This is a genomic window from Patulibacter defluvii (genome assembly GCF_034096925.1).
Taxonomy (GTDB): domain Bacteria; phylum Actinomycetota; class Thermoleophilia; order Solirubrobacterales; family Solirubrobacteraceae; genus Patulibacter; species Patulibacter defluvii.
The window spans coordinates 1-56630 of sequence record NZ_JAWZSQ010000001.1; the positions used below are offsets into that span (position 1 = coordinate 1).

Annotated in this window: 52 protein-coding genes and 1 tRNA gene (1 of these 53 running past the window's edge); 24 read left to right on the forward strand and 29 right to left on the reverse strand. The window is 74.2% G+C overall.

The window, feature by feature from the left end; all coding sequences use genetic code 11:
* Positions 1–326, reverse strand: a 326-nt coding sequence (locus SH587_RS00005) for a hypothetical protein (protein WP_320668482.1), incomplete at its 3' end; no start/stop codon positions are given.
* Positions 323–2371 (reverse strand): polysaccharide biosynthesis protein, encoded by a 2049-nt coding sequence (locus tag SH587_RS00010; RefSeq protein ID WP_320668483.1) that lies wholly within the window; start codon positions 2369–2371, stop codon positions 323–325. The genes SH587_RS00005 and SH587_RS00010, both read right to left, overlap by 4 nt.
* Positions 2372–2469: 98 nt before the next feature.
* On the opposite strand from SH587_RS00010, the gene SH587_RS00015 reads away from it, so the two are divergent.
* Positions 2470–3183, forward strand: a complete 714-nt coding sequence (locus tag SH587_RS00015) for a DUF6518 family protein (protein ID WP_320668484.1) — start codon at positions 2470–2472, stop codon at positions 3181–3183.
* Here SH587_RS00015 and SH587_RS00020 read toward each other — a convergent pair whose 3' ends face one another.
* From SH587_RS00020 to SH587_RS00035, 4 genes are all read right to left on the reverse strand, one after another.
* Positions 3184–4230 (reverse strand): DUF354 domain-containing protein, encoded by a 1047-nt coding sequence (locus tag SH587_RS00020; protein WP_320668485.1) that lies wholly within the window; start codon positions 4228–4230, stop codon positions 3184–3186.
* Between the two features lie 72 nt (positions 4231–4302).
* Complete coding sequence (locus SH587_RS00025) at positions 4303–4884, reverse strand: RES family NAD+ phosphorylase (RefSeq protein WP_320668486.1); 582 nt, start codon at positions 4882–4884, stop codon at positions 4303–4305.
* Positions 4881–5507, reverse strand: a complete 627-nt coding sequence (locus SH587_RS00030) for an antitoxin Xre/MbcA/ParS toxin-binding domain-containing protein (RefSeq protein ID WP_320668487.1) — start codon at positions 5505–5507, stop codon at positions 4881–4883. Before SH587_RS00030 ends, SH587_RS00025 begins: the two co-directional genes overlap by 4 nt.
* 118 nt (positions 5508–5625) lie before the next feature.
* The gene (locus SH587_RS00035; protein WP_320668488.1) at positions 5626–6741 is read right to left on the reverse strand and encodes a DegT/DnrJ/EryC1/StrS family aminotransferase; all 1116 of its coding nucleotides are present in this window, start codon (positions 6739–6741) and stop codon (positions 5626–5628) included.
* A gap of 105 nt (positions 6742–6846) precedes the next feature.
* On the opposite strand from SH587_RS00035, the gene SH587_RS00040 reads away from it, so the two are divergent.
* Both SH587_RS00040 and purM read left to right on the forward strand, forming a co-directional pair.
* The gene (locus SH587_RS00040; protein WP_320668489.1) at positions 6847–7764 is read left to right on the forward strand and encodes an undecaprenyl-diphosphate phosphatase; all 918 of its coding nucleotides are present in this window, start codon (positions 6847–6849) and stop codon (positions 7762–7764) included.
* 35 nt (positions 7765–7799) lie between these two features.
* Positions 7800–8900, forward strand: a complete 1101-nt coding sequence (gene purM, locus SH587_RS00045; protein WP_320668490.1) for a phosphoribosylformylglycinamidine cyclo-ligase — start codon at positions 7800–7802, stop codon at positions 8898–8900.
* 302 nt (positions 8901–9202) lie between these two features.
* Here the strand turns inward: purM and SH587_RS00050 are convergent, their stop codons facing one another.
* From SH587_RS00050 to SH587_RS00060, 3 genes are all read right to left on the reverse strand, one after another.
* Positions 9203–10219 carry a CU044_5270 family protein gene (locus tag SH587_RS00050; RefSeq protein WP_320668491.1) on the reverse strand — a complete coding sequence of 339 codons (1017 nt, stop codon included), beginning with the start codon at positions 10217–10219 and terminating at the stop codon, positions 9203–9205.
* Positions 10216–10785, reverse strand: coding sequence for an RNA polymerase sigma factor (locus SH587_RS00055; RefSeq protein WP_320668492.1), 570 nt, complete (start codon positions 10783–10785; stop codon positions 10216–10218). The genes SH587_RS00050 and SH587_RS00055 overlap by 4 nt, the downstream gene beginning before the upstream one ends.
* Before the next feature lie 114 nt (positions 10786–10899).
* Positions 10900–11553, reverse strand: a complete 654-nt coding sequence (locus SH587_RS00060) for a peptidase inhibitor family I36 protein (RefSeq protein ID WP_320668493.1) — start codon at positions 11551–11553, stop codon at positions 10900–10902.
* A 312-nt stretch (positions 11554–11865) separates the two neighbouring features.
* Here SH587_RS00060 and SH587_RS00065 point away from each other — a divergent pair, with 312 nt between their 5' ends.
* The gene (locus tag SH587_RS00065; RefSeq protein WP_320668494.1) at positions 11866–13377 is read left to right on the forward strand and encodes a protein kinase domain-containing protein; all 1512 of its coding nucleotides are present in this window, start codon (positions 11866–11868) and stop codon (positions 13375–13377) included.
* Between the two features lie 9 nt (positions 13378–13386).
* On the opposite strand, the gene SH587_RS00070 is transcribed toward SH587_RS00065, so the two are convergent.
* The 9 genes from SH587_RS00070 to SH587_RS00110 are packed head-to-tail and all read right to left on the reverse strand — an operon-like array spanning position 13387 to position 24452.
* On the reverse strand, positions 13387–14445 hold the full coding sequence (locus tag SH587_RS00070) for a hypothetical protein (RefSeq protein WP_320668495.1): 1059 nt from the start codon (positions 14443–14445) through the stop codon (positions 13387–13389).
* A 56-nt stretch (positions 14446–14501) separates the two neighbouring features.
* Positions 14502–15506: a D-alanine--D-alanine ligase family protein gene (locus SH587_RS00075; RefSeq protein WP_320668496.1), complete on the reverse strand. Its 1005-nt coding sequence runs from the start codon at positions 15504–15506 to the stop codon at positions 14502–14504.
* Positions 15503–17629 (reverse strand): Stk1 family PASTA domain-containing Ser/Thr kinase, encoded by a 2127-nt coding sequence (pknB, locus tag SH587_RS00080; protein WP_320668497.1) that lies wholly within the window; start codon positions 17627–17629, stop codon positions 15503–15505. The genes SH587_RS00075 and pknB overlap by 4 nt, the downstream gene beginning before the upstream one ends.
* Positions 17630–17669: 40 nt before the next feature.
* Positions 17670–19130, reverse strand: coding sequence for a peptidoglycan D,D-transpeptidase FtsI family protein (locus SH587_RS00085; RefSeq protein ID WP_320668498.1), 1461 nt, complete (start codon positions 19128–19130; stop codon positions 17670–17672).
* Positions 19127–20440 carry an FtsW/RodA/SpoVE family cell cycle protein gene (locus tag SH587_RS00090; RefSeq protein WP_320668499.1) on the reverse strand — a complete coding sequence of 438 codons (1314 nt, stop codon included), beginning with the start codon at positions 20438–20440 and terminating at the stop codon, positions 19127–19129. Before SH587_RS00090 ends, SH587_RS00085 begins: the two co-directional genes overlap by 4 nt.
* On the reverse strand, positions 20437–21633 hold the full coding sequence (locus SH587_RS00095; RefSeq protein ID WP_320668500.1) for a Stp1/IreP family PP2C-type Ser/Thr phosphatase: 1197 nt from the start codon (positions 21631–21633) through the stop codon (positions 20437–20439). Before SH587_RS00095 ends, SH587_RS00090 begins: the two co-directional genes overlap by 4 nt.
* A gap of 6 nt (positions 21634–21639) precedes the next feature.
* The gene (locus tag SH587_RS00100) at positions 21640–22128 is read right to left on the reverse strand and encodes an FHA domain-containing protein (RefSeq protein WP_320668501.1); all 489 of its coding nucleotides are present in this window, start codon (positions 22126–22128) and stop codon (positions 21640–21642) included.
* Positions 22125–22913 carry an FHA domain-containing protein gene (locus tag SH587_RS00105; protein WP_320668502.1) on the reverse strand — a complete coding sequence of 263 codons (789 nt, stop codon included), beginning with the start codon at positions 22911–22913 and terminating at the stop codon, positions 22125–22127. The genes SH587_RS00100 and SH587_RS00105 overlap by 4 nt, the downstream gene beginning before the upstream one ends.
* Before the next feature lie 18 nt (positions 22914–22931).
* Positions 22932–24452, reverse strand: coding sequence for a serine/threonine-protein kinase (locus tag SH587_RS00110; protein ID WP_320668503.1), 1521 nt, complete (start codon positions 24450–24452; stop codon positions 22932–22934).
* A gap of 163 nt (positions 24453–24615) precedes the next feature.
* Between SH587_RS00110 and SH587_RS00115 the strand changes: the two genes are divergently transcribed.
* From SH587_RS00115 to SH587_RS00125, 3 genes are all read left to right on the forward strand, one after another.
* Positions 24616–25770 (forward strand): hypothetical protein, encoded by a 1155-nt coding sequence (locus SH587_RS00115; RefSeq protein WP_320668504.1) that lies wholly within the window; start codon positions 24616–24618, stop codon positions 25768–25770.
* Positions 25771–25777: 7 nt separating this feature from the next.
* On the forward strand, positions 25778–26344 hold the full coding sequence (locus tag SH587_RS00120; RefSeq protein ID WP_320668505.1) for a DUF4446 family protein: 567 nt from the start codon (positions 25778–25780) through the stop codon (positions 26342–26344).
* A 103-nt stretch (positions 26345–26447) separates the two neighbouring features.
* Positions 26448–27047 carry an HNH endonuclease gene (locus SH587_RS00125; protein WP_320668506.1) on the forward strand — a complete coding sequence of 200 codons (600 nt, stop codon included), beginning with the start codon at positions 26448–26450 and terminating at the stop codon, positions 27045–27047.
* 924 nt (positions 27048–27971) lie between these two features.
* Here the strand turns inward: SH587_RS00125 and gyrA are convergent.
* From gyrA to dnaA, 6 genes are all read right to left on the reverse strand, one after another.
* On the reverse strand, positions 27972–30596 hold the full coding sequence (gyrA, locus tag SH587_RS00130; RefSeq protein ID WP_320668507.1) for a DNA gyrase subunit A: 2625 nt from the start codon (positions 30594–30596) through the stop codon (positions 27972–27974).
* 90 nt (positions 30597–30686) lie between these two features.
* A complete protein-coding gene (gene gyrB, locus SH587_RS00135; RefSeq protein WP_320668508.1) occupies positions 30687–33167 on the reverse strand; it encodes a DNA topoisomerase (ATP-hydrolyzing) subunit B in 2481 nt (826 codons plus the stop codon).
* 156 nt (positions 33168–33323) lie between these two features.
* Positions 33324–33653, reverse strand: a complete 330-nt coding sequence (locus SH587_RS00140) for a DciA family protein (RefSeq protein WP_320668509.1) — start codon at positions 33651–33653, stop codon at positions 33324–33326.
* Positions 33650–34831 (reverse strand): DNA replication/repair protein RecF, encoded by a 1182-nt coding sequence (gene recF / locus SH587_RS00145; protein WP_320668912.1) that lies wholly within the window; start codon positions 34829–34831, stop codon positions 33650–33652. Before recF ends, SH587_RS00140 begins: the two co-directional genes overlap by 4 nt.
* A gap of 4 nt (positions 34832–34835) precedes the next feature.
* Positions 34836–35945 (reverse strand): DNA polymerase III subunit beta, encoded by a 1110-nt coding sequence (gene dnaN, locus SH587_RS00150; protein WP_320668510.1) that lies wholly within the window; start codon positions 35943–35945, stop codon positions 34836–34838.
* A gap of 125 nt (positions 35946–36070) precedes the next feature.
* A complete protein-coding gene (dnaA, locus tag SH587_RS00155; protein WP_320668511.1) occupies positions 36071–37507 on the reverse strand; it encodes a chromosomal replication initiator protein DnaA in 1437 nt (478 codons plus the stop codon).
* Positions 37508–37847: 340 nt separating this feature from the next.
* Between dnaA and rpmH the strand changes: the two genes are divergently transcribed.
* From rpmH to SH587_RS00205, 10 genes are all read left to right on the forward strand, one after another.
* Positions 37848–37982 carry a 50S ribosomal protein L34 gene (gene rpmH, locus SH587_RS00160; protein WP_320668512.1) on the forward strand — a complete coding sequence of 45 codons (135 nt, stop codon included), beginning with the start codon at positions 37848–37850 and terminating at the stop codon, positions 37980–37982.
* A gap of 4 nt (positions 37983–37986) precedes the next feature.
* Positions 37987–38391: a ribonuclease P protein component gene (rnpA, locus tag SH587_RS00165; protein WP_320668513.1), complete on the forward strand. Its 405-nt coding sequence runs from the start codon at positions 37987–37989 to the stop codon at positions 38389–38391.
* On the forward strand, positions 38388–38672 hold the full coding sequence (gene yidD / locus SH587_RS00170; RefSeq protein ID WP_320668514.1) for a membrane protein insertion efficiency factor YidD: 285 nt from the start codon (positions 38388–38390) through the stop codon (positions 38670–38672). Before rnpA ends, yidD begins: the two co-directional genes overlap by 4 nt.
* 12 nt (positions 38673–38684) lie before the next feature.
* The gene (locus SH587_RS00175) at positions 38685–39614 is read left to right on the forward strand and encodes a YidC/Oxa1 family membrane protein insertase (RefSeq protein ID WP_320668515.1); all 930 of its coding nucleotides are present in this window, start codon (positions 38685–38687) and stop codon (positions 39612–39614) included.
* 1 nt (position 39615) lies between these two features.
* A complete protein-coding gene (locus SH587_RS00180) occupies positions 39616–40092 on the forward strand; it encodes a Jag family protein (protein WP_320668516.1) in 477 nt (158 codons plus the stop codon).
* Positions 40089–40802, forward strand: a complete 714-nt coding sequence (locus tag SH587_RS00185) for a 16S rRNA (guanine(527)-N(7))-methyltransferase RsmG (protein WP_320668517.1) — start codon at positions 40089–40091, stop codon at positions 40800–40802. The genes SH587_RS00180 and SH587_RS00185 overlap by 4 nt, the downstream gene beginning before the upstream one ends.
* A gap of 145 nt (positions 40803–40947) precedes the next feature.
* Positions 40948–41706 carry a ParA family protein gene (locus SH587_RS00190; protein WP_320668518.1) on the forward strand — a complete coding sequence of 253 codons (759 nt, stop codon included), beginning with the start codon at positions 40948–40950 and terminating at the stop codon, positions 41704–41706.
* Positions 41699–42577 (forward strand): ParB/RepB/Spo0J family partition protein, encoded by an 879-nt coding sequence (locus SH587_RS00195; protein ID WP_320668519.1) that lies wholly within the window; start codon positions 41699–41701, stop codon positions 42575–42577. The genes SH587_RS00190 and SH587_RS00195 overlap by 8 nt, the downstream gene beginning before the upstream one ends.
* 60 nt (positions 42578–42637) lie before the next feature.
* Positions 42638–42711, forward strand: a tRNA-Ile gene (locus SH587_RS00200).
* Positions 42712–42854: 143 nt separating this feature from the next.
* Positions 42855–43343, forward strand: a complete 489-nt coding sequence (locus SH587_RS00205) for a bifunctional nuclease family protein (protein ID WP_320668520.1) — start codon at positions 42855–42857, stop codon at positions 43341–43343.
* A gap of 24 nt (positions 43344–43367) precedes the next feature.
* Here the strand turns inward: SH587_RS00205 and SH587_RS00210 are convergent, their stop codons facing one another.
* Positions 43368–44756 carry a flavin monoamine oxidase family protein gene (locus SH587_RS00210; protein ID WP_320668521.1) on the reverse strand — a complete coding sequence of 463 codons (1389 nt, stop codon included), beginning with the start codon at positions 44754–44756 and terminating at the stop codon, positions 43368–43370.
* 104 nt (positions 44757–44860) lie between these two features.
* On the opposite strand from SH587_RS00210, the gene SH587_RS00215 reads away from it, so the two are divergent.
* On the forward strand, positions 44861–46048 hold the full coding sequence (locus tag SH587_RS00215) for a PucR family transcriptional regulator (RefSeq protein ID WP_320668522.1): 1188 nt from the start codon (positions 44861–44863) through the stop codon (positions 46046–46048).
* On the opposite strand, the gene SH587_RS00220 is transcribed toward SH587_RS00215, so the two are convergent.
* Positions 46045–46977 carry a D-alanine--D-alanine ligase family protein gene (locus SH587_RS00220; protein WP_320668523.1) on the reverse strand — a complete coding sequence of 311 codons (933 nt, stop codon included), beginning with the start codon at positions 46975–46977 and terminating at the stop codon, positions 46045–46047. The genes SH587_RS00215 and SH587_RS00220 overlap by 4 nt on opposite strands.
* Positions 46977–48401: an aminotransferase-like domain-containing protein gene (locus tag SH587_RS00225; RefSeq protein ID WP_320668524.1), complete on the reverse strand. Its 1425-nt coding sequence runs from the start codon at positions 48399–48401 to the stop codon at positions 46977–46979. Before SH587_RS00225 ends, SH587_RS00220 begins: the two co-directional genes overlap by 1 nt.
* Before the next feature lie 20 nt (positions 48402–48421).
* Here SH587_RS00225 and SH587_RS00230 point away from each other — a divergent pair, with 20 nt between their 5' ends.
* The 3 genes from SH587_RS00230 to SH587_RS00240 are packed head-to-tail and all read left to right on the forward strand — an operon-like array spanning position 48422 to position 52379.
* A complete protein-coding gene (locus tag SH587_RS00230) occupies positions 48422–48997 on the forward strand; it encodes a DUF4126 family protein (RefSeq protein WP_320668525.1) in 576 nt (191 codons plus the stop codon).
* Between the two features lie 20 nt (positions 48998–49017).
* On the forward strand, positions 49018–50505 hold the full coding sequence (locus SH587_RS00235; RefSeq protein ID WP_320668526.1) for an alkaline phosphatase family protein: 1488 nt from the start codon (positions 49018–49020) through the stop codon (positions 50503–50505).
* Positions 50502–52379 carry a glycosyltransferase 87 family protein gene (locus SH587_RS00240; RefSeq protein ID WP_320668527.1) on the forward strand — a complete coding sequence of 626 codons (1878 nt, stop codon included), beginning with the start codon at positions 50502–50504 and terminating at the stop codon, positions 52377–52379. The genes SH587_RS00235 and SH587_RS00240 overlap by 4 nt, the downstream gene beginning before the upstream one ends.
* Here SH587_RS00240 and SH587_RS00245 read toward each other — a convergent pair.
* A complete protein-coding gene (locus SH587_RS00245; protein ID WP_320668528.1) occupies positions 52376–53188 on the reverse strand; it encodes a TIGR00282 family metallophosphoesterase in 813 nt (270 codons plus the stop codon). The genes SH587_RS00240 and SH587_RS00245 overlap by 4 nt on opposite strands.
* 94 nt (positions 53189–53282) lie before the next feature.
* On the opposite strand from SH587_RS00245, the gene SH587_RS00250 reads away from it, so the two are divergent.
* The 3 genes from SH587_RS00250 to hemB are packed head-to-tail and all read left to right on the forward strand — an operon-like array spanning position 53283 to position 56408.
* On the forward strand, positions 53283–54020 hold the full coding sequence (locus tag SH587_RS00250; protein ID WP_320668529.1) for an ABC transporter ATP-binding protein: 738 nt from the start codon (positions 53283–53285) through the stop codon (positions 54018–54020).
* Positions 54017–55393: an ABC transporter permease gene (locus SH587_RS00255; RefSeq protein WP_320668530.1), complete on the forward strand. Its 1377-nt coding sequence runs from the start codon at positions 54017–54019 to the stop codon at positions 55391–55393. The genes SH587_RS00250 and SH587_RS00255 overlap by 4 nt, the downstream gene beginning before the upstream one ends.
* Positions 55394–55430: 37 nt before the next feature.
* Positions 55431–56408, forward strand: coding sequence for a porphobilinogen synthase (gene hemB, locus SH587_RS00260; RefSeq protein WP_320668531.1), 978 nt, complete (start codon positions 55431–55433; stop codon positions 56406–56408).
* Between the two features lie 10 nt (positions 56409–56418).
* On the opposite strand, the gene SH587_RS00265 is transcribed toward hemB, so the two are convergent.
* Positions 56419–56630, reverse strand: the 3' portion of a protein-coding gene (locus SH587_RS00265) for a (2Fe-2S)-binding protein (RefSeq protein ID WP_320668532.1). The gene runs 544 nt beyond the window's last position; only the last 212 of its 756 coding nucleotides appear in the window; its start codon lies beyond the right edge, outside the window; its stop codon occupies positions 56419–56421.

A 56630-nucleotide genomic window follows, 5' to 3' on the forward strand; every position in this document is an offset into this window, starting at 1 on the left:
CCCGCGGTGGCGGCCGCGGCGGCTCCGGCCGCGGCGGGCGCACCAGCCGGGCGCGGGACGCCGGGCGCGGCCGGGGCGCCGGGGTGCGGCGCCAACGTCTGGACCCGCGGCTGCGCCTGCTGCTCGGCCAGCTGGCGCTCCAGCTCGGCCAGCCGCTCGGGGGCGGTGCCGGCCCACTCGCGCAGCCGCTGCAGCTCCCGTCCCTGGGTGAAGACGAGGATCGCCATCGCGGCCACGGCCACCAACGACGCGAACCCCACGTAGGGGCCGATTTCGTCGAACTTGCTCGCAAAACCGGCAGCGAGCACGGGGACCGCGGGGGTCATAGCGGACCAGTGTAGGCGTTCGCCCCCACGTCTCGCGCACCCGTCGGACCACCCTCCGCGGGCCCGCCGGGAGCGCCGGCGGTGGCGTCGCCGCTCGCCGCGGCGGCGGTGGACGGCGTCTCGGCGGCGTCGGACGCGGGGCCCGACTTCTCGGCGTGGGCGCGTTGCAACTCGGCGACCTTGGCCGCCAGGCCGGCCGCGTCGCCCTCCAGCACCAGCAGCGCGACGTCGTTGAACATCGCCTCGACGATCTCGGGGTCGAAGGCCGCGCGCTCGGCCCGGCGGATCCGCTCGGCGTCGGTCGGCTGCGGGACCTCGAAGGGGTTGAACAGCTCCTCGTGGAGCTTCTCGCCGGGCCGCGGGCCGACGACCTCGATCGCGATGTCCTCGTCCGGCCGCAGCCCCGACAGCTCGATCATGTCGCGGGCCAGCTGCATGATCTTGACCGGCTCGCCCATGTCGAGCACGAGGATCTCGCCGGTCGTGCCCAGCGACCCGGACTGGATCACCAGCTGGACCGCCTCGGGGATCGTCATGAAGTAGCGGGTCATCGCCGGGTCGGTGACGGTGACCGGACCGCCGAGCCGGATCTGGCGCTGGAAGATCGGCACCACCGACCCGCTCGACCCGAGCACGTTGCCGAACCGCACGCACGAGAAGCGCGTCTGCGGCCAGCGCTGGGCGGCGCTCTCGACGGCCAGCTCGGCCAGCGCCTTGCTGGCGCCCATCACCGTCTTCGGGTCGACCGCCTTGTCGGTCGAGACGAGCACGAACCGCTCGACCCCGACCTCGCCGCAGAGCCGCGCCAGCGAACGGGTCGCGACCGCGTTGTTGTGGACCGCCTCGACCGGGTTGGCCTCCATCAGCGCCACGTGCTTGTAGGCGGCGGCGTGGAAGACCACCTGCGGCCGGTGCTCGGCCAGGATCTCGCGGATCCGGTCGCCCTCCTTGACGTCGGCGATCACCGACGCCACGACGTCCTCCGGCACCTGCCGGTCCTCGAGCAGCTCGCGCTCGATCTGGAAGAGGTTGTCCTCGGCGTGGTCGAGGATCACCAGCCGCGCCGGCCCGACCCGCGCGATCTGGCGGCAGAGCTCGCTGCCGATCGACCCGCCGGCGCCGGTCACCAGCACCACCCGCTCGCGCAGGTAGGCGCCGACCCGGTCCAGCTCCATCCGCACCGGGTCGCGGCCGAGCACGTCCTCGACCCGCACCTCGCGGACCTGGCGGACGGCGGTGCCCTCGCCCGCCTGCAGCAGCTCGAAGACCGTCGGCAGCGTCCGCACCGGCACCCCGCGGCGGCGGCCGGCGCGCAGCACGTCGGCCCGCAGCGTTCCCGGGGCGGAGGGGATCGCGATGATGATCTCGTCCGGCTCGAGCTCGTCGATCACCCGCGGCAGGTCGCGGATCCGGCCCGTCACCCGGACCCCGTCGACCCGCGTCCGGAGCTTCCGCTCGTCGTCGTCGACGAAGCCGATCGGCCGCAGCCCCAGCGACGGGTTGCGCAGCATCTCGCGCAGCACCAGCCGCCCGCCCTCGCCGGCGCCGACGATCAGCGCCGAGCGCGCGTCGCGACCGCGGAAGCCGACCAGCAGCCGGCCCTCGGCGAAGGTCCGCACGATCACCCGGATCCCGACCAGCGCCAGCACCCCGGCGATCAGGGCGATCCCGAGCACGCCGTTGGGGGGCGAGACGGTCACCTCCAAGTCGCCGTTGACCCGCGTCACCGGCTGCAGGATCGCGTTGACCGCGTAGAAGGCGATCAGGCCCAGGACCAGGCCCTGGCCGGCGCGGAGGTCGTCGCGCGAATCGCCGTGGCGCCACGAGCGGTGGTAGCCGCCGAGCAGCCAGATGCCCAGCACCACGCAGGCGGCGGCGATGTACCAGGTGTGGTTGAAGAGGTCCGAGAAGCGGGCCGGGACCTTGTCCGCGTCGAAGCGGAGCTTGAAGCCCGCGTAGTAGGCGCCCGCGGCCAGCACGAAGTCGACCAGCGCCTGCAGGGGCGAGAGTCGGTGGAACGTCAGCGCAGCGGGGCGTCGCCGCATCGGGGCCGATTCTCGCACTTGGGACCGGACCGCACCGTGCCCGCCGTCGCGCGGTGGCCGTCCGGCGCGCCTTCAGGAACCGCTAGGGAACGGTCGCGATGATCCCCGCCGTGGCCGTCCCGAACCGCAGCGCCGCCGCCCGGCCGGTGCCGATCGCGCTGGCGCTGATCGGCGTGGTGGTGATCGCGCTGGCGCTCGGGTTCATGGGCCGGACGACGAACAACGGCGCCTTCCACGGCTCGTGGGAGTTCTCGCGGCTGGGCGGCCCGTGGCTGGTCGGCGCGTTCGCGGCCGGGATGCTGTGCGGCTGGCGGCGGGGGCCGGAGGGGCTGGCGCTGGGCGTCGTCGGCGGCGCGATCGCGATCGCCCTCGGCTCGCTCAGCTACTACGGGATCTACATCCTGGTCGAGGACGGGGTCGCGGCCCGCCGGGCGGCGAAGCTCGGCGTCGGCTGGGCGATGGCCGGCGTGGTCGTCGGCGGCACGCTCGGGCTGCTGGGGGCGACGCTCGCCACCCGCGCCGGCGGTCGGGCGCGGGTCTGGTTGCAGGGGGCGGCGGTCGGCACCCTCGGCGGCCTGCTGATGGGCGAGTCGATCGCGCTGCTGTGGGTCTGGGACCAGCACGACCTGCGGGTGATGGCGACGCTCGAGGGCCTGGCCGGCGCGGCGCTGGTGGCGCTGGCCGCCGTCGGCCGCTCGTGGCGCTGGATCGCGGCGGCGGTGGTCGCGGCCGCGGTCACGGCGACGGTCGCCCCGATCGTCACCACGATGGTCCGCGAGGCCCTGCGCCGGGTCGGCTGGGCCGGGGCGTAGTCAGGCGACGGGCGACAGCAGCAGGTCGGTGAAGACCGCCGGGTCGCGCCGGATCCGGCCGCCGTCGCCGTCGGAGCGGTCGCGCTTGACCAGCTCGACCGCCGTGGGATCGTCGAGCCGCCGCAGCCGGCCGGCGGCGATCAGCGCGTCGTCGACCGCGCCCGGCTTGCCGTCGAAGGTGGTGAAGACCGGCGTGCCGAGGGCGACGGCCTCGCGGTTCATCGTCCCCCCGGCGCTGACGACCAGGTCGGCCAGGGCGACGAGCGAGGGCCCGTCGATCGGCCGCTGCGGCACGACGAAGCCCCCGGCCTGCGCCAGCTCGGCCCGCTGGTCGTCGGTCCGCGGCAGCACGACCACCTGCCCCTGCTCGCGCAGCCGGGTGAGCACCTGGGCGAAGCGGTCGTTGTGGAAGCGGTGGTACAGGGAGACCTCGGGCGGCGTGCGGACGACGGCGATCGGCGCGGCCGGGTCCAGGCCCAGGTCGTCGAGCACGGTCGGGTCGGGCTCCAGGTCGGACAGGTAGTACTCCTCCTTGAGCCCCGCGTAGGCCCGGATCTTGCCGCCGGCCCCGTAGCCCGCCAGCCGCTCGGCGGGGATCGCGTCGGGCACCACCACCGCCTGCGCCAGCCGGCAGTTGATCTGGTGCTGGACGGTCGCCCACTCGTAGTCGAAGGCGGTGGTGACGGGGATGCCGAGCGCCCGCGCCGCCACCGAGACGTCGTTCGACCCGTGCCCGATCGCCAGGTCGAAGGGCTGCGCCCCGGCCCGGCCCCGCCAGCCCCCGCCGGGCCAGCCGCCGACGGTCCGCGCCCACCGCACCAGCGCGGTCGAGCGCGAGGCCAGCCCGCGGGCCTTGTCCGGCAGCCGCTCCCCCCGGTGGTGGCCGATCGCGGTGTGGGCGATCCCGTAGCGATCGCAGAGCCCGAGCGTCTGGGCGAAGTCGCGCGCGGTCACGTCGACCCGATGGCCGCGCCGGCGCAGCTCGTCGATCACCGGCCGCAGGACCAGGACGTGCGGGCTGTTGGTCAGGTCGATCCAGACGCGCATCGCGACCCCGGATGCTGGCAGGCCCCCGACGGCGGCGTCCTCCGAGCCGAACGATCCCGGCCCTGGGCGTCCCTAGGAGCCGCGGTGGCGAACGTACGGGACGAGCCCCGGGTCGGGACCCCCGATGGCCACCAGCTCGGTCGGGATGTCGGAGCGAAAGGCCGGCTTCACTGGTTCGACTTCGGTGGTCGAGACACGGCGCCACGCGATCGGGCGCCGAGCGCCCCAGACCACGAGGTTCGTCTCGCCGGAGAGCGCCGCCGAGGGCGAGAGCACCGCCTCGAAGCCGAGGCCCCGGAGCCGGTGAGACTCCAACTGGCAGACCTGGTGGTCGTCGCTGCCCAGCGCGCCAGCAGGCAGCCCGTGGCGCTCGCAGGCGCCGGCCGCCGTGAGGTCGGCGACATCGGCCAGCTCCATCCAGCCGCGCCAGAGCCGGAACCGCGCGTCCGCCGCGTCGGCCGGATCCGTCAGTCCGAAGTGTCGGACCATCTCCGCCCACGCTCCGGCCGCCGACAGCGACAGGTACTGCGTGGGCGGGCTGTGCTCGTCGTGCCAACGACCCGGGCTGAAGTTCGGGCCGGCGCACCAGGCCACGTCGTAGCTGGTCCATCGCCAGACCGTGCCGCAGAAGTCCGTCGACGGCGGACGCCTCATGCCGCGCGCATCGCCCGTCCGGCGACCGCGGCCGCCCGCAGCTCGCCCTCTCGCTCCGCGTCGGCGAGCAGATCGATCGGGGCGGCACCGCCGAGATCCGGATGCGGCCGCTCGAACCAACGAAGCACGCCGCGCGACGTCCACCCGTGCCGGAGCACCGCCACCAGGTCGAGGACGACGCGCTCGCGCTCGGTGAGGCGCCGTGGGCCGTGAGCCCGCCAGCGCTGCACCGTGCGCGGCTGAACGCCGAGCAGACGCGCGATGTCCTTCTGCGCGACATCGGGCAGCCAGTCGGAGAGCTGATCGATCAGCTGCCCGGTATCCGCGACCGCCTGCTCGCCGGCGTGATCGACCGCGTCGCGCAGGACGTGCCGCGCCGCTTCGATCTTCGTCAGCAGGTCGTCGATCTCGTCGGTGGTCAGCGCGTCGTCGTCGTCGCGGTTGGCCAACCGTCCGAGCGCCTCGATCACGTCGGTGAAGGTGGCGCGCCGGGCAATCGGCACCTGCAGACGGACCTCGCGATCGAGCGCGTCGAACGCGCGGGCGAAGGTACCCCGCAACCGGGCCATCACGAGCGCCTGCGACATCGGATCGACCGCAGCGCCGCGCAGCTCCTCCTGCACGTCCGCCAGTCCGCGAGCAGCGCCCGCGATCTCCGCCGTTGCGGTCATGTTCCGCCTTTCGCGTCGCTGTCGCTTCCACACGACACACTAGCGACCGTCTGCGGATCCGGCAAAGGCCTCACCGCTCCCCGAGCACCGCCGCGACCGCGTCGACGACCTCCCCGATCTGGCCGTCGGTGATCGTCGCGCTGACCGGCAGCGCCAGGTGGGTGCGGGCCAGCTCCTCGGTGACCGGCAGCTCGACCCCGCCGGCGGGCAGGAAGCGGGCCATCGGCGGCTGGCGGTGGACGGGGGTGCGGTAGTAGCTGCGAGCACCGACCTGACGCTCGGCCAGTCCGGCGACCAGCTCGTCGGCCCGCGGCGTGCGCACCACGTAGAGGTGCCAGGCGGGCACGGCGCCGGCGGCGGGCACCGGCAGCGCGACCAGCTCGCCCAGGCCGGCGTCGCGGTAGCGCTCGTGGGTCCGCGCGCGGTGGACGGCCCAGGCGGGCAGGTGCGGCAGCAGCACCCGCAAAACGGCGGCCTGCAGCTCGTCGAGGCGGCTGTTGTAGCCGATCGCGACGTAGTCGACCTTGTCCTCCGAGCCGTGGAAGCGCAGCGTCCGGACCCGCTCGGCCAGCGCGTCGTCGCTGGTGGTGATCGCGCCGCCGTCGCCGAACGCGCCGAGGTTCTTCGAGGGGTAGAAGCTGAAGGTGGCGATGTCGCCCAGCGCGCCCGGCCGCTGCGGCGCGCCGTCGGGGCCGGCGATGGTCGAGCCGGCCGCCTGGGCCGCGTCCTCGACCACCGGCAGCCCGGTCCGCTGACGGATCTCGGCGATCGGCGCCACGTTGCCGAACAGGTGGACCGCGATGATCGCCTTGGTCCGCGGGGTGACGGCGGCGGCGACCGTGTCGGCCGTGACGCACATCGTCTCCGGATCGACGTCGCAGAAGACCGGCGTGGCGCCGGTCGGGGGGATCGCCTCGGCGCTGGCCCAGAAGGTGAAGGAGGGCACGACGACCTCGTCACCCGGGCCGACCCCGAGCGCGCGGAGGGCGATCACGATCGCGTCGGTGCCGTTGGCGACGCCGATCGCGTGGCGGCTGCCGATCGCGGCGGCGAACTCGCGCTCGAACGCCTGGACCTCGGGCCCGAGGATGAAGCGGCCGTCGTCGGCGACCCGCAGCAGCGCCTGGTGCAGCTGCGGACGCAGCGGCTCGAGCGCCGTGGCGAAATCGAAGAGGGGGACGGCCATGGAGCGAAGGGTATGGGGCTCCCGCACCGGTTGGCACGCAGCGCCTGAACGCCAACGCGCCAAGGTTCGGCCACCGGCGACCGGCCAGGCCGTACCCTCCCGCCGATGCCCGACCAGCGATCCGCGGCGCCGCCGCCCGGTGGGTCCCGGATCAGCCGCCGTCGCGCGCTGGTCGCCGCCCAGCTGGCCGGGCTGCTGCACGGCCCGGCCGAGGCGCTGCCGGTCTCCTCCTCGGCCCACGTGGCGCTGGTGGCGCGGCTGGCCGCGGGCCGGCGGGGGCGGCGGCCGGCCGACCCCGAGGTGGCCAAGAGCGTCGAGGTCGGCGCCCACGCGGGCACGCTGCTGGGGCTGGCGGTCGGACTGCGGCACGAGGCGGCCGACGCGCTGCGCTGGGTCCGGCGCGAGCCCCGGGCGGCGGCCGCGGCGGCGGGCCGGATCGCGGTCGCGTCGCTGCCGGCGGTCGCGGCCGCGCTGACGCTGGAGCGGCCGATCGAGCGCCACCTGGGCGGCGACCGGGCGATCGCCTCGGGGCTGCTGGTCGGGGGGCTGGCGATGACCCTCGCCGACCGCCGCGGCGCGGGCGACGACGACGCGCGCGACTGGCGCGACGCGACGGTGGTCGACGCGGCGGCGATCGGCCTGGCCCAGGCGACGGCGCTGTGGCCGGGCGTCTCGCGCAGCGGGGCGGTGCTGGCCGCCGCTCGCGCGCGCGGGTTCTCGCGCGCGTCGGCCGGCCACGTCTCGGCGGCGCTGGCGGTGCCGGTGGTCGGCGGCGCCACGGCGCTGAAGGTGGTGCGGCTGGGGGCACGGGTGCGCCAGGGGACGATCGCCCCGGCGAGCCTGACCCCGCTGGCGGCGGTGACGGCCACGGCGGCGGTCTCGGGACGGGTGGCGGCGCCGATCGCGCGCCGGACCCTCGACGGGCTGCCGCTGGCGCCGTTCGCGGCCTACCGGGTGGTGCTGGCCGGCGTGCTGCTGTGGACCGACCGGCGCTGGACGGCGGTCCGCGAGCGCGCGGTCTGACCGCGGGCCCCGCCGACCTGCCACCATCACACGCGATGAGCGACGCCTACGCTGCTTCCGGGGTCGACACGAACCAGTCCGACGCCGGCGTCGGTGCCCTGGTCCGCGTGCTCGGCACGATCGACACCGGCAAGCCGTCGCTGTCGGTGCTGGCCTCGGGCCACTACGCGAGCGTCCTGCGGGTGGCGCCGAACCTGGGGATCGCGGTCGCGACCGACGGCGTCGGCTCGAAGCTGATCGTCGCCGAGGAGACGGGCCGGCTGAGCACGGTCGGGATCGACTGCATCGCGATGAACGTCAACGACCTGGTCTGCGTGGGGGCCGAGCCGATCGCGATGCTCGACTACCTGGCGGTCCAGGAGCCGGACGCCGCGCGGCTGGCGGCGATCGCCGAGGGGCTGCGGGCCGGGGCCGACGACGCCGGGATCGAGATCCCGGGCGGCGAGCTGGCGGTGCTGCCGGAGCTGCTCCGCGGCCATCCCGATCCGGGCGGCTTCGACCTCTGCGGGACCGCGATCGGCACCGTCGCCCTCGACGAGCTGGTGACCGGGGCCGCGATCGAGCCGGGCGACGCCCTGATCGGCCTGCCGTCGAGCGGGATCCACTCCAACGGCTACACGCTGGCCCGCAAGGCGCTCCAGCAGGACGGCGGCCTGGCGCTCGACGACCGGCCGCAGGAGCTGGGCGGCGCCTCGGTCGCCGACGCGCTGCTGGAGCCGACGGTGATCTACGTCCGCGCCGTGGTCGAGCTGCTGCACAGCGGCGTGCCGGTCCGCGGCCTCAGCCACATCACCGGCGGCGGGCTGCTGAACCTGGTCCGGCTGGGGGCGCTCGACGCCAACGGCGCCCCCCACCCCGACGCGACCGACGGTCCCCGGCTGGGCTTCGCGATCGAGGACCCGCTGCCGCTGCCGCCGATCATGCCGTTGATCCAGCGCCTCGGCGGCGTCTCCGACGCGGAGATGTGGGAGGTCTTCAACATGGGCTGCGGCTTCGTCGCCGTGGTCGCCGAGGAGGACGTCGACGCCGCCGTCGCGATCCTCGAGCAGCGCCACCCCGGCAGCCGCCGGATCGGCACCGTGACCAACCGCGGCGGCGAGTGCAGCGCGCCCGGCGGCGTGGTGCTGCGGGGCTAGCGGGGGCGGTCGCGGCGACCGGCTCGACCGGTCGTCGAACGACTTCTCATCCACGGGTGAAAGATCGGCGGGGATGCCGGACATCTCCCCTTCGAGTGCCGGGACGACGTGTGGTCCCTGCCTCTCGCGGCGGCCGTTCCGGTCGCAACCCCGCCCCCTGATGCCGGAACGGTTCCGCAGTCCCACACACCAGCCCCGCCAGAGTGGCGCCGACCGGGAACCCCCTTTTCGCCCGGTCGGCGCCCGCGGCCGGCGGCTGCGCGAACGGCCGCTGCGGGACGCGAGCGGCCGTGCTCATCGGATCAGGGGCGGGCGCCGATCTGGCGCACGTCGCCCGAGCTGACCACCACGGTCTGCTCGATCAGGTCGCCGTCGAAGAGCGGCGAGGGCTCCAGCAGCCGGGTCACGTGGGCCAGCGGCCGGGCCGACGACTCGACGAAGATCAGCGTGTCGCGCTGGCGCCGCCCGGTGTAGTCGGAGTCGATCGAGACCGCCGTGCCGGAGCGGCCGCGGGGGTCGCGGGCGGTCCCGTCCAGGCGCACGCCGGGGATCGTCGCCATCACGTCGAAGAGCGCCGCCCGCAGCCGCGGCGAGGGGCCGGCCTCCATCAGCAGCGTCGCCGCCTGCTCGAAGATCCCGACGTCGACCGGGACGTCCGAGGCCGCCGCGACCCGTCGCAGCGTCTCGCGCAGCCGCTCGCGGTCGGCCGGCAGCTCGCGGACCGACGGCAGCCCGTCCGGCCGCTCGCCGAGGCCGACCAGCTGGCCGGCGCCGTAGCGGCGCAGCGCCACCCGCGGCCGCGCGGCCACCGGCGGGGCGTCGCGGTCGGCCGCCATCCGCTCGCGGTCGCGGGGACCGATCGGGCGGATCGGGTCGGTGACCGTCCGGGTGCGGCCGGAGCCGTCCGGCGCGACCCACGCCTCGACGGTGCTCGGCCGGTAGTACCCGTACGGCGGCTGGTGGTCGGTGGCGCCGACCAGCAGCTGCTCGATCTTCGTGTAGGCGATCGCGCCCGTCGGGGCCTGGACCGCCTGGGCGTCGGCGGCGTCCGAGGTCGCCCGCAGCACGTCGGCGGCGCGGGCCACCGCCGGACCGCCGGAGGAGGAGAGGACGCTGACGCCGACCACGACCGCGGCGGTCGCGACGCCGCCGCCGAGGGCCACGCGCAGCGGCCGCCGGGGCACGAACGGCGAGCGCGGCGCGGGGTCGCGCGGGGTGGCGAGGATCCGGGCCGGGATCGGGGGCGGCGGCACGTCGCGGAGCGCGGCGACGTCGACCGGGTCGAGTCGCTCGAGCAGCTGGAGGGCGGGGTCGGTCATCGGTGCTCCATCACGGGCGGGGCGGACGCGGGCGCATCGGAGGACGCGTCCGCCGGGTCGAAGGGCCGGTCCAGCTGCTGGCGCAGGCGCTGCTTGGCGCGGTGCAGCCGGACGCTGAAGCGGGGGGCGGCGATGCCCAGGACGGCGGCGGCCTCGCGCGGGGCCAGGCCCTCCCAGACGATCAGGCTGAGGACGTCGCGGTCGCCGTCGGCCAGGCGGTTGAAGGCGGCCATCACCCGCTCGGCGGCGAGGCCGTCGTCCTCGCCGTGGGCCGGGTCGCGGACGACCCGGTCCTCCGGCTCGCGCTCGAGCCGGGCGATCAGGGCCTGCGCGCGACCGCTGCCGCGGCGGGCGTTGGCGACCGTCTTGCGGGCGACGCCGAGCAGCCACGGCAGCGGCGGCTCGGGTAGGTGCTCCAGCCGCCGCCAGGCGACGAGGAAGGTCTCGGAGGTGACGTCGGCCGCGGCGTCGCGGTCGTCGATCCGTCGCAGGACGTAGGCGTGGACGGCGCGGTGGTGCTCGGCCCAGAGGGCCTCGAACCGCTCGCGTGCCGCCTGGTCGTTCACCTCGCTCGGGCCGTCGGGGACATCACACCTACGTACTGTCCACCTTCGGCCGCGACCTTTCACGGCGACGGCGCGCGACCCCCGACCGTCGGGACCGCGCGCCGGGGGCGGGGCTCAGCAGCGGCTGTCGAGCTCGCTGGCGAAGACGCTCGACGCCTGGTTGTTGAAGCTGCCCAGCGTGCCGACCGCCGAGTGGCTGTCGACGCAGCGACGGGTGCCGCCGCCGTCGTAGCCGTCGGCCAGCAGCGCGTCGCCGTCGCGGCGGTTCTTGACCGACGCGGTGGTGTTGTCGAAGCCGTAGTCGGCCAGCGACTGCCAGCGGTTGGCGCTGAACTGCCGCAGGCCGCCGCCGTAGCTGGTCAGCGAGTAGAGGCAGATGTAGTTGGCGTTGCAGTCGTCGGCGGCGGCCGTCCGCATCGCGACCGCGCCGTCGCCGAAGAGCGTCACGTCGGTGGTCTCGGCCGAGTCGCGCGCGTCGCGGTAGGCGGCCAGCCGCTGGATCTCCGGCGGCGCCTCGTCGGCCGTGCCCCGGGGGATGTAGTAGACGGTCAGCGTCTCGGCGCCGGGCCCGGCCAGCGGCGGCTGGGCGACCTGGTAGTAGCCCGGCTCGGTCTCGGACGCCAGGTCGGCGCCGCTGTCGACGGTCGGGACGTCGGCTGATGGGGCGACGCTGGGGCCCAGCTGCGGGGCGGCGATCGCTGATGGGACGAACAGGGCGCTGGCCAGCAGGACGCTGACACCGGTGGCGAGCAGGGGGAGACGGGTCACGCGAGCCCTCCTTCGGGTCGTTCGGCCCCAGGTGACGGCACCACCCTCGGGACCGGGGGGATGTGCCGGCCCCGAACCGTATGGGCTGGCGAAGGCCGACGCAACCGCCACGTACGATGTCCACATCGCCCGCCTCGACCCCCGGTGGCGTGCAACGCGCGCTGCAACAGGGGGTAGGAGACCAGGATGGTGCGCCATCCCACGTCGTCAACCGGCAAGATCGTCCCCGTGGACCCGCATCCCACCGCCACCCCATCGCCGAGGGAGCGGACGCCGACCCGCGGCGTGGCCGCACAATAGGCCCATCCCCCGGTGACCATCGACGTCGGAACACTGCTCGCGGATCGCTACCGCCTGGAGGCCCAGATCGGCTCGGGAGGGATGTCGACGGTCTATCGCGCCTTCGACACCGTGCTCGAGCGGACGGTCGCGATCAAGCGGATGCACCGCGAGATCGCCGAGCACTCCGAGCAGCTGGAGCGGTTCCGGCGCGAGGCGCGGGCGGTCGCGCAGCTGAACCACCCGCACATCGTGCAGGTGATCGACGCCGGCGAGCACGACGACACGCCGTTCATCGTCTTCGAGCACGTCCGCGGCGAGACGCTGAAGGAGCGGATCCAGCGCGCCGGCCGGCTGCCGGTGACCGAGGCCGTCGCCTACGCGATCGAGATCGCCCGCGCGCTCGGCGCCGCCCACGTCCGCGGGATCGTCCACCGCGACGTCAAGCCGCAGAACGTGATGATCAACGAGGAGGGCCTGGCGAAGGTCACCGACTTCGGGATCGCGCGGACGCTGGAGGAGCACGGCCTGACCGCCGACGGGCGGGTGCTGGGCACCACCGACTACGTCTCGCCCGAGCAGGCGATGGGCCACGAGGTCACCGGCCAGAGCGACATCTACTCGCTCGGGATCGTGCTCTTCGAGATGCTCGTCGGGGACATCCCCTTCCACGGCGAGAACCAGGTCGCGGTGGCGATGAAGCACGTCCGCGAGGAGCTGCCGGACGTGCAGGCGCTGCGGCCCTCGGTCGGCGCCGCGCTGGCCGCCGTCGTCGACCGGGCGACGGCCAAGGACCTGGACGTCCGCTACCCGAACACCGACGACCTGGTCGCCGACCTCGAGGACGTGCTCACGATCGAGGCCAGCCGCCGCGGCGAGGCGACCGGCGAGGCGACCGCCGTCCTCCGCACGCTGCCGCCCCAGAAGCAGCAGCGGCTGAACCTGCGGGTCCGCCGCCGCGGCCTGCTGCTGCTGGCGATCGTGCTGGTGCTGGCGGCGCTGGCCGCGGCGGCGATCCAGCTGCTGCCCGACGCCGCCCAGCGCGGCACCGGCCAGCGGCCCTCGACCCCGCCCGCGAAGGGCGAGGAGGCCGTCTCGCTCTCGCCCAGCGACGCCCACGACTACGACCCGCTCGGCGACGGCAGCGAGCACGCCGACGAGACCTCGCGGGTGGTCGACGGCGACCCGGCCACCAGCTGGTCGACCGAGCGCTACAGCGGCGGCACGCTGCCGAAGGACGGGGTCGGGATCTACCTCGACGCCGGCACGGTGACGGTCGCGGCGACCAAGCTGTCGCTGGCCACGACCACGCCCGGCTGGAGCGGCAAGGTCTACGCGGCCAAGGACGGCAGCGGCCCGCCGTCGTCGTTCCCCGACCCGCAGTGGCAGCCGGTCGGCGAGATCGAGGACGCGCCGGCCCGCAGCAACGTGCCGCTGCTGACCAACGGCACCCGCTACCGCTACTACCTGGTCTGGATCACCAAGCTGCCGGCGGGCGGCGAGCGGGTCGGGATCAGCTCGCTGAGCCTGCTCCGCCGCCGCTGAGGCCGCCGGCTACGGCAGCCCGGCGGCGCTGGTCCGCCGCAGCCGCGCGTAGCGGAAGTTGACCGCCAGCAGGATCAGGGCCCCGATTCCGGCGTAGAGCACCAGCACCCGGATCGGGAACGACGACGAGGCGTCGGGGAAGTAGAGGACCTGGCGCAGCAGCGAGACGCCGGCCCCGGTCGGCAGGTTCTGCCCCAGGTGGTGCCAGAACGACGGCAGGAACTCGGGCGCGGTGCCGCCGCCGGAGATCTGCGCCCCGAGCACGAAGTAGAGCAGGCTGGTGATCGCCGCCCCCGCCGAGCCGATCAGCGAGACCAGTCCCGCCGTCGACGCGGTCACCGCCAGGCTGATCAGCGAGACGGCCAGCACCCGGGTCAGGTAGTCGGCCCCGCTGCCGACGCCGAACGCCGCCGCGACGCCGGTGACCACGAAGCCGAACAGCAGCGCGTAGAGGACCAGGAAGGTCCACGGCAGCACGCCACGGCGGAGGTCGGCCCGGAAGCCGGGCACCAGCCGCCCGAGCCCGAGCACGCCGATCGACCCGCCGAGGGTGATCACCTGCAGCAGCAGCGCGATGCTGGCGCCGCCGGCGTCGTCCCGCGGCAGCGGCGCGACGTCCTTGATCCGCGGGGCGGCGCCCTGGCCGCCGGCCGCGCCGAGCGTCGCCCGCAGGTAGCTGGCCGCCTGGTTGCTGGCCGCCGAGGCCACGATCAGCCGCCGGATCCCGCCCTCGCGCGAGGGGACGACGGCGGCGTAGATCCGCCGCTCGGCGATCAGCTTCGCCGCCTCGCCGGTGCTGGCGACGGGCTGGACCCGCAGCGCGCCGGGCGCCCGCTGCTCGAGCGCCTGGGCGGCGGCCGGCGGCCCGACGATCGCCACCGGCAGGTCGCGCGGCCGCGGGCTGTGGCCGATGCTGAGGAAGGCGGCGCCGAGCGCCAGCGCCAGCAGCACCCCGACCGCGGCCAGCAGCCCCGCGAAGCGCCAGAAGCGACGGCCGGCCGGCCCCGTCTCGGGATCGTCGACCGGGGCCTCCGGAAGGGAGTCGGCGGCGGGCTCGTCGGCGCTCATCGCCGCGAGTATCGCCGAGCCGGGGGACGGCGTCCGCGTCCGCGGCGCCGCCGCGATCAGAAGGCGTGCGCGCGCTCGCGGGCGAACCGCTCGACGGCCAGCTCGACCAGCCGCGAGACGAGGTCCGGGTAGGCCAGACCGCTGGCCTCCCAGAGCTTCCCGTAGACCGAGGTCTCGGTGAAGCCGGGCAGCGTGTTGAGCTCGTTCAGCAGCACCGTCTCGCCGTCGACGAAGAAGTCGACCCGCGCCAGCCCCTCGACGCAGGAGAGGGTGAAGGCGCGCGCGGCCAGCGCCCGCAGCGTGGCCTTCGCGGTCGCGCTGATCTCGGCCGGGACCCGCAGCTCCATCCCGCCCGGGGTGTACTTCGCCTCGTAGTCGTACCAGGCGTCGGGATCGTCGCTGGTGAGGACTATCTGGCCGACCTCGGAGACCTCGGGCGCGGCCCCCGAGCCGAGCACGGCCGTCTCGGCCTCGATCCCGCTCGCCGACGCCTCGACGATCACGCGCGCGTCGTGGCGCAGCGCCGCCTCGACCGCCGGGGCGACCTCGTCGGCGCTGCGGGCGGGTGCGATCCCGACCGACGAGCCGAGCCGCGACGGCTTGATCCAGACCGGCAGCCCGAGCGCGTCGATCCGCTCCAGGACCGCGTCGCGATCGGCCTCCCAGTCGGCGGCGTGGACCGCCTCGTAGTCGACCTGGGGGATGCCGGCGGCGGCCATCAGGTCCTTCGAGACCAGCTTGTCCATGCAGACGGCCGAGCCGAGCACCGGGGCGCCGACGTAGGGCACGTCGAGCAGCTCCAGCAGCCCCTGGACCGCGCCGTCCTCGCCGAACGGCCCGTGGAGGACCGGGAAGGCGACGTCGCAGTCGAGCAGGCCGCCGCCGGGGACCAGCGCCACCGGCTCGCCGTCGTCGGTCGTCCAGGCGCCGTCGCGGGCGAGGTGGATCGCCACCACCTCGTGGCCGGCGGTCCGCAGGCCCTCGGCGACCGACGCCGCGGACCGCAGCGAGACCTCGTGCTCGGACGACCGACCGCCGCCCAGGACCGCCACCTTGCTCATGTCCGCTTCGCTCCGTCGTCGGGTCGGGTCGGCCAGGCGATCACGCTCCGGATCCCGCTGGTCATGCTCTGCCGGGCGCCGCCGGGGCGGGCGCGGCGGACGGCCGGCGTGGTCCGTCCCCCGGCGCCGTCGGCGACCGGCGCGCGGGCCCCGTCGCCGTCCGACTTGGCCCCCGCCCCGTCGTTCGGGTTGGTGGTCGTGGTCGGCTGGAACTTGCCGACCTGGAGGTCGATCGTCGAGCCCTTCGGCACCTTGCGGTCCTTCGGGAACTGGTTGACGACCTTGCCGTCGAGGCTCTCGTCGTCGACCGAGACCGTGGTGTAGCGCGGCTTCAGCCCGGCGTCCTTGAGCGCCTTGTCGGCCGCCGCGCGGGCCTGCCGCTCGACGTTCGGCACGTTGACGTCGTTGCTCGGCGGCGGGTTCGGCTCGTCCGTGGCCGGCTTCTTGGCGACGGTCAGGCGGACGACGCTGCCCTTGGTCGCCAGCGCCTTCGCCGACGGGCTCTGGGCGGTGACGGTGCCCGGGTCGGCGGCGTCGGTCTCGCTCTCGGTCACGTCGACCTGGAAGCCGGCCTCCTTGAGCGCCGCCTCGGCGTCCGCCCGCGACTTGCCGACGAGGTCCGGCACCTCGACCTGGTTCTTGTCGCTCGGGGGCCCGCTCGAGACCGAGAGCACGATCGGGCTGCCGGGATCGACCTTCAGGCCGACGCCGGGATCGGTGCCGATCGCGCGGCCGGCGGGGATCGACTCGCTGGCCACCTGCTGCTGGGTGATGTCGCCGTCGCCGAAGCCGGCCCGCACCAGGGCCGCACGGGCGTCGCGGGCGGAGAGGCTGGCGACCGCCGGCACCGTCAGCTGCTTCGGTCCGCTGGAGACGGTCAGCAGGATCCGCGACCCGTGCCGCACGCGCTTGCGGGGCCGCGGGTCCTGGCGGAAGACCTGGCCGGCGCGGCGCTCGTTCAGCGCCTGCTCGACGGTCACCCGGAAGCCCTGCTCCTCCAGCTTCTGGACCGCCTTGCCCTGGGAGATCCCGATCACGTTCGGGACCGTCTCCATCCGGCCGAAGATCAGGTAGCCGACCAGCGCCAGCGCCACCAGCGTGGCCAGCGCGACGGTGATCGTCCAGGCCCGGCGGCGGCGCTGGCGGGCCTCGGCCTGCTCGCGGGCCTCCTCGGGCGCGACGCCGGCCGGGACGGCCATCCCCGCCGCCGGCTGCAGCCAGCCGCCGGTCGGCTGGTCGCCGTAGCCGGGAGCGCCGGTGCTGTAGGTGCCGCGCTCGGGCGCCGGCGCGCCGGAGACGATCCGGTGGCGGACCCCCTGGAGCGCGGCGATGAACTCCTCGGCGTCGGCGAAGCGGTCGTCGGGGGCCTTCGACAGCGCCCGCATCACGACCGCCTCGAGGTCGGCGGGGACCTCGGGGTTGACGATCGAGAGCGCCGGCGGCTCCTCGTTGACGTGCTTGAGCGCGATCGCCACCGGCTGGTCGCCGTCGAACGGCAGCCGCCCGGTCAGCATCTCGAAGAGGACCACGCCGACCGCGTAGAGGTCGGCGGCGGGGGTGATGTTCTGGCCCGAGGCCTGCTCCGGCGACAGGTAGTGCGCGGTCCCGACGATCATGCCGGTCTGCGTCATCTGCAGGTCGTCGACGGCGCGGGCGATCCCGAAGTCGGCGACCTTCAGGTCGCCGTCCTGACCGACGAGCACGTTCTGCGGCTTGATGTCGCGGTGGACCAGCCCGCGGCGGTGCGCGTAGCGGAGCGCGTCGAGCACCTGGCTGATCTGGTCGATCGTCTTGACCGGATCGAGCGGCGCCTGGTCGCGGATGACGTCCTTCAGCGTCACCCCGTCGACCAGCTCCATCGCCATGTAGGGGATGCCGTCCCAGTCGCCGCGGTCGAAGACCTGGACGATGTGCGGGTGCTGGAGCCCGGCCGCGGACTGGCTCTCGCGGCGGAAGCGGGCGACGACCTGCGGGTCCTCGGCCAGCTGCTCGTGCAGCACCTTGAGCGCGACGTGGCGCCCGAGCTGCAGGTCCTCGCAGGCGAAGACGTCGGCCATCCCGCCGGTCCCGATCCGGCGCTCGACCCGGTAGCGGGCGTCGATCGTCTGTCCGGTGCGGTTCATGGCCTGCCCCCAAGCATGGCGCGACCGGCGCGGCGGCGCGTCATCGTCCGGCTCCCTGCTGCAAGGCGGCCTCCATCACCTGCTTGGCGATCGGCGCCGCGACGACGCCGCCCTGGCCGGGGGTGTTCTCGACCACGACCGCCACCGCCACCTTCGGCGAGCTCAGCGGAGCGAAGCCGATGAACCACAGATCGTTGATCCCCTGCTGGATGTTGAGCTCCGCGGTGCCGGTCTTGCCGCCGACCTCGATCCCGGACAGCGCCGAGGCGGTGCCGGTGCCCTCGCGGACGACGTCCCCCATCATCGACCGCAGGTCGGACGCGGCCGAGGCCGACATCACCCGCCGGTAGAGCTCGGGCTCGACCGTCCGCTGGACCCGGCCGTCGGCGTCGACCACCCGGTCGAGCAGGTGCGGCTTCATCAGCCGCCCGCCGTTGGCGACCGCGGCGGCCACCATCGCCATCTGCAGCGGGGTGACCTGGAGCTTGTCCTGGCCGATCCCCAGCCGCGCGACGTCGACGAAGCGGCTGGTGGCGGGGATGAACTTGCCGTCGCGGAACTCGCCCGAGGGCCGCATCTGCTCGGCCGGGTAGTCGAGCGGCGGCCGCTCGTCGAAGCCGAACCGCTCCATGTAGCGCTTCATCGTCGCCCGGCCGACGTCCTCGGCGACGTTGGCGAAGGCGGTGTTGACCGAGTGCGTGAGCGCGTTGCGGAGCGTCGTCCCTGGGAAGTTCTCGCCGCCGAAGTTGCGCAGCGGGGTGCCGCTGAAGAGCTGGCCGTCGGAGCCGTCGACGGTCGAGTCGGGCGTGTACTTGCCGCTGTCGAGCGCCGCCGCCGCCGTCACGACCTTGAACGTCGACCCCGGCACGTAGGCGTCCTGGGTGGCGCGGTTGGTCTGCGGGTGGGTCTTGTCGAGCTTGTTCAGCCGCGCGCGGTAGTCGTCGTCGACCATCTTGTTCGGGTCGTACGACGGCACCGAGACCATCGCCAGCACCTTGCCGGTCCGCGGCTCGAGCGCGACCACCGAGCCGGCGCGGCCGGCGAGCGCGCTGATCGCCGCCCGCTGGACCCGCGGCTCGAGCGTGACGTGGACGTCGTCGCCGCGCTGGTCGCCCTTGATCAGCTTGTCGACGGCGGTCGCCAGCTTGACCGCCTTGCCGGCCAGCCACTCGTTCTGCGACCGCTCCAGGCCGGTCTGGCCGGGCCCGACGAAGCTGTAGCCGACCGGCGCCGCGAAGGCCGATCCCTGCGGGTACTTGCGGGTGTAGACGCGGGTGTTGGTGTCGCGCGAGCGGACCCGCACGCTGCGCGCCAGGACCGTGCCGTCGGCGGCCACGATCCGCCCCCGCGGCACCCGCTGGGCGCGGATCACGTCGCGCTTGTTGAGCGCGTTGGCCCGCAGGTCGCCGTCCTCGAAGACCGTCCACCGCGAGGTGAAGGCGATCAGCACCCCGAAGAGCAGGACGACGACGACGAAGAGGTTGCGGATCTGCGCGTTCACGCCGGTCGCCTCGCGTCCTCCGAGACACGCAGCAGCAGCGCCAGCAGCACGAAGTTGGCCATGATCGACGAGCCGCCGTAGCTGACGAAGGGCAGCGTCACGCCGGTCAGCGGGATCACCTTCGTGACGCCGCCGACGATCACGAACACCTGCAGCGCGAAGACGGCGGTGAGGCCGGTCGCCAGCAGCTTGCTGAACGGGTCGCGGGCGAGGATCGCCACCCGGAAGCCGCGGTGCACGAACAGCAGGTAGGCGAGGATGATCGCCGCGCCGCCGAGCAGCCCGGTCTCGTTGGTGATCAGGGCGTAGATCATGTCGGTGTTGGCCGCCGGCAGCAGCGGCGTGCCGACCACCCCGTCGTTGACCTGGGTCAGCAGCTCGGCCTGGCCGAGGCCGCGGCCGAAGAGCCCACCGTCGGCCTGGGCGAAGAGCGACTGGGCCAGCTGGGCGCTGCCGCCGACCTGGTCGAACAGCTGCGGGTCGAGCGGGTCGCGCCAGGCCGCCACGCGGTCCTGGACGTGGCCGACCCGGCCGCCGACGATGTAGGCCCCGAGCGCGAACGCCCCGATCCCGGCCAGCGGGAAGCGCAGCTGGCCGGTCGCGACGTAGATCAGGGCCAGGAAGGCGCCGAAGAACATCAGCGACGAGCCGAGGTCGCGGATCACGATCAGGAGCAGCATCGCCGTGCCCCAGATCGCCAGCAGCGGGCCCAGGTGGCGCAGCGGCGGCAGCGTCACCCCGAGCAGCTTGCGGCCGCCGTGGATCAGCACCTGGCGGGTGTCGCGCAGGTAGCTGGCCAGGAAGATGACGATCCCGATCTTCGCGAACTCGGCCGCCTGGAAGCTCAGCGGGCCGAGCTTGATCGACAGGTAGGCGCCGTTCGACGACTGCCCGATCAGCGGCATCCGCGGCAGGATCAGCAGCACGATCGCCCCGAGCGCGATCGTGTAGCGATATCGCTCCAGCTGGTGGTAGTCGCGGAGCGCGATCATCGTCGCCGAGAACAGGCCCAGCCCGATCACGAACCAGAGCGCCTGCGAGCGGGCGAAGCTCTCGTCGATCCGGTACAGCTCGACCAGCCCGAAGCAGGCGACCAGCGCCACCAGCGGGAACAGGAACGGATCGGCGTTCGGCGCGGTGAAGCGGATCACCAGGTGCCCGACCAGGCACAGCGCCAGGAACGCGCCGCCGTAGATGAGCGACGTGTTGCCGACGAAGTCGCCGCGCTTGAGGAAGATCGCCGTGAAGCCGGCCGTGATCAGCAGCGCCGACGGCAGGAGCGCGAGGGCCTCGCGCGTGCGCGGCCTCACGGCTTGACGACCTCGCCGCGCTCGAGCCGCGACACCAGGTCGTTGGCGTCGGCGAGCGAGCGCAGCCGGTGGTCCAGCAGCCGCTCGCGCAGGCGCGGATCGACCTCGTCGACGGGGACCGACGACGGGTAGTTCACCGAGTAGAGGCTGATCCCGCCGGGCAGGTCGTACGGCAGGCCGCGGTAGACGGTCACCAGCCCCTTGTGGGTGCCGACGAAGTAGACCGTCTGCGACGCGAAGTAGCCGCCGATCAGGACGCAGAGCAGCAGGAAGAGGACGATGAACGGCCCGGCCCGGACGCCGCGCTTCTTCTTCTTCGCCGCCGGCCGCGGCTGGCGGGGACCGTCGCCGATCGGGACGCCGCGGTCGTCGAGCTCGTCGTCGGCCGCGGCCGGGTCGACGACCGGCAGCACGGCGGTCGCCTGCTCGTGGCTGGCGGTCGGGGCCTCGCTCGACGCGGGGCCGGCCGGGCCGTCGCCGTCGACGACGCGGAACAGCAGGACGGTGATGTTGTCGCGGCCGCCGGCGGCGTTGGCCGCGTCGACCAGCCGGTCGACCAGCTCGGTCAGCGGCCGCGGCTCGGCCAGCAGCTCCTCGATCTCGTCCTCGGCGAGCATCGCCGTCAGGCCGTCGCTGCAGACCAGGTACAGGTCGTCCGACTCGACCGGCAGCACCTCGGAGTCGACGGCGACCTCGGACTCGGGGCCGAGCGCGCGGGTGATGATCGAGCGCTGCGGGTGCTCGAGCGCCTGCTCCGGGGTCAGCCGCCCCTGGCGCACCAGCTCCTCGACCAGCGAGTGGTCGCGGGTCAGGCGGGTCAGGCGGCCGGCCCGCAGCCGGTAGAGGCGGCTGTCGCCGACGTGGACCACGACCAGGTTGCCGGTGTCGACGTAGGCGGCGGTCAGGGTGGTGCCCATCCCGGCGCGGCGCTGGTCGCGCTGGGCGCGCTCGTGGATCCGGCGGTTGGCCTCGACCACCTGGTCGGTCAGCCGCTCGGCGACGGTCCCGGTGCCCTCCCCGAGACCCTCGCGGAGGACCTCGACGGCGACCCGCGAGGCGACCTCGCCGGCCTGGGCCCCGCCCATCCCGTCGGCGACCGCGAACAGCGGCGCGCGCGCCACGAACGAATCCTCGTTGTGGGGACGCTGGCGGCCGGTGTCGGTCCGCTGGGCGTGTTCGGCGACGCGCAGCACTAGTGGTCAGTCATCCAGGTACGTGAACTCGGTGTCGCCGATCCGGATCCGGTCGCCGACCTGCAGCGGCTGCGCTCCGGCCAGCGGCTCCTCGTTGAGGAAGGTCCCGTTGGTCGAGCCCAGATCCTCCACGATCACCACTCCCGCCTGTCGCACCAGCCGTGCATGCTTGCCGGACGCGTAGGCATCGTCGATCTGGATGTCTACCTGGCTGCCGCGCCCGATGACGGCTCCCGGGCCGATGTCGTACTCGTCGCCGGGCTGGTGGCCGACCGCGCGCTCGACCCGCAGCCGCGGCGCGCCGCCGCCGCTGGGGGCCAGCGCGCCGGCCTCGGCGACGCCCGGCGCGACCGCCCCGACGGCGCCGCGGCTGAGGTCGGCGATGCTCGACCGCGCCACCCACGCCAGGAACAGGTAGAGGACCGCGACGATCCCGAACTTCAGCGCGACGGAGACGGGCTCGACGAGGTCGGCCAGCGGCAGGCTCGACGTCACCGGCCGTCCTCCACCCGCAGCACGACGGTGCCCAGCTCGATCCGGTCGCCGGGCGCGATCGTGGCGGCGGTGCCGGCCGGGACCGCGATCCCGCCGACGCGGACGCCGTTGGTCGATCCCAGGTCCTCGATCGTCCAGCCGTCGGGCCCGGGCGCGATCCGGCAGTGGCGGCGCGAGACCTCGGCGCTGGCGATCACCACGTCGCACTCGCGGCTGCGGCCGATCGTGCCGCCGCTCGCGGGCAGCAGCTCGCGGCGGCCCTCCAAGAGCAGCGCCAGCCGGTCGGCGGCGGCCGCCCGCGGACGGCGGGCCGGCGGCGCGGCGGGCGCCGGCGGCTCGCGGCGGACGGGCTCCGACGGGCCGGTCCGCTGGACCCGGCGCGGCTCCTCGGCGACCGGGGCGGGCGCCGGGGCGGCGGCCGGCGGCTCGTCGTGGAGCGCGGCGACGCCGTAGCGGCTCGGCGGCAGCTCGGCGCCGCGGTGGAAGCTGACCTCGGGCGCGTGGGCCAGCGCGAACCGCTGCTCGCGCGCGTGCACCAGCAGGTGGTTGGACAGCTCCTCGTTCAGCGTCGGGCCGAGGGCGATGATCCGCTCGTGGTCGGTGGGGGAGAGGTACACGTCGTAGCGGTGGGCGACCCAGGTGCGGTCGAGTCCCTGGCGGCGGGTGGCCTCCATCTCCCGCACCAGCCCGCGGGCGATCTCGGCGGGGGTGACCTCGCTTCGGAACAGCCGACCGAAGGTCCCCTCGACCAGGCCGGCCAGCTTGCTCTCGATGTCGCGCAGCACGGGAGACTCGGGGCTCGGTCACCGGATGCTACGGGGTGCGGCGCTCGGGCCGGGCCCCCCTCCGGCGACCTGCGGCCCCGGGCCGCGGCCGGCCGACGCCAGCGCGCCGATCGCGATCGTCCCCAGGCAGGCCAGCACGGGCGCCGTCGGTCCGCCTCCGGGACCGCCCGCGGCGGCCACCAGCGCCGGCACCAGCAGGCCCGCCGCGCCGGCCGCGCCGCCCAGCACCACGAGCCCCGCGAGCACCCGCCGCTGGTGGTCGCTGGTGCCGGCCCGGGCGGCCAGCAGCGCGGCGACGACGGCCAGCGTCAGGGCCAGGGCGAGCGCCAGCGGACCGATCGCCGCGCCGATCGCGGCCGCGAACGGGGCCAGCGGCAGCAGCGCCGGGCGCGGGCGGGCGGCGTAGGTGCGGACGCGCGGACGCGGGGCGGGCGGCACGTCGTCGGCGACCGGCGGCGGCTCGCGGGCGATCTCCGGCAGACCGGCCGCGCGGACCGGGTCGGCGATCGCGGGCGCGACGGCGACGCCGCGGGCGTGGAGCGCGGAGACCAGCGCGTCCTCCAGCTGCTGGACGCTGCCGCGGTCCTCGGGCGCTGGGGCCGACGCGCGGTCGATCGCGGTCACCAGCTCCTCCGGCAGGTCGGGCCGGCGGCGGCCGAGCGAGGGCAGCGCCGCGTGGGTCCGGACCAGCGCGCTGGCCTTGTCGGGCGGGCCGGCGGGGTGCGAGCCGGTCAGCGCCTCGTGCAGCACGACCGCGACCGCCCAGAGATCGCCGGCCTCGTCGCCGCGACCGCCCTCCAGCCGCTCGGGCGACATGTAGGAGAGCGTGCCGACGATCTTGCCGGGGGCCGGCGGCTCGTCGTCGCGCAGCGGCCGGCCGGCGCGGTCGCGACCGGCCAGGCGGGCGATCCCGAAGTCGGCCAGCTTCGCGGGCGGGATCCCGGGGTCGCAGGGATGGGCCTCGTCGCGGCCGCGGAAGGCGCCCGCGGGAACCAGGACGTTGCGCGGCGTGACGTCGCGGTGGACGATCCCGCGCCCGTGCGCGTGGCGGAGCGCGCCGCAGAGGGCGATCCCGATCTGCAGCAGCTCGCTGTCGGTGTGGGTGTCCTCGGCGATCGTGCGGCGGAGGGTGTCGCCCTCGACCAGCTCGGTGATCAGCCAGACCGATCCGGCCGCCGCCCCGAGCGCGTAGACGCCGACGATCGCGGGGTGGCCCAGGCGGGCGGCCGCGCGGGCCTCGGCCAGCGCGCGCTCGCCGCCGTCGCCGGGCAGCCGCTTGATCGCGACCGGCCGGCCGAGCTGGCGGTCGATCGCCTGCCAGACGGTGCCGGCGCCGCCGCGGCCGAGCACGCGGACCAGCTCGTAGCGGCCGAGGACGGTCTCGCCCGGGACCAGGGTTCCGGGGGTCGCCGCGGGGGCGGACGCGGCGCGGGGCGCGAGGCCCGTCGCCGACGCAGCGGAGGAGGGGGCCGGCGATGCCGACGCGGCCGCCTCGGGGAGGGCGGAGCGTTCGGTCGCGGCAGCGGTTCCCGTGCGCACGAGGGCTCGTTTCGCTGTACACGGCTCGCCTCCTGCTCGCGGGAAGTACCCTGAGTTGCAGCAGGAACCGCCCGATCGGCGGTGAACGACGGGCAGAACCGCCGACAGGACCACCCGGGTCCGACCGGCGCGACCACTGCACCCTGCCCCAGGAGCGAACCCCGTGTCGTTCTTCGACGACGACGACTTCGACGAGCCCACGCACGTCGCCCACGAGGCGGCTCCTCGTCGCGCGTCGTCGCGGCGGCCGGGCCTCGGCGGTGGGTTGACGCCCGATCCCCAGCAGGCGCGCGTGCGTCAGATGGTGGCGCTCGGCGTCATCGTGCTGGTACTGATCCTGCTGACGCTGGCGATCAACGGCTGCGTCAAGTCGGGCCGCACCAACGCCCTCAAGGACTACTCGCGCGACGTCACCGCGCTGCTGCAGGAGTCCAAGAGCGAGGTCGCCGGCCCGCTCTTCGAGACGCTCGGCTCGGGCCAGGACGCGACCGAGATGGTCCCCAAGCTCAACAGCCTGCGCGAGACGGCCGAGAACGAGGCCGACCGCGCGAAGAACTTCAGCCCGCCCGGCGACGACCGCGGCAAGGCCGCCCAGCACGACCTCGAGCTGGCGATGAACCTGCGCGCCTCCGCGATCCGCACGATCGCCGAGCGGCTGCCGGCGGCGCTCGGCGACGCCGACACCAGCGCGTCGGCGGTCGACGCGATCGCCGGCCAGATGCAGGCGCTGCTGGCCAGCGACGTGATCATCATCTCGCGCACGAAGCCGCTGATCGACGAGGCGTTGAAGGACGCCGGCGTCAGCGGGGCCGAGGTCGACGGCGGCGCGGTCCGGATCGTGGCCGACGCGGCCTGGCTGACCCCGGACACGGTCGCCTCGAAGCTCGGCGCGACCGGCGGCGGCGGGGGCGGCAGCTCGACCTCGGGCACGGTCCGCAACCGCTCCGACGAGACGCCGACCACCGCCGGCCGCCACGGCAACGGGATCACCGGCGTGACGGCCGGGGGCACGGCCCTGACGGCGGGCGAGACGGCCACCGTCAGCGGCAACCAGATCAACGTCCAGGTCGCCAACCAGGGCGAGGCGGACGAGACCAACGTCGACGTCGGCGCCACCTTCACCCCCGCGGGCGGCAAGGCGGTGTCGTTCAAGACGACGGTCAAGACGATCACCAAGGGCGCCTCGGTCGACGTGCCGCTCAAGCTGCCGGCCACGGTCAAGGGCAGCGGCGAGCTGAAGGTCCAGGTCGGGGGCGTCCCCGGCGAGGAGAACCTGAGCAACAACGAGCAGACGTTCACCGTGACGTTCGGCGGCTGATCGCCCCGTGAACGACCTCGGCGAGACCTGGCACATCGTCGGCGCGGCCGCCCTCGCGGTCGCGCTGGTGGCCCTCCTCGCCGTGGTCGTCCTGGCGGTCCAGCTGCGGCGGCTGCGGCGGGCCCAGTCGGCGGTGCTCGGGCCCCACGGTCGCGACGACCTGGTGACGCACGCGGCGGCGCTCGACCAACGGGTCTCCGCGGCGACCGACGAGTGGCGGGCGCTCTCCGACCAGCTGTCGCACCGGATGGGCGGGATCGAGGGCGCGCTGCTGCGGGTCTTCTCGCGCCACGGGATGGTCCGCTACGACGCCTACGGCGAGCTCTCGGGCCAGCAGTCCTGCTCGCTGGCCCTGCTCGACGTCCGCGGCGACGGCGTGGTGATCACCTCGATCCACCACCGGGACCAGGCGCGGCTGTACATCCGCCGCGTGACGGGCGGGCGGCCGGAGCACCGGCTGGCGCCCGAGGAGGACGAGGCGCTGTCGCTCGCCCTCCGTCACGGATCGATCGCCGCCGACGGCACGATCGAGGGCACGCCGCCCGCGCCGCGGCCCGGCGTCGACGGCGACTGACGCTGTGACCAGGCGGTGATCGCGATGGACACCGCCTGGACCGTGGGTATGCTCCTGTGCGGGAGTTCCCACCGTGCACTCCGGCGATTCGTCAGCCACCGTCGTGCCCCTGTCGCCCCGCGGCGACGGGCCTCATGCGGCGCGGCGCGGGGTCCGGGCCGGGGCCCGCGCCCCGCGTGACAGCGGTCCACCGGCCTCCGGCGGCTCGCACGTCCTGGTCCTCAACGCGACCTACGAGCCGATCCACGTCTGCGGCGTCCGGCGCGCCACGGTCCTGCTCCTGAAGGAGAAGGCCGAGGTGATCGAGACCGGCCAAGGCGAGCTACGGGCCGAGCGGACCTCGCTTCCCAGGCCCGCCGTCATCCGTCTCAGCACCTACGCGCCCGTGCCTCGGCACGGGCGCCGTCGTTTGACGAGGCGGGCGGTCTTCGCGCGCGACGACTGGACCTGCCAGTACTGCGGTTCGCGCAGCGACCTGACCGTCGACCACGTGATCCCGCGCTCGAAGGGCGGGTCGAGCGAGTGGGAGAACATCGTCGCCTGCTGCTCGACGTGCAACCGCCGCAAGGCCGACCGGCTGCCGCACCAGGCACGGATGTTCCCCCGCCACCACCCCCGCCCGCCGCACCCGTCGGTCTTCATCCAGGTGGCGTGCCCGCGGATCCCCGACAGCTGGCAGGCCTGGTTGCCGCAGGCGGCCTAGTCGGGGCGTTGGCCTCAGTTGGGGAGGGCCGTGGTTGGTCCGCGGGGGTGGCGCACGCCCTCGATCGCTTGCGGCCGCGGGACGGCTGCGCTGGTTCGGAACCGGGGGTGGTTTGGCCGCAAATGCTGCGATCTCCGGGCGTACCCCACCCCCGCTGGCTTGGCGACGGGACCGTTGGCGAGGCGGCTTCGTGCTGGTCGGGCGCCTCGGCAGCCCTTGGGGAGAGCGGGGCGTGCGCGGGCGGCTCAGCGGCTCGCGTGGCGGTTGACCCCCGGCGTCCGGGGCCGATCCGCCACGCGAGGGACGAGGGCGGCCCTTCGCCGCCCCTAGCCCCCGGAGGAGCACCCGCCGACACGCCTCCGAGGACCAGGACCCCGCCGCGCACCGGCAGCGGCCCTCCGCCACGGCACCGGTCGCCAAGCCAGCGGGGGTGGGGTGCGCCGGAGATCGCAGCATTTGCGGCCGAACCAGTCCACCGCGACCGGCGGAGCGCTCCCGCGGCCGCAAGCGATCGAGGGCGTGCGCCACCCCCGCGGACCAACCACGGCCCTCCCCAGCTGAGGCCCCCCACAACGACGCGCGGCGCCCCGTGGGGCGCCGCGCTGAGAGTGTCGGACCGGTGGTCCGGATCGAAGTTCCACGTCACCACGCCAGTACCGTGGGCGCGGGTGCATCCGCTGGGACGAGGGCGGAACTTCGAGGCCGGAATGGCGCGCCGTGGCGCACCACCGGAGGCCGATCGAGCTGCCTCTAGGAGACAGCCACCTCCTGGGTCCCGAAACTACTGTCGATGATTCGGACCACCTCCTTTCTCTGGTGCTGCAAGGAGGTCCGAACGTATCACCCCGGTGCGACGAGGTCGACCGGATCGGGGATCGCGGCGCGTCCCCGTCCCGGTTCGAGTCCTCGTCGGCGGGCGGCGGCTCAGCCCTCGCCGGCGTCGTCGTCGGCCGGCGCGGCCTCGGCGTCGCCCTCGGTGGCCGGCGCCTCGCCCGCCGCGTCGCCCTCGGCCTGGACGGTCCCGGGGGGGGCCGCCAGGTCGACCGGCGCCTCGCCCGGGGTCTCCGGGATGCCCTCGGTCGGGTCGGCGTCCTCGTCCTCGACCACGCGGGCGATCGCGCTCACGCGGTCGTCGTCGCGGACGTTCATCACCTTCACGCCCTGCGAGTTGCGGCCGTAGCGGTTGATGCCCTTGACCGCCGTCCGCTGGACCATGCCGGCCTCGCTGATGAAGACCAGGCCCTCGTGCTCGCGGACCACCAGCGCGCCGGCCAGGCCGCCCTTGGCCTCGGTCAGCTGGATCGTCTTCACGCCCTTGGCGCCGCGGCTGGTCTTGCGGTACTCGCGAACCAGCGTCCGCTTGCCGAAGCCGTTCTCGGTCACCACCAGCAGGTCGAGGTCGTCGCGGGCGACGTCCATCGCGATCACCGAGTTCTTGGCCGCGTCGCCGCCGACGTCCATGCCGCGAACGCCGGTGGTGTCGCGGCCCATCGCGCGGGCGTCGGCCTCGCTGAAGCGGACGGCGAGGCCGGCCTTCGAGACCATCACGACCTCGTCCTCCGGGTCGACGTTGCGGACGGCGATCAGCTCGTCGTCGTCGCGGACCTTGATCGCGATGATGCCGTCGGCCTTGATCGGCGTGTTGTAGGCCTGCAGCTCGGTCTTCTTCACCGTCCCGTTGCGGGTGGCGAAGATCAGGTACTTCGTCTCGTTGAAGTCGCGGGTCGAGAGCACGGACTGGATCCGCTCGCCCTCGCGCAGCGGCAGGAAGTTGCGCAGGAAGCGGCCCTTCGACTGGCGCGACGCCTCCGGCAGCTCGTAGACCTTGGAGCGGTAGACCTTGCCGCGGTTGGAGAAGAACAGCAGGTAGTCGTGGCTCGAGCAGACGAAGAGGTGCTCGATGTAGTCGCCGTCCTTCATGTTCATGCCGGTCACCCCGACCCCGCCGCGGCGCTGCTGGCGGTAGGTGTTCAGCGGCAGCGACTTGATGTAGCCGTCCTGGGTGATCGTGATCACCATCTGCTGGTCGGCGATCAGGTCCTCGATGTCGATCTCGCCCTCGGCGTGGGTGATGATCGTGCGCCGCTCGTCGCCGAACCGCTCGGCGATCTCGAGCATCTCCTCCTTGATCAGGTCGAGCACCTTCTGCTCGTCGCCGAGCAGCTCCTTCAGCTCGCGGATCCGCTCCATCACGTCGGCGTGCTCGGCGCGGATCGCGTCGCTCTCCAGCGCGGTCAGCTGCGACAGCCGCAGGTCGAGGATCGCCTGGGCCTGGATCAGGGTCAGGCCGAACTGCGACATCAGCTCGCCGCGGGCGGTCTCGCGGTCCTTCGACGAGCGGATCACCTGGATCACCGCGTCGAGGTTGTCGAGCGCGATCAGCAGGCCCTCGAGGACGTGGGCCCGGGCCTCCTTCTGGGCCAGCTCGAACTTCGCGCGGCGGACGACGACGTCGCGCTGGTGGGCGACGTAGGAGCGCAGCACCTCGCGCAGCGACAGCGTCCGCGGCACGCCGTCGACCAGCGCCACCATGTTGACGCCGAAGGTGTTCTGCATGTTGGTGTGCTTGAACAGCTTGTTCAGCACCACCTTCGGCAGCGTGTCGCGCTTGAGCTCGATCACGAGCCGCATGCCGCGCTTGTCCGACTCGTCGCGGATGTCGGAGATCTCCGGGATCTTCTTGTCCCGGACGAGGTCGGCGATCTTGACGATCAGGCCGTTCTCGCCGCCCTTCTTCACCTCGTAGGGCAGCTCGGTGACGATGATCGCCTCCTTGCCCTGCGTCAGCGGCTCGATGTGCGCCTTCGCCTGGACCCGGACCTTGCCGCGGCCGGTCTCGTAGGCGTCCTTGATCCCGCCGACGCCGAGGATGATGCCGCCGGTCGGGAAGTCGGGACCCTTGAGGTGCTGCATCAGCGCCTCGGTCGAGATCGACGGGTCGTCGATGAAGGCGATCGTCGCGTCGATCGCCTCCCGCAGGTTGTGCGGCGGGATCTTGGTCGCCATCCCGACGGCGATCCCGGCCGAGCCGTTGACCAGCAGGTTCGGGAACCGCGCCGGCAGCACGTCCGGCTCCATCTTGCGGCCGTCGTAGTTCGGCGAGAAGTCGACCGTGTCCATGTCCAGGTCGCGCAGCATCTCCAGCGCGAGCCTGGTCAGGCGGGCCTCGGTGTACCGCATGGCCGCGGGCGGGTCGTCGTCGATCGAGCCGAAGTTGCCCTGGCCGTCGACGAGCTCGTAGCGCATCGCGAAGTCCTGGGCGAGCCGCACGAGCGTGTCGTAGATCGACGCGTCGCCGTGCGGGTGGTAGTTGCCCATCACCTCGCCGACGATGCGGGCGCACTTGGCGTACCCGCGCGTCGGCCCGATGCCCAGCTCGGACATGCCGTAGAGCACCCGCCGGTGGACCGGCTTCAGTCCGTCGCGCACGTCCGGCAGGGCGCGTCCGACGATCACCGACATCGCGTAGTCGAGGTACGCGGTGCGCATCTCGTCCTCGAGCGCGCGCGGCTCGATGTTCCCGCCGGAGATCACGTCGGTGCTCGCCATGGATCAGGTCCTCGTTCGTGCGTTCAGGGTGGAAGGGGGGACGCCGGTGCCGGCCGGCCGCGGCCCGTGGGGCGACGGCCGGCCGGCGGCTCAGACGTCGAGGTTCACGACCTGGCGGGCGTGCTCCTCGATGAAGTCGCGGCGGAACTCGACGTGCTCGCCCATCAGCATCGAGAAGAGGCGGTCGGCGGCCGCCGCGTCCTCGATCGTGACCTGCTGCAGGGTGCGGGTCTTCGGGTCCATCGTCGTCTCGCCGAGCTGGTCGGCGTTCATCTCGCCGAGGCCCTTGAAGCGCGACAGCTGGACGCCCTTCTGCGCGACCGCCATCACCTGGCGGGCCAGCTCGTCGAAGGTGTCGGCCTCGGCCGTGCGGTCGCCGAGCGCGATCTGGAACGGCGGCTGGCCGAGGTGCTTGACCAGCTGCTGGTGGACCTTGACGAAGCCGGTGTACTCGGCGCTGTCGAAGAGCCCCCGGGTCAGCCGGTGCGTCCGCCGCAGGTTGGTCTTCTTCTCGGTGGTCTGGATCCGCAGGTGCTCGTCGTCGCTGGAGAGCAGCTCGACGTGGATCCCCGTCTCCGCCTCGGCGTCGGCCGACTTCAGCCGCTCGAGGACGTTGTCGGTGCCGACGATCCCGTCGTGGACCAGGCCGGTCGAGGCCAGGAACTGGACGACCTCGGAGCCGTGCTCGCCGCGCAGCGCGCTGCCCCAGCCCTCGTGCTGCTTGCGCAGGCGGCTGAACTTCTGCCACCGCTCGACCGACAGCTTGACCGCGCTGCCGGTGCCGTCGACGACCTCGAACCGGTCGAGCTTGTCGGCGAGCAGGACCTCCTCGAGCTCGGCCTCCTTCTCGATGTAGCGGTCCTTCTGCGCGCCCTGCTTGAGCTTGTAGAGCGGCGGCTTCGCGATGTACACGTAGCCGGCCTCGATCAGCTCCTGCATCTCGCGGAAGATCAGGGTCAGCACCAGCGTCCGGATGTGCGCGCCGTCGACGTCGGCGTCGGTCATCAGGATCAGCTTGTGGTACCGGGCCTGCTCGATGTCGAACTCGTCGCGGACGCCGGTGCCGATCGCGGTGATCAGCGCCTGGACCTCGTTGTTCTGGAGGACCTTGTCGATCCGCGCGCGCTCGACGTTGAGGATCTTGCCGCGCAGCGGCAGGATCGCCTGGGTGTTGCGGTCGCGGCCCTGCTTCGCCGAGCCGCCGGCGGAGTCGCCCTCGACGATGAACAGCTCGGCCAGCGACGGGTCCTTGACCGAGCAGTCCGCCAGCTTGCCCGGCAGCCGCGAGTTCTCCAGCGCGCTCTTGCGGCGGGTCAGGTCGCGGGCCTTGCGGGCCGCGGTCCGGGCCTGGGCGGCCTGGACCGCCTTGCGGATCACCGCGCGGGCGTCCTGCGGGTTCTCCTCGAAGAACTCGGCCAGCTTCTCGTTGACGACCTTCTGGACGAAGCCCTCCATGCCCGGGTTGCCGAGCTTGGTCTTCGTCTGGCCCTCGAACTGGGGGTTGGTGAGCTTGGCCGAGATGACCGCCGTCAGGCCCTCGCGGACGTCCTCGCCGGAGAGCGCCGGGTCCTTCTCCTTCAGCTCGCCCTTGTCGCGCGCCCACTTGTTGATGGTGCGGGTCAGCGCCGACCGGAAGCCGGAGAGGTGCGAGCCGCCCTCGTGGGTGTTGATGTTGTTCGCGAACGAGAACACCGACTCCTGGTAGGTCGAGTTCCACTGCATCGCGATCTCGACGCCGCCGCCCTCGGCCTCGTCCTCGCCCTCGAACCAGACGACCTTCTTCTGGATCGGGTCCTTGCCGTCGTTGAGGAAGCTGACGAAGTCGGCGATGCCGCCCTCGTAGTGGAAGTCGGCCTTCTTGCCCTCGCCGCGCTCGTCGGTGAGGACGATCCGCAGGCCGCGGGTCAGGAAGGCCGTCTCGCGCAGCCGCTGCTCGAGCGTGGCCCAGTCGTAGTCGGTGGTCTCGAAGATCTCCGAGTCCGGCAGGAAGGTGATCGTGGTGCCGGTCCGCTCGCCCTTCGCCAGCGGCTCGCCCTTGACCAGATCGCCCTGCGGCTCGCCGCGCGAGTACTCCTGGCGCCAGTGGTGGCCGTCGCGGCGGACCTCGACCTCGAGCCGCTCCGAGAGCGCGTTGACCACCGAGCTGCCGACGCCGTGGAGGCCGCCGGAGACCTTGTAGCCGCCGCCGTCGCCAAACTTGCCGCCGGCGTGGAGGACGGTCAGCACGACCTCGACCGTGGGACGGCCGGTCTCGTGCATCGCGACCGGGATCCCGGCGCCGTTGTCGACGACCGTCACCGAGTTGTCCGGATGGACGGTGATCCGGACCTCGTCGTTGCGGCCGGCCAGGGCCTCGTCGACCGAGTTGTCGACGATCTCCCAGACCAGGTGGTGCAGCCCTCGCACACCGGTCGAGCCGATGTACATGCCGGGGCGGTGGCGCACCGCCTCGAGCCCCTCGAGGACGGTGATGTCCCCCGCGTCGTAGGAGCTGGCGAGCTTGGCGACCTCCTCCTGCGGAGTGGCCTCCTCCTCGGGCTCGTTGGGGTCAGGGCTGTCGGTCGTCGTCATGAGCCTCCGTGCAGCAGAAACGCCCCGGTCCAGAGTCCTAGGACGCCGGCCGAGGCGCACCGAGCGAATCCCACGCAGGTTACCATAGGAACACCCCGGATCCCCCGTTGGGACGGGCGAAAAGGGCTGCAAACCGCCCGTCTCGCGGCAAGCGGCTCAGGGCCCGGGCGCGGACCGTCCCGAGCCGCCCGCTCGGGTCCGGATCGCGACGATCGGCGGGCCGTCGATCCGGCCGGCCAGCCGCTCCAGCAGCTGCGGGGCCATCAGCTGCAGCTCGTGGGCCCAGGTGGCGTCCTCGCAGGCCACGTGCAGGACCCCGTCGACCAGCGCCACCGGCCGTCCCGCCGCCGCCACCGCCGGTCCGACCGCCGCCGGCCACGCCCGCTGGACCCGCGCCAACCCGTCGTCGGCCGGGGCCAGCCCGTCGAGCAGCGATCCCAGCAGCTCGCCGGCCGGCCTTGGGGTCGAGCGCCGCCGCCGGCTCACGCCCCGCCCCCGCCGACCCGGACCGTGGTGGCGACGCCCGGCTCGACCTCGATCAGGCCGACCTCGTCGCGCTCCGCCCCCGGCACGTGCGCCGCCTCGGTGACGGTGATCAGCGCCTGCCCGGCCCCGGCCAGGACGTCGACCAGCAGCGTCCGGCGGGTGACGTCGAGCTCGCTCATCACGTCGTCGAGCAGCAGCACCGGCCGCTGGCCGCTGGCCGCGTGGAGCGCGTCGGCCTCGCCCAGCAGCAGCGCCAGCAGCGCCAGCCGCTGCTCGCCCTGGGAGCCGAAGCGGGCCAGGGCGCGGCCCTCACGGCGGACGGCCAGGTCGTCGCGGTGCGGCCCGTGGTGGGTGAAGCCGCGCTCCAGGTCGCCGGCCAGGCGGGTGGCGAGCGCGGCCCGGACCTGCTCGGGATCGGCCGACGAGCGCGGCCGGTAGGCGACCTCGAGCGCACCCTCCAGCCCCAGCTGCTCGGCCCGCGCGGCGACGGCCGGGTCGATCGCCGCGACGGCCTGCTCGCGAACGGCGGTCAGCTCGGCCGCGGCGACGGCCAGCGCCTGGTCCCACGGCCCCAGCTCGTCGGCGGCCCGGCCGGCGTCGACCTGGCGCGCCCGCAGCGAGGCCAGCAGCGCGTTGCGCTGGCGCAGCGCCTCGTGGAAGCGGCGCCGGATCGGTCCCGCCGCCGGCCGCAGCGCCACCAGCAGCTGGTCGAGGTGCGCCCGCCGCAACCCCGGCCCACCCTTCACCAGCGCCAGCCGGTCGGGCAGGAAGACGCTCATCCGCGGCCGCGCCGGGTGGTCGAGCAAGCCGTCGACCGGGTTGCCGTCGACCCGCAGCCGCCGCCGCTCGGGCGGCTGCAGCCCGACGCTGAAGGCACTCGTCGCCAGCCCGTCGGGCGGGCCGCTGGCGACCTCGGCGCTGACGTGGGCGGCGTCGGCGCCGCGCCGGACCAGCTCGCGGTCGCCGGCGCCGCGGAAGGAGCGGCCGGTGCAGGCCAGGTAGGCGGCCTCCAGCAGGTTGGTCTTGCCGGCGCCGTTGGGCCCGGCGACGACCGTCAGCCCCGGCCCCAGCTCGACCTCGGCCTCGACGTACGTCCGCAGGTCCCGCACCCGCAGGCGCGAGAGGTACGACAGCCGCGAGGGCGCGAGCGGAGCCGGCCGGTCGGTGATCGTCGCCAGCGTCCTAGACGTTCAGCCGGATCGGCATGATCAGGTAGAGGAAGCCCTGATCGTCGTTGGTCTGCAGCAGACCGGGCCGGATCGGGCTGGTCAGCCGCAGCAGCACCTCGTCGGCGTCGATCGCGTCGAGGCCGTCGCGCAGGTACTCGGGGTTGAAGCCGATCTCGAACGCCTCGCCGTGGAACGGCACCGGCAGCGACTCGCGGGCCTCGCCGACGTCCTGGGTCTGCGAGGAGACGGTCAGCTCGCCCTCGGAGAAGGCCAGCCGCAGCGCCGCCGCCTTCTGGGCCAGCAGCGACACGCGCGAGACGACCTCGCGCAGCTCCGCCGTCGAGACCGGCAGCTCGTGGTCGAACGAGTCGGGGATCAGCGAGCGGTACTGCGGGAAGGTGCCGTCGACCAGCCGCGAGCTGAGCACGTGGTCGCCGACGGTGAAGAGGACCTGGTTCTCGCCGCGGGCGACGGTCAGCGTCTCGGCGCCGGTCGCCGGCACCAGCCGCTCCAGCTCCTGCATCACGCGGGCGGGGACGTTGGCCTCGAAGTTGCCCTCGAGCGGGGTGGTCAGCGTCGTCCGCTTCTCCGACAGCCGGTAGGAGTCGGTGGCGACCATCGTCAGCGTGTCGCCCTCGGCCCGCACCAGCACGCAGGCCAGCAGCGGCCGGGTGTCGTCCTTGGCCGCCGAGCGGACGACCTTGGCCGTGGTGGCGACGAACGCCTCGGCCGGGACCACGACGCCGGTCGCGTCGGCCGGCTCGGGCAGCGGCGGGAAGTCTTCCGTGCGCAGCGTCCGGAGGTGGAAGATCGCCGACCCGGCGGTGATCTCGACGTCCTGCTCCTCGGTCCGCAGCTCGAGCGTGATCCGCGGGCCCGGGGCCTGGCGGGCGATGTCGAGCAGCAGGCGGGCGGGGAGGACGATCGTGCCCGGACGCTCGACGTCCCCTTCGAGCGCGATCCGCAGGCCGACCTGGAGGTCGGTCGCGCGCAGCTCGATGCCGTCGCCGGTGGCCGCGATCTGGACCCCGGAGAGGGTCGGGTTCGCGAGCCGGCCGGAGGCGACCCGGCTGAGCGACTGCAGGTGACCCAACAGGTCCTGTGCGTTGGTGTGCAGTTTCACCTTGAAGTCCTCAGAGAGAAAGAGTGATCAGCAGTCGTAGGAAGGCCTGTGCGCCCTGTGCGCGACGAGGCGGATCGGCCCGTGGCAGCAGGGGACGCTGCGTCCACAGACGCCTGTGCAGTCTGTCAGCCGCGGCGGTCGTCCTGTGCGCGGATCGCGTCGGCACCGTCGGCGGACGCCGTCCCGTGCACAGCCGCGAGCCGTGCACGCACACGCGCGAGGTCGACCTGTGCGCTCGGATCGCGCTCGATCTGGGCGCTGACGCCGCGGACCGCGTTCATGACCGTCGTGTGGTTGCGACCGCCGAACGCCCGCCCCAGGTTGGGGTAGCTGTCGCCGGTCTCCTCGCGCGCGACGTACATGGCGAGCTTGCGGGCCCAGGCCAGGCGCTTGTCGCTGCGGCGGGAGAGGAGGTCGTCCTCGCTGATCTCGAAGGTCAAGGCGGTGGCGCGGAGCACCTCGCCGGTCGTCGCCGGCTGGTCGATCCGCCGCTGGCCGGGGCTGTGGTCGCGCCCGGGGTAGAGCGAGTCGAGGACCTCCTGCGCCAGCCCGCGGGTCAGCGGCCGGTCGGTCAGCGAGGCGAAGGCGACGACCCGCACCAGCGCGGCCTCGACCGCGCGGACGCTGCTGGAGACGTGGCGGGCGATCTCCTCCAGCGCGCCCGGCTCGGCCAGCTCGACCGCCTGGCCGGTGACCCGCTTGCGGAGGATCATCAGCCGCGTGGCCAGGTCGGGCGGCTCGACCTCGGCCACCAGGCCGGCGGCGAAGCGGTCGCGCAGGCGCTGCTCCATCCGGTCGAGGTCGTCCGGCACCCGGTCGGCGGTCAGGACCAGCTGGGCGCCGGCCTCGTGGAGCGCGTTGAAGGTGTGGAAGAACTCCTCCTCCGTGGCCTTCTTCGCCATCAGGAACTGGACGTCGTCGACCAGCAGCAGGTCGATCGACCGGTAGCGCTCCTTGAAGGCGTCGATCCCGTGCCGGCGGAGCGCGTCGGTGAACTCGTTGGTGAAGGTCTCGGCCGTGCAGTAGCGGGCCCGCAGGCCGGGGTGGTGACGGCGGGCGTAGTGGCCGACCGCGTGCAGCAGGTGGGTCTTGCCGACGCCCGGAGGGCCGCAGAGGAAGAGCGGGTTGTAGGCGATGCCCGGGTTCTCGGCGACGGTCAGCGCGGCCGCGTGGGCGAAGCGGTTGGCCGGGCCGAGCACGAACTCCTCGAACCGGTAGCGCGGGGTCAGCGGGCGCTCGGCCGGCGGCGGCGGAGGCGCGGGCTGCTCGCCGCGGCGCTGGCCCCCGCGACCGGGAGGACCGGCGGGCGCCGCCGGGGGCGCGGCCAGGACGACCTCGAGCGGACGGTCGAGGACCCGGCTGGCGCTGGCGCTGAGCATCGGCAGCAGCCGGTCGGCGATCCACGAGCGGGCGTGCTCGGGCGCGCGCACGTGGAGCTGGTGCGCCTCGGCGGCGACCGGCCGCAGGACCGAGAGCCAGGTGTCCCACGCGGGATCCCCGATCCGCTGCCGAGCATCCGCCACGATGGCGTTCCAGGCGCGGTCGAGGTCAGCGGTGGGCACGGGCAGGACGGAGCTGCCGCTGCGGGAGCGGCGAGAAGGACGACACAGGGGGCGCGGGGCCCGGAGGGGCCGCTCCAGGGGCAGCGGCGAGCCGCGAATATACCAGCGGCCGGAGCCCCCGGCGGACCAGTCTGGGGCCGTCGCCGGCCGCTTTCCCGGAAAGAGCGGGAACAACCAGCGTACGGCGCTCGAATCCGCTTGCAAGGAACCGTCCGGATCGTCCGCTATGCGACCCGCGAGGCGCCGGACGGGGGCGTCCAGCTAGACTCCTCTGCTCGTTGCCCGCGCGGGTCGCACTTCGCTGCGCCCGTCGCCCCCGCCTCGATCCGAGTCTGAAGAGATGAAGCGCACCTACCAGCCGAAGAAGCGCAAGCGCGCCCGCACCCACGGCTTCCGCGAGCGGATGTCGACCAAGGCCGGCCGCCAGGTCCTCAAGCGTCGCCGGTCCAAGGGTCGCCGGCGCCTCACCGTCTGACCCGATGTCCGATCCCCGTCCGACCGCCAAGCGGTCGAAGCGGGGTCGGCTGACGCGCAGCGCCGACTTCGAACGCGTCTTCCGCCGTGGCCGCTCGTTCGGCAACCGGTACCTGGTGCTGCACCTCTTCCCGCGCAGCGGGCCCGACGAGGCCCGCGAGCCGCGGATCGGTCTGAGCGTGTCCCGCCGCGTCGGCGGGGCGGTCGACCGCAACCTCGTCAAGCGCCTCCTGCGGGAGGCGTTCGCCGTCGAGGCCGAGCGCTTCCCGACCTCGGTCGACGTCGTGATCGTCGCCCGCCCGGACGCGCGCGAGCTGGCCGAGCGCGAGGGCCTGGCCGGGATCGCGCCGGCGCTCGCCGAGATCGTCGAGAAGGCCCTGGCCGCGCTCGCCAGCGAGGACGCCCGATGACGGCCCCCGGCCGCGGACCCCTCGGCTGGCTGCGCGAGTTGTTCCTGACGCCCGTCAAGGCGTACCAGCGCTTCATCAGCCCCGCGCTGCCGCGGAGCTGCAAGTACGAGCCGACCTGCAGCCACTACGCCGTCGACGCGGTCCGGTCCCACGGGATCGCCCGCGGGACGATCCTCGCGGGGTGGCGGATCCTCAGGTGCAACCCGTGGAGCCACGGCGGCTACGATCCCGTCTCGGCGCAGCGGCTGTTCCGCTCCCGCCGGTCTGCGTCACCTTCCTAACGAGCCCCCTGCATGCCTGCTGCCGTCCTCGCCCCGATCCAGTGGCTGATCGACCTGTTCCTGCCGGTCCTGGAGTTCTTCCACGACTCGCTGTCGATCCCGTGGGGCCTCTCGATCATCCTGCTGACGGTGCTGCTGCGGCTGGCCGTGCTGCCGCTGGGCATCAAGTCCTTCAAGTCGATGCGGGGCCTGCAGGCGATCGCGCCGCAGATGAAGGCGCTGCAGACCAAGTACAAGGACGACCGCCAGCGTCTCCAGCAGGAGACGATGAAGCTCTACTCGGAGCACAAGGTCAACCCGTTCGGGTCCTGCCTGCCGATCCTGGCGCAGATCCCGTTCCTGATCGCGTTCTTCTACATGCTGCGGACCGATCTCAAGTTCGAGATCTGCGGCGACGGCGTCGATCGCAACCTGCCCCACAACGTCGGCTGCGGCGCGGTCCCGAACCCGGTCGGGGACTGGATGTACGGGCAGCCGAAGGGCAACGGCCCGCTCGGCGGCTTCGGTGAGAGCTTCATCGGGATCCACGACATCACCGCGGTCGCCACCGGCGGCCTGCTGGTGCTGCTGCTGATCCTTTACGTCGGGTCGCAGATGGCCTCGTCGCTGGTCAACATGCCGCCGACGGCCGACAAGAACCAGAAGCGCCTGATGCTGGCGCTGCCGCTCGTCTTCGTGGTCTTCCTGATCCCGATCAAGCCGCCGTCGGGCCTCTTCCTCTACTGGATCACCACCAACGTCTTCACGCTGGTCCAGCAGTGGGGGCTGATCCGGGTCTACGGCCACGCCAAGCCGGCGACGCCGGTCGAGGACGACGAGCCGGCCCCGAAGGGCAAGGGCGGCGTCGCGGTGGCGAAGGCCACGGCCGGCGCGGGGGGCGGCAGCGCGCCGCCGCCCCCGCCGCGCAAGCGCAAGAAGAAGCGTTCGGGACGGAGGCGCTGAGATGGTCGACGACGCGATCGGCGAGCGGATCGCCGTCGAGGTCGGGGCTCTCGTCGGCCGGGTGGCGCTGGGCGTCGACGCCGGCGACGACGTCGAGGTCACCCGCGAGGGCAACCGGATCACGGCGACCCTGCGGGGCGAGGGCGTGGCGCCCTTCATCGGCCGTCACGGCCAGGTGATCGACGCGGTCCAGCACCTGGCGACGCGGGTGGCGGCCAAGCACGCCCCCGGCGGCGACTGGGTGGTGACCGTCGACGCGGGCGACTACCGCAGCCGGCGGGCGACGATCCTCGACCGGATCGCCGGCGAGGCGGCCGATCGCGCCGTCTCCGGCGGCTCGGCGGTGGCGCTCGACCCGATGACGGCGAGCGAGCGGCGCTACGTGCACGAGCGGCTGCGGGACCGGGGCGACGTCTCCACCCACAGCGAGGGCGACGAGCCCGAGCGGCACCTGGTCGTCACGCCGAAGCGGGCGTGAGCGGGATCGCGCCGGCCGTCGAGCGGCGGCTGGCGGAGCTGGCCGAGCGCTACGACCTGACCGCGGCCGCGCACGACGCGCTGCGGACGATGCTGGCGGTGCTGGCCGACGACGAGCACGCCGCGACCACGGTCCGCGACCCGGTGGTGGCGGTCGATCGCCACGTCGCCGACGGGCTCAGCGGGCTCGAGATGGCGGCGGTCCGCGAGGCCGAGCGGCTGATCGACATCGGGACCGGGATCGGGGTGCCGGCGCTGGTGCTGGCCGCCGCCCGGCCCGAGCTGCAGGTGGTGGCGATGGACACGGTCGGCAAGAAGGTCGACTGGGTCACCGCCTGCGCAGCCCGGATGGGGCTGACGAACGTGACCGGCGTCCACGGCCGGGCCGAGGCGTGGCCCGAGGGCCTGGGTGGCTTCGACGTCGTGGCCGCGCGGGCGGTGGCGCCGCTGGGGGTGCTGCTGGAGTACGCCGCGCCGCTGCTGCGCGAGGGCGGGTCGCTGGTGGCCTGGAAGGGCGTGCTGGAGCCGGAGGAGGAGCGGACCGGCCGGGCGGTCGCGCCGCAGCTGGCGATGAGCGCGCCCGAGAGCACGCCGACGCGGCCCTGGGACGACGCCCGCGACCGCCGCTTCGTCGTCTCGCGCAAGCAGGGGCCGACGCCGGCCGGATTCCCGCGCCGGGCGGGGATGGCCCGCAAGCGCCCGCTCGGCTGAGCGGCGCCGATTCGGCCCTCGTTCGCCCTCCGTGGGCGGTTCCTGCTCGCTGCAGGGGTTCTTGCGCGGCGCCGTTTCACGTGAAACGGCGCGGAGGGCCGCGGGCCGGGCGTACCGCCCCCCGTCGCGGTACCGTCCTACCCCCTTGGGCACGATCTACGCCATCGCCAACCAGAAGGGCGGAGTGGGCAAGACCACGACCGCCGTCAACCTCGCCGCCTGCATCGCCGAGGCCGGCTACCCGACGCTGCTGGTCGACATCGACGCCCAGGCCAACGCGACGGTCGCGCTCGGGGTCGACAAGACCACTGAGCCGAGCATCTACGACGTCCTGCGCGGCGACGTCGCCGCTCTCGACGCGGTGGTGGCGACCGACATCGAGGGCCTGTCGCTGCTGCCGGCCCACCCCGACCTGGCCGCCGCGACCGTCGAGCTGGCGCGGGCGAACGGCAGCGACACGCGGCTGCGCGACGCGCTCGAGCCGGTGCGGGAGCGGTTCACCTTCGTGCTGCTTGACTGCCCGCCGTCGCTGGGGCCGCTGACGATCAACGCGCTGGCCGCCGCCGACCGGGTGATCGTGCCGGTCCAGACCGAGTACTTCGCGCTCGAGGGCCTGGCCGGGCTGCTCGACACGCTGGGGCTGGTGCAGCGGCGCCTGAACCCGCGGCTGGCGATCGCCGGGATGCTGCTGACGATGCACGACACCCGCACCCGGCTGGCGCACGACGTCGAGCAGGAGGTGCGCCAGCACTTCCCCGACCTGGTCTTCCGAACGGTGATCCCGCGGAACGTGCGGATCAGCGAGGCGCCGAGCTACGGCGTCCCCGTGATCCACCACGACCCGCACTCGAACGGCGCGACGGCGTACTTCGAGCTGGCGAAGGAGATGGTGGCTCGTGGCTAGCAAGCCCAAGCAGCGGGGGATGGGGCGCGGCCTGGCCGCGATCCTCTCGACCGACGAGAGCCTGGACGGCAGCGCCAGCGGGCCGGAGCTGCGGACGCTCTCGGTCGAGCTGATCAGCCCCAACCCGCACCAGCCGCGGCGGGTCTTCGACGAGGACGCGCTGCAGGCGCTGGCCGGGTCGATCGCCGACCGCGGGGTGCTGCAGCCGATCCTGGTCCGGCCGCTGCCCGGCGGCCACTACGAGCTGGTGGCCGGCGAGCGGCGCTGGCGGGCCAGCCAGCTGGCCGGCCTGAGCGAGGTCCCGGCGCTGGTCCAGGACCAGGACGACGCGACCTCGCTGCAGTCGGCGCTGGTCGAGAACATGGCCCGGGCCGACCTGAACCCGGTCGAGGAGGCCCGCGCGGTCGCCGCGCTGGTCGAGGACCTGGGCCTGACCCGCGAGGCGGTCGGCCGGATGGTCGGGCGCAGCCGGGTGGCGATCTCGAACCTGCTGCGGATCCTCGACCTGCCGGACGAGGCGCTCGACCTGATCGGCGACGGCACGCTGAGCGAGGGCCACGGCCGCGCGCTGCTGCTGGCCGACGGCCACGAGGTGCGCCGCGACCTGGCCCGGGCCGCGGCCCAGGAGGGCTGGTCGGTGCGGGTGCTGGAGCAGCGGGCGCGCGACGCCAGCGACGGCGCCCGGGCCCGCAAGCCGGCGCCGGCGGTCCCGGCCGACCAGGCGGCGGCGGCCGAGGAGCTGTCGCAGCGGCTGGCTCGCGCGCTCGGCCACGACGTCAAGGTGCGGCCGAAGGGCGACGGCTTCGTGGCCGAGATCCGGCTCGACGACGTCGACGAGGCCCGCCGCCTGACCGATCGCCTGGGGGCGTAGCGGGGGGCCGTCGCGGCGCGCTGCGGCGCCGATGCACGTGCGCTACTCTTCCGTCTCCTCGGGCGATTAGCTCAGTCGGTTAGAGCGCTTCTCTGATAAGGAAGAGGTCGGTGGTTCGAGTCCACCATCGCCCACCTCAACGGCACCCCGCCCCGGCGGGGTTTCGTCGTTCTGGAGCGGGATCGCACCCGGCCAAGGGCCGCGAACCGGGCGCTCCTATACTCCAATGACGGAGCCGCTCGACCGTCCGGTCGGGGCCTCCGCACCCGGAGCTGACATGCAGGAGATGACCGTCTACGGCGTGAGCTTCGACATGGTCGGAAAGCAGCCGATCGTGCTTCTGAAGTGCGTCGAATCGAACCGCTTCCTCCCGATCTGGATCGGGCATCCGGAGGCTGCCGCGATCCTGATGCGGCTACAGGGCGCGTCGACCCCGCGTCCGATGACGCACGACCTGATGGTCGACCTGCTCGGCGAGTTCGAGGTCAAGTGCCTGCAGGTGGCGGTCACCGAGCTGCGCGACAACACCTTCTTCGCGACGATCACGCTCGAGCAGAACGGCCGCGAGGTGGAGATCGACTCACGCCCCTCGGACGCGCTGGCCTTCGCGGTCCGCTGCGGCGCGCCGATCTACGCGGCTGACGAGGTGATCGAGGAGTCGGCGATCGAGTTCGAGCGCAACGCCGAGGAGGCGGACGACGTCGTCGATCGCTTCAAGAGCTTCCTCGACGACGTCTCGCCCGACGACTTCCGCCAGCAGGGCTGAGCCCACGCCCCGCCGGCGAGCGTTTCACGTGAAACGCGACAGGGCGCCGGCTGGTGCCTCGGCGACCGCGGCCAGCACGTCGCGGGCGGCCCGCTCGCCCGAGCTGATCGCTCCGTCCATGTAGCCGGCGAAGACCTCGGCGGTCTCGGTCCCGGCCCAGTGGATCCGCCCGCAGGGCTGGCGGACCCCGAAGCCGAGCGAGGTCAGCACCCCGGGCGGCAGGAAGCCGGCGTAGCAGCCGCGGGTGAAGGGCTCCTCGGCCCACGAGCGCTCGACGTACTCGCGGACCTCGCCGGCCCGCGGCCCGAAGAAGCGGACGAAGCAGGCCACCACCGCCCGCCGCCGCTCCTCCAGCGACAGCCGGCCCAGCTCGCGGGCCTGCGCGCCCTCCAGGAATCCGAGCAGCACGCCGACGCCGCCGGTCGAGGGGGTGTTGTCGAAGACCACCTTGACCGGACCGGCGGTGCTGGTGACCTGGCCGGAGAAGCCCTCGCGACGCCAGAACGGCTCGTCGTAGACCGCCATGCACTTGATGACCGAGCCCTGCGGCGTCCGCTGGGTCAGCTGGTCGCGCCAGCCGGGCAGGGCCGGCTGGTAGTCGATCCGGCCGGCGAGCGTCGGCGGGATCGCCACGATCGCCTGCTGCGCCTGGACCTCGATCCCGTCGGCGTGGACGGTCACGCCCTCGTCGTCGGTCACGATCCGCCGGACCGGGGCGCCGAGCACCACCCGATCGCCCAGCTGCTCGGCCGCGCGCTCGGCGATCAGCTGCGACCCGCCGACGATCCGGTGCTGCTGGGCTCCGCCGGCGGTCGAGATCAGCGCGTCGAAGCCGCCGCCGGAGTGCAGGTAGAAGAGGAAGTGCAGCAGCGACAGCTCGCCCGGCTGCGAGGCGAAGACCGCCTCGCACATCAGCTGGAAGAACTCGCGGGCCCCGGCGGTGCGGGTGTGGCGGCCCAGCCAGGTGGCCACGGTCTGGGCGTCCCAGGCCTCCGCCTTGCGCGCCCGCCAGGGCTCGTCGAGCGGCACCTGGCGGGCCATCCGGTCGAGCCGCGCCTGGGCCTGGGCGACGTCGGCCAGCAGCAGCGGGTTGAGCCGCGGGATCGCGCCCTGGTAGCGGGAGAGGCGGCCGCGGTGCTCGAACTGGTTGTCGCCCTCGTCGAAGGTCTCGAACAGCTCCAGGCCGAGCTCGCGGATCCAGGCGTTGACCCGCAGCTGCTTCGGGCCGACCCACTGGCCGCCGACCTCGACGATCCCGCCGGCCTCCAGCTCGTGGTTCAGGAGCCGCCCGCCGACCCGCTCGCGGGCCTCCAGCACGACCACCGTCCGGCCCGCGTCGACCAGGGCCCGGGCGGCCGAGAGGCCGGCCAGGCCGGCGCCGACGACCACGACGTCTGCGTGCGTGCTGCTCATGCCGCCCAGCGTCGCGCCGCACGGTCGCTGGCCGCTGCACGAGGTTCGGCAACCGGGTCTGCGAGGTTCGCAGGAGCGCGGCGGGCGGTCTACGGTTGCTCGCGGTGGAGGTCACGGCGACCCAGCGGATCGTGGAGCGGCTCGTCCGGGCGGTCGCCGAGCGCGAGGACGAGCTGGTCGAGCGGATGCTCGAGCGGTTCGCGATCGAGGCGCCCGGGGCGGGCGTCGGCGCCGATCCCGACCTGACCGAGGTCGTGCGCCGCAGCAGCTACGACAACCTGCGCGCGGCCCTGCGGCACGTGACCGACGGCGGCGACCCGCTGCCCGACGGGCCACCGCCGGCCGCGGTCGAGGAGGCCCGCGAGTCGGCGCGGGCCGGGATGTCGCTGGTCGCCGGCCTCCAGACCTACCGGATCGGCCAGGCGGTGGTCTGGGACGCGATGCTCGACGCGATCGACCGGCTGGAGGAGGACGATCCCGCGGCCCGCAGCGCCGCGCTGCGGACGGCCAGCGCCCGGGCCTTCGCCTTCGTCGACGCGATCGTCCCGCACGTGATGGAGGTCTACACCCGCGAGCGCGACCGGCTGCTGCGCAGCCGCGAGCAGCGACGGGTCCAGCTGGTCCGCGACCTGCTCGACGGCGAGCACGTCGACAGCGGCGAGCTGGGCTACGACCTGATCGGCCGTCACCGGGCCGCGATCGCCTGGGGGCCGGGCAGCGAGGCCGAGCTGACGCGGCTGGCCGCGGCGCTGCGGACGCCGGTGCTGGTGGTGGCGGTCGGCGGCCAGACCGCCTGGGGCTGGCTCGGCGCCGGGGCCGACGACGACCGCGCGCTGCGGGCGGCGCTCGAGCCGTGGCCGGGGCGGCTGGCCTTCGGCCGCGCCGACACGGGGCCGGAGGGCTTCCGCCGCAGCCACGGCCAGGCCCGGGCGGCCCACCGGATCGGCGCCGCGACCGGCGATCCACTGACCTGCTTCGACGACGTCGCACTCGAATCGGTGATGCTGGCCGACGAGGAGGCGGCCCGCGCCTTCGTCGCCGCCGAGCTGGCCAGGCTCGACGACGGCCGCGACGGCGCCAAGCTGCGCGAGACGCTGAGCGCCTACTTCGCCTGCGGCTTCAACGCCTCGGCCGCCGCGGCGCTGCTGGGCGTCAACGACCGCACGATCGCCTACCGCCTGCGCAGCATCGAGCAGCGCCTGGGCCGTCCGGTCCGCCGCCGCCAGACCGAGCTGCAGGCGGCGATCCGGCTCGAACGGGTGCTGCGGGCCGGCGCCGGCCGGCCCGACTAACCGCGGGCGCCGGCCAGGGCCAGCTCGATCAGCCGCCCGACCAGCTGGTCGAAGCCGATCCCCGCGGCCTCGGCGGCCACCGGCAGGTAGCTGGTGTGGGTCAGGCCCGGGACCGCGTCGACCTCGATCACCGTCAGCTCGCCGCTGGTCCGCCCGGCCAGCAGGTCGACGCGGGCGAAGCCGCGGGCGCCGAGCGCCGCGAACGCCCGCAGGGCCAGCGCCTCGGCGGCGCTCGCCACCGCCGGATCGAGGTCGGCCGGGCAGGTGAAGGTGGTCTGGCCGATCGTGTAGCGGGCGCTGTAGGGGTCGTGGTCGCGCGGGTGGACCTCGACGATCGGCAGCGCCTCGCCGTCGAGGATCGAGACCGACAGGTCGTGGCCGTCGACGTGCTGCTCCAGCAGCGCGCGGTCGTCGTAGGAGAGCGCGGCGACCAAGGCCCCGGGCACGTCCTCGGGCCGCTCGACGACCTTCAGCCCCAGCGCCGAGCCCTGCCGCGAGGGCTTCACCACCAGCGGGAAGCCGAGCCGGTCGCCGGTCCGCGCCAGCGCGTCGGCCGCGCCCAGCTGCTTGAAGGCCGAGCTGGAGACGCTGACCGCATCCGGCGTGGCGATCCCGGCCGCGACCAGGGCCCGCTTGGCGACGACCTTGTCCCAGCAGCGCTCGCAGGCCGCGGGGGCCGAGCCGGTGTAGGGGATCTCCAGCACCTCCAGCAGCTCCTGGACGGTGCCGTCCTCGCCGTCCTCGCCGTGGAGGGCGACGAAGGCGACGTCGGGCCGCAGCCGGTCGAGCGTCTGGACCAGCGCGTGGTCGACGTCGACCGCGTGGACGTCGTGGCCGAGCCGCCGCAGCGCCTCGTCGACCCGCTGGCCGGACTGCAGCGAGACCTGGCGCTCCAGCGAGCGGCCGCCCATCAGCACCGCGACCCGCATCAGCGGGCTCCCCGGCGACGTCCGGCCGTCCGCAGCGGGACGATCGAGTCGTCGGGGCGGGCGGCCTGGGCCTCGCCGGCGTCACCGCGACCGCTGCCGCCGCGCGGCCGTCGGTTGCCGGTCAGCGAGGCGTACAGCTCCAGCTGCTCGGCGACCACGCCGCCGATTCGGCTGATCCCCTCGCGGATGTCGTCCTCGCCGACGCCCGAGAAGTTGATCCGCATCGAGTTGCCGCCGCGGCCGTCCAGATAGGCGGCGCGCCCGGGCACGAAGGCGACGTCGTCGTGCAGCGCGCGGGCCAGCAGGTCGGTGGTGTCCAGGTACTCCGGCAGCGTCACCCACACGAACAGCCCGCCCTGCGGCCGGGTCCAGGTGGTGCCCTCGGGCATGTGGCGGTCGAGCGCCTCGAGCATCACGTCGCGGCGCGCCTGGTAGACGTCGGACTGGCGCTGGACGTAGTCGCGCCAGTCGCGCTCGCGGAAGTAGTAGGCGACGAACAGCTGGCTGAGCGAGGCCGAGTTGAGGTCGCTGCCCTGCTTGCCGATCACCATCTTCTGCCGCACCGGCGCGGGCGCGATCGCCCAGCCGACCCGGATCCCGGGGGAGAGGATCTTCGAGAGCGTCCCGCCGTAGACCACGAAGCGGCCGCCGTCGAGGCTGTAGAGGGTCGGCAGCGGCTCGCCTTCGTAGCGCAGCAGGCCGTAGGGGTTGTCCTCCAGCACCAGGATCTGGCGCTCCTGGGCGATCTCGACCAGCCGCCGGCGCCGCTCCAGCGACATCGTCACGCCGCCCGGGTTCTGGAAGGTCGGGATCGTGTAGATGAACTTCGGTGAGCGGCCCTCGCGCTCGAGCCGGTCGAGGGTCTCCTCGAGCAGGTCGATCCGCATCCCGTCGTCGTCCAGCTCGACCTGGACCAGATCGGCCTCGTAGGCGCTGAAGGTCGGCACCGCGCCGGGGTAGGTGGGCCCCTCGGCGATCACGACGTCGCCGGGATCGACCAACGTCTTGCACATCAGGTCGATGACCTGCTGACCACCGGTGGTGACGAGGATGTCGTCGGGGTCGACGGTCGTGCCCTCGGCGGCCATCACCTCGGCCAGGCAGGGGCGGATGTCGGCCATGCCCTCGGTCGGGGCGTACTGCAGCGCGCGGGCGGCGTCGCCGGCGGCCATGTGCGAGAGCACCTTGGCCAGGTCCTCGGCCGGGAACAGCCGGGTGTCGGCCAGCCCGCCGGCCAGCGAGATCACCTCGGGCCGCTCGGTCAGCGCCATCAGGTCGCGCATCGCCGAGCTCTTCATCACCCGCGTGCGGGCGGCGAAGAGGCCGGCGTAGCGCTCCAGGTCGCCGGCCGGGCGACGGGAGGATCCGGCGGCCGCGCCGCCGGACGAGGCCGTGGCGGTCGGGTCCGGGTCCTCTACAGTCATGCGGCGAACGGTATCGCCACATGACCTACCTCCTCGACATCCTCCAAGGCATCGGCATCGCGGCGGCGGCGGGGGTGAGCCCCTTCCTGCCCCTCGCGGCGGCCTCGCTGGCCGGTCTCGCGCAGCTCGGCGCGGACTACGACGGCACCTCGCTGAGCGTCGTCGGCTCGCCGGTCGTGCTCGCGCTCTCGGTCGTCCTGGCCGTGCTGGCGCTGGTGCTGCGCAAGCGGCTGGAGGACCCGACCGCCGAGCGGGTGCTGCTGGGTCTGGGGATCGTGGTCGGGGCGGTGGTGACCGGCGCGACCGTCGCCGACCACAGCTCGACCTGGTGGCCGGGCCTGCTCGCCGGCGGCCTGGCGGCGCTGATCGCCGGCCTCGGCGGACGCTCGCTGCTGCGCCGGACCCGCGCCCGGCTCGACGAGGAGACCCGCACGACGCTGGCCGTCGGCGCGGCGCTCGGGGCGCTGGTGGTGGCGATCCTCTCGATCGCGCTGCCCCCGGTCGGGGTCCTGGCGGTCGCGGCGGGGCTCTGGCTCTACGTCGGCGGCCGACGACAGGACACCCGCAAGCACGCCGGGCTCCGCGTCCTGCGCTGAGCCGGCGTCCTTCCGACCCGATGCGCCGCCTGGTCTTCGCCGTCGTCGACGGCTGCGATCCCGGCCAGCTCCGTCGGGCGATCGACGACGGGCGGGCGCCGATGCTCGCCCGCGCCGTCGCCGAGGGCGCGCTCCACGAGTCGGTGGCGGCGTTCCCGTCGGTGACCCCGGTCTGCGCGACCGCGCTGGCCACCGGCGTCCGCCAGGACCGCCACCGGATCCCCTCGATCAACTGGTGGGACCGCAGCCGCGAGCGCTACGTCGAGTACGGATCGAGCTTCGCCGCGTCGCGCAAGCTGGGGATCGTCCGCCAGCTCGCGGACACCGTATACAACCTCAACGGTCGGCACCTGGCGCCCGAGGTCCCGACCGTCTTCGAGGCGCTCGACGACCAGGGCGTGCGGACCGCCGGCACCACCTTCCTGGTCTACCGCGGACGCCACCGCCACGAGCTGGCCAAGGGCACGATGATGAACCGGGTCGCCTCGACGGCCTTCCGCAAGCCGGTGCTGGGCCCGAAGGAGCTGTTCTACGCCGACCTCTTCGCCTCGCGCGAGACCGGTTGCCGCTCGCAGTTCGGCTTGCCCGGCGTCCGCGACCAGCACGCCGGCTGCGTCGGCGCGCACCTGATCGAGCACGACCTGGTCGACTTCCTGCTGCTGTCGCTGCCCGACAACGACACCCACAGCCACAAGCACGGCCCCGACGCCCAGCAGCAGTCGATCGCCGACGCCGACGCCCAGCTGCTGCGGATCGCCGAGGCGGCCGGCGGCGTCGACCGCTTCTTCGCCGAGTGGGCGCTGGTGGTCGCCTCCGACCACTCGCACACGCTGGTCGAGCGGCGGGCCGACGTCCGCGCCGCCTTCGAGCCGTTCGGGATCGTCGGCGCCTCGAAGCCGCGCAAGGGCGACCGGATCGCCTTCTGCCCGGCTTCGCGGGCGGCGATGGCCTACGTGCTCGACCCGGCCGAGCGCGAGCGGCTGCTGCCCGAGCTGGTCGCGGCCGGCCGCGGCGCCGAGGGCGTCGAGCTGGTGGTCTGGCGCGACGGCGACGAGGGCGTGATCGCCAGCGGGATCGACGCCGCGGTCGCCGGCGAGCTGCGCTTCCGGCCCGGCGACGACGTGGCCGACGAGCGCGGCGGTCGCTGGTCGGTCGCCGGCGACCTGGCGCTGGTCGGAGCGACGGTCGAGGACGGCGTCCTGCGCAGCGCCAGCCACCCCGATCCGCTCGGCCGCTGCTGGTCGGCGCTGCGGTGCGTGAACTCCGGCGACCTGCTGCTGTCGGCCTCGGCCGGGGTCGAGTTCCCCGACTGGGGCGGGATCGACCACGTCGGCGGCGGCAGCCACGGATCGCTGCGCGCCGAGGACTCGGTCGGCATCCTGGTCCACTGCGGGCTCGACGGCCAGGACGACGCCCCGGCGATCCCGCCGGCCGCGCCGGGCGCCTGGTCGATCGAGGACGCCACGCCCCTGATCCTGCGCCACTTCGCCGCCCAGGCGACGCGATGACCACCGCCCCCGCCGCCCGCCGCCCGACCGCGATCCCGCTGCTGGTCGCGGTGGTCGTGGCGCTGCTGCTGGTCGCCGCGCGGCCGGCGGTCGCGGCTGACACCACCACCACGGTCACGGCCACCACCGGCACGACGACCACCCCGCCGGTCACCACCGTCACCCGCGCCGGATCGACCGACCCCAACGGGACCGAGACCCCGGCGTCGATGGACGAGCCGCCGCTTGGCCACCGGCTGAGCGCCAAGCAGGCGCAGGAGATCGCTCGCCGCGACCCGAAGCTGCGGCGGGTCCAGCGCGAGCACCCCGGCAGCTACGACCAGATCATGCTCAAGGGCAAGGATCGCTGGCAGCTGTCGCTCTACGCCCGGCGCCAGAAGGGCAAGCCGCTGAAGGAGCTGGCGCAGGTCCTGATCAGCGACCAGACGGCGCGGATCACCGAGTCGTGGGACGGGCCCTACGTGGCCTGGACGATGGCCCGCGGCTACGACGGCGCGTTCGGCCGCTCGGTCACCAGCCCCTGGCTGTGGGGCGTGATGCTGGTGCTCTTCCTGGTGCCGTTCGTCGGCTTCCGGCCCCGCCGCGGCCCGCCGCTGGCGCTGCTGGCCCTGGCCGCGTTCACCGTCCCGCTGGCCGCCTTCAACAACGCCCGCCTCGACCTGGCCGTGCCGACCAGCTTCGCGCTGCTGCTGGCGCTGGCCGCCTGGGCGCTCTGGCGCGGGCTGCGCCAGCCGGGCCCGCCGCGCGACCTGGTGATCGGCCTGCCGCTGGTCGGGCTGCTGCTGCTGGGCGTGGCGCTGCTGGTCTTCCGGATCGTCCTCAACCTGACCGACGGCAACGTGATCGACGTCGGCTACGCGGGGGTGGTCGGCGCCGACCACATCGGCCACGGCCAGCCGGTCTACGGCGCGTTCCCGAAGGGGATCGAGGCCGGCGACACCTACGGGCCGCTCAACTACCTGCTCTACGTGCCGTTCGAGCAGCTGTGGCCGTGGAGCGGCCGCTGGGACGACCTGCCCGCCGCGCACGGGGCGGCGATCGCCTTCGACCTGCTGGCGACCGCGGCGCTGTTCGCCGTCGGCCGCCGCCAGGAGCGCGACCGCGACGCCGGCCGGGCCCGCGGCGCGCTCTACGCCTACCTCTGGCTGGCCTGCCCGTGGTCGCTCTACTGCCTGAACAGCAACGCCAACGACGCGGCGGTGGCGGCGGCGCTGGCGCTGCTGCTGGCGATCGGCGCCCAGCCGCTCGGCCGGGGGGTCGCGGCCGGGATCGCGGCGGCCACCAAGATCACGCCGCTGGCGCTGTTCCCGCTGCTGGCCACCCGGCGGGCGGTCGCGCCGCACGTGCGGGTCGAGCACGGCTGGCCGCGCTGGCGCTCGCTCGGCCCCGCCTGGTTCGGGCTCGGCGCGCTGCTGGTGCTCGGCATCACCACCCTCTGGGTCCTGCACGGCGACCCGCTGCGGCTGCTCTACGAGCGGACGGTCGAGTACCAGGCCGAGCGCGAGGCGCCGTTCACCCCCTGGGGCTTCTACGACCTGCCGCAGGCCTTCCGCGACGTCGCGCGGGTGCTGGCGGTGCTGCTGGGGATCGCGCTGGCGTTCGTCCCCCGGCGCCACGACGTCACCGGCACCGCGCTGCTGATGGCGGCGGTCCTGCTCGGGCTGCAGATGGCCGCCGAGTACTGGTTCTACCTGTACCTGACCTGGCTGCTGCCGCTGGTGCTGGTGGGCGCGCTCGGCGACCGCCGGCTGCGGTGGCCGATCTCGCGCCGCCCTGCGGTCACGCCGCGGGTGCTGGGGCCGCTGCCCGAGGAGGACGCGCCGTGGGCGGCCGCGGCGCGCGCCGACGACGGCCCGCCGCCGCCCGCGGGCTAATCGGGCGGCAGCACCGGCGAGCGCTGGATCGGCAGCACCTCGGTCGCGCGGCGCGGCCGCTCGCCGGTCTGGATCAGCACCCCGCAGAGCCACGGGTCGCCGCTGGCCGGCTCGAAGCGGACCGGCAGCCGCGTCCGCATCGACTCGATCGCCAGCTCCTTGCGGACGCCGATCACCGAGTCGCGCGGGCCGCACATCCCGACGTCGGTGATGTAGGCGGTGCCGCCGGGCAGCACCCGCGCGTCGGCGGTCGGAACGTGGGTGTGGGTGCCGACCACCGCCGTCACCCGGCCGTCCAGGTACCAGCCCATCGCGACCTTCTCGCTGGTCGCCTCGGCGTGGACGTCGACCAGCAGGTGGTCGACCCCCTGGCGGATCAGCTTCTCGACCTCGACCTCGGCCTGGGCGAACATCACCCGCCCGGGATCCAGGTGCAGGTTGCCCATCAGGTTCAGGACCCCGAGCTTGACCCCGTCGCGCTCGACCACGCAGCTACCGTGGCCGGGGTGCGACGCCAGGTAGTTGGCCGGCCGCACGATCGCGTCGACATCGTCCAGGTAGGGCCAGACCTCGCGCTGGCGGAAGGCGTGGTTGCCGAGCGTGATCGCGTCGACGCCGAGGTCGAACATCTCGTCGGCGATCCGCGACGTGATCCCGACGCCGCCGGCCGCGTTCTCGCCGTTGACGACCACGAAGGTCGGCTGGTGCTCCTCGCGCAGCGCCGGCAGCGCGGCCCGCAGCGCCTTGCGCCCGACCGAGCCGATCACGTCGCCGACGAAGAGGATGGAGGTACCGCCCGGCCCGGACATCGGGCGAGTGTCGCAGCGGGCGGGGGAGCGCGCGCTCCCGGCCCGTGTGAGTGAATGTGCGTGCGCGGCGGCCCGGCTCGCCCGCGACCCGCCCGTGGCCGCCACCGATCCCACCCCGCCGCCCGCCGGTCCCGCCCTCCGCGCCGAGGGCCTGGTGCGCCGCTTCGGCGACCGCACCGCGCTCCACGGCGTGACGCTGGCCGCCGACGCCGGCGAGGTGGTGGCGATCCTCGGCCCCAACGGCGCCGGCAAGACCACGCTGCTCTCGCTGCTGGCCGGGCTACAGGTCCCGGACGCCGGCAGCGTCGGCCGTCCCGCGCGCGAGATCGGCTGGATCCCGCAGCAGCCGGCGCTCTACCGGCGGCTGAGCGTGCGCCAGAACCTGGAGCTGTTCGCCCGTCTCGACGAGGTCACCGACCCGCCGGCGCGGGTCGACCGGATGCTGGCCCAGGCCGGGCTGGCCGACCGCGCCGACGATCCGGTCGGGTCGCTCTCCGGCGGCGGCCAGCAGCGGGTCAACGTGGCGATCGGCCTGCTCGCCGACCCGCCGGTGGTGCTGCTCGACGAGCCCTCGGCCAGCCTCGACCCGCGCCAGCGCGAGCGGATGTGGCGGTTCCTGACCGACCTCGCCGCCGACGGCCGGGCGGTGGTCTTCTCGACCCACGACGTCGCCGAGGCCGAGCGCTACGCCGATCGCGTGGTGGTGCTGGTCGACGGGCGGATCGCCTTCGACGGCGCCCCGGGCGCGCTGGCGGCGGCGGCCGACGGCGACCTGCTGCGGGCCTTCGTCGACCTGGTCGAGCGGGCCGTGCCCGACGAGGAGCCGGCGTGAGCGGCTGGCGCAGCCTCGGCCCGCTGGCGGCGAAGGACGCGCGGATCCTGCGCCGCTCGCCGCTGCTCGTCGGCCTGCTGGTGATCTACCCGCTGGCGGTCGCGCTGCTGCTGGGCCTGGCGCTCTCGCGCGGGCCGGCCGAGCCGAAGGTCGCGCTCGTCAACCAGGTCGCCGCCGCCGACTCGACGGTCGACCTCGGCGGCGAGACGCTCGACGCCCGCACCTACGCCCTGCGGCTGATGAAGAACACGCGGCCGGTCAGCGTCGCCACCCGCGAGCAGGCGCTGCGGATGGTCCGCGACGGCGACGTGGTCGGGGCGATCGTGATCCCGCCGAAGACGGTCGAGCAGCTGCGCGGGGTGCTGTCGCTCAACGGCGAGCGGCGGCTGCCGACGATCGAGGTCCTGACCAACGACGCCGACCCCGTCCGGGCCAGTGCGCTGCGCGAGCTGATCCAGGCCCGGCTGGCCGACGCCAACGCCGAGATCGGCAAGCGGCTGATCGGCGTCGGCGGCAGCTACCTGGGGGTGCTGCTGAACGGCGGCAACCTGCGGCTGCTGGGGCTGTCGGGCGACATCCTCGGCCTCCGCCAGGCGTCCGAGATCCTGAAGCGGGCGGCGGCCGAGCTGCCCCGCGGCGGCACCCGCGGCGACGTCGAGCGGGTCGGCCGCTTCGCCCAGCTGGCGGTCGACAACCTGGCCTTCGCGGTTCCGATCCTGGACTCGATCGCGGACCCGATCCGGATCCACCGCACCAGCGTCACCGGCCCCGCGGTCTCGCTCGACGTCTACGCGGCGGCGGTCGCGGTCGCCGTCTCGCTGCTGCTGGTGGCGACCCTGCTCGGCGCCGGCCTGGTGGCGCTGGAGCGCGAGGAGCGGACCTTCGGCCGGCTGGTCCGCGCGGCCGTCCGCCCGGGCGTGCTGCTGGGGTCGAAGACGCTGCTGGCCGGGGCCACCGGTGCGGTCGTCGGGCTGCTGGTGGCCGGCGGCCTGGCGCTCTTCCTGGGGCTGGACCCGGCCCGGATCCCGCTCTGGCTGGTGGCCGCCGCGGCGGCCGGCGTCGCCTGCGGCGCGCTCGGGGTGGCGCTCGGCGCGCTCGCGCCCGAGGTCCGCGCGGCCAGCCTGCTGGCGATCCTGCTGCTGGTGCCGGTGGTGGTGATCGGGCTGGTCCCCGAGGGCACCGTCTCGTCGCTGGTCGGCACGGTGATCGACGTCGTCTCCGGCGCGTTCCCCTTCCGGCCCGGGCTGCGGCTGGTGACGGCGGCGCTCGAGCACGGCGCCTTCTGGGGCCCGCTGCTGCACCTGCTGCTGCTGGCGGTCGCCTGGAGCGCGGTCGCGCGGGTGGCGATCGTCCGCAGCGGCGCCCGCGGCTGACCCCGCGGCTGACCCGGCGTCGGTCTACGATCGAGCGATGTCGTTCCCGCGCTCCCGCCCCCGTCGCCTGCGCCGGACCCCGGCGCTGCGGGCGCTGGTCCGCGAGACGGTCCTGCGCCCCGAGCAGCTGGTGCTGCCGCTGTTCGTCGAGGAGGGGCTGGAGGACGAGGCGCCGATCGCGGCGATGCCGGGCGTCTCGCGCTGGTCGGTCGCCGGCGCCGTGGCCCAGTCGCGCGAGGCGGCCGCGCTCGGGCTCGGCGGCGTGATGCTGTTCGGGATCCCCGCCGTCAAGGATCCGGCCGGCAGCGGCGCCTGGGACGACCAGGGCGTGGTCCAGCAGGTCAGCCGCGCGATCCGCGAGGCGGTCCCGGGCCTGACCGTCGGCACCGACCTCTGCCTCTGCGAGTACACCGACCACGGCCACTGCGGGCTGCTCGACGACCACGGCAGCGTCCAGAACGACGCCACCCTCGAGCTGCTGGAGCGGACGGCCGTCGCCCAGGCCGACGCCGGCGCGGAGGTGCTCTACCCCTCCGACATGATGGACGGCCGGATCGGCCGGATCCGCGACGCGCTCGACGCCGCCGGCCACGACCAGGTGGTGATCGTCGCCCACAGCGCCAAGCTCGCCTCGGCCTACTACGGCCCCTTCCGCGAGGCCGCCGGCTCGACCCCGGCCTTCGGCGACCGCCGCAGCTACCAGATGGATCCGGCCAACGGCGACGAGGCGGTGCGCGAGGCGCTGGCCGACGTCGAGGAGGGCGCCGACGTGCTGATGGTGAAGCCGGCCGGCCCTGCCCTCGACCTGATCCGGCGGGTCAAGGACGCCACCCGGATGCCGGTCGCCGCCTACCAGGTCAGCGGCGAGTACTCGATGATCAAGGCCGGCGCCGCGGCTGGCTACGTCGACGAGGACGCGATCGTCGGCGAGTCGCTGACGGCGATCCGCCGCGCCGGCGCCGACTTGATCGCCACCTACTTCGCGCCGGCCGTGGCGCGGGCGCTCCAGGGCTGACCGGCCGCGCTCAGCCGCGCGGCGCCCGCACCGGGCACGAGACGCAGCGCTCCTCGGCCGGGTCCCGGTAGTTCAGGCAGCAGGTCGCCCGGTAGGCGAACGACGCGCCCTCGCGCAGCTCGAAGGCGAACGGGATCCGCAGCGGCCCCGGCGCGTCGACGATCGCCGTTGCCCACCGCCAGCCCTGCTCGCGGCGGCCGCTGAGGTCGCCGACGTAGCCGA

Bases quoted from the DNA above. Each gene is read 5' to 3' on its own strand.
- hemB (WP_320668531.1), top strand. From the start codon at position 55,431: ATGTCGTTCCCGCGCTCCCGCCCCCGTCGCCTGCGCCGGACCCCGGCG.
- SH587_RS00220 (WP_320668523.1), bottom strand. From the start codon at position 46,977: ATGCGGGTCGCGGTGCTGATGGGCGGCCGCTCGCTGGAGCGCCAGGTC.
- SH587_RS00020 (WP_320668485.1), bottom strand. From the start codon at position 4,230: ATGCGCGTCTGGATCGACCTGACCAACAGCCCGCACGTCCTGGTCCTG.
- SH587_RS00225 (WP_320668524.1), bottom strand. From the start codon at position 48,401: ATGACTGTAGAGGACCCGGACCCGACCGCCACGGCCTCGTCCGGCGGC.
- SH587_RS00205 (WP_320668520.1), top strand. From the start codon at position 42,855: ATGCAGGAGATGACCGTCTACGGCGTGAGCTTCGACATGGTCGGAAAG.
- purM (WP_320668490.1), top strand. From the start codon at position 7,800: ATGAGCGACGCCTACGCTGCTTCCGGGGTCGACACGAACCAGTCCGAC.
- SH587_RS00210 (WP_320668521.1), bottom strand. From the start codon at position 44,756: ATGAGCAGCACGCACGCAGACGTCGTGGTCGTCGGCGCCGGCCTGGCC.
- gyrB (WP_320668508.1), bottom strand. From the start codon at position 33,167: ATGACGACGACCGACAGCCCTGACCCCAACGAGCCCGAGGAGGAGGCC.
- SH587_RS00235 (WP_320668526.1), top strand. From the start codon at position 49,018: ATGCGCCGCCTGGTCTTCGCCGTCGTCGACGGCTGCGATCCCGGCCAG.
- SH587_RS00245 (WP_320668528.1), bottom strand. From the start codon at position 53,188: ATGTCCGGGCCGGGCGGTACCTCCATCCTCTTCGTCGGCGACGTGATC.
- yidD (WP_320668514.1), top strand. From the start codon at position 38,388: ATGACGGCCCCCGGCCGCGGACCCCTCGGCTGGCTGCGCGAGTTGTTC.
- pknB (WP_320668497.1), bottom strand. From the start codon at position 17,629: ATGAACCGCACCGGACAGACGATCGACGCCCGCTACCGGGTCGAGCGC.
- SH587_RS00035 (WP_320668488.1), bottom strand. From the start codon at position 6,741: ATGGCCGTCCCCCTCTTCGATTTCGCCACGGCGCTCGAGCCGCTGCGT.
- SH587_RS00050 (WP_320668491.1), bottom strand. From the start codon at position 10,219: ATGACCGACCCCGCCCTCCAGCTGCTCGAGCGACTCGACCCGGTCGAC.
- SH587_RS00040 (WP_320668489.1), top strand. From the start codon at position 6,847: ATGCCCGACCAGCGATCCGCGGCGCCGCCGCCCGGTGGGTCCCGGATC.
- SH587_RS00240 (WP_320668527.1), top strand. From the start codon at position 50,502: ATGACCACCGCCCCCGCCGCCCGCCGCCCGACCGCGATCCCGCTGCTG.
- SH587_RS00015 (WP_320668484.1), top strand. From the start codon at position 2,470: ATGATCCCCGCCGTGGCCGTCCCGAACCGCAGCGCCGCCGCCCGGCCG.
- SH587_RS00175 (WP_320668515.1), top strand. From the start codon at position 38,685: ATGCCTGCTGCCGTCCTCGCCCCGATCCAGTGGCTGATCGACCTGTTC.
- SH587_RS00010 (WP_320668483.1), bottom strand. From the start codon at position 2,371: ATGCGGCGACGCCCCGCTGCGCTGACGTTCCACCGACTCTCGCCCCTG.
- SH587_RS00075 (WP_320668496.1), bottom strand. From the start codon at position 15,506: ATGAGCAAGGTGGCGGTCCTGGGCGGCGGTCGGTCGTCCGAGCACGAG.
- SH587_RS00230 (WP_320668525.1), top strand. From the start codon at position 48,422: ATGACCTACCTCCTCGACATCCTCCAAGGCATCGGCATCGCGGCGGCG.
- SH587_RS00180 (WP_320668516.1), top strand. From the start codon at position 39,616: ATGGTCGACGACGCGATCGGCGAGCGGATCGCCGTCGAGGTCGGGGCT.
- gyrA (WP_320668507.1), bottom strand. From the start codon at position 30,596: ATGGCGAGCACCGACGTGATCTCCGGCGGGAACATCGAGCCGCGCGCG.
- rpmH (WP_320668512.1), top strand. From the start codon at position 37,848: ATGAAGCGCACCTACCAGCCGAAGAAGCGCAAGCGCGCCCGCACCCAC.
- SH587_RS00070 (WP_320668495.1), bottom strand. From the start codon at position 14,445: ATGAGCGCCGACGAGCCCGCCGCCGACTCCCTTCCGGAGGCCCCGGTC.
- SH587_RS00025 (WP_320668486.1), bottom strand. From the start codon at position 4,884: ATGAGGCGTCCGCCGTCGACGGACTTCTGCGGCACGGTCTGGCGATGG.
- rnpA (WP_320668513.1), top strand. From the start codon at position 37,987: ATGTCCGATCCCCGTCCGACCGCCAAGCGGTCGAAGCGGGGTCGGCTG.